47 protein-coding genes, 1 other RNA gene and 1 pseudogene are annotated in these 57,671 nt (G+C 38.4%); 23 read left to right on the top strand and 26 right to left on the bottom strand.

The genetic code is table 11. The features are described from left to right. Positions 1–38: 38 nt before the first annotated feature. From ACM03V_RS28025 to ACM03V_RS28005, 5 genes are all read right to left on the bottom strand, one after another. Positions 39–935: a peptidoglycan-binding protein gene (locus ACM03V_RS28025; protein ID WP_414624086.1), complete on the bottom strand. Its 897-nt coding sequence runs from the start codon at positions 933–935 to the stop codon at positions 39–41. A gap of 231 nt (positions 936–1,166) precedes the next feature. After that, positions 1,167–2,438 carry a M16 family metallopeptidase gene (locus ACM03V_RS28020; RefSeq protein WP_414624085.1) on the bottom strand — a complete coding sequence of 424 codons (1,272 nt, stop codon included), beginning with the start codon at positions 2,436–2,438 and terminating at the stop codon, positions 1,167–1,169. Positions 2,439–2,523: 85 nt separating this feature from the next. Then, positions 2,524–3,768, bottom strand: a complete 1,245-nt coding sequence (locus ACM03V_RS28015) for a M16 family metallopeptidase (protein WP_414624084.1) — start codon at positions 3,766–3,768, stop codon at positions 2,524–2,526. Between the two features lie 375 nt (positions 3,769–4,143). After that, positions 4,144–4,325: non-coding RNA, 6S RNA (gene ssrS / locus ACM03V_RS28010), on the bottom strand. Between the two features lie 85 nt (positions 4,326–4,410). Further along, positions 4,411–5,580, bottom strand: coding sequence for a 5-(carboxyamino)imidazole ribonucleotide synthase (locus ACM03V_RS28005; protein ID WP_414624083.1), 1,170 nt, complete (start codon positions 5,578–5,580; stop codon positions 4,411–4,413). A 608-nt stretch (positions 5,581–6,188) separates the two neighbouring features. Between ACM03V_RS28005 and ACM03V_RS28000 the strand changes: the two genes are divergently transcribed. Beyond that, entirely contained in the window at positions 6,189–6,512 is a 324-nt protein-coding gene (locus tag ACM03V_RS28000; protein WP_414624092.1) for a hypothetical protein, read from the top strand. Between the two features lie 472 nt (positions 6,513–6,984). Here ACM03V_RS28000 and radC read toward each other — a convergent pair whose 3' ends face one another. The 11 genes from radC to ACM03V_RS27945 all read right to left on the bottom strand — a co-directional run bounded on the left by radC (position 6,985) and on the right by ACM03V_RS27945 (position 18,918). After that, positions 6,985–7,716: a RadC family protein gene (gene radC / locus ACM03V_RS27995; RefSeq protein WP_414624082.1), complete on the bottom strand. Its 732-nt coding sequence runs from the start codon at positions 7,714–7,716 to the stop codon at positions 6,985–6,987. A gap of 201 nt (positions 7,717–7,917) precedes the next feature. Continuing rightward, positions 7,918–8,493 carry a fasciclin domain-containing protein gene (locus ACM03V_RS27990; RefSeq protein WP_414624081.1) on the bottom strand — a complete coding sequence of 192 codons (576 nt, stop codon included), beginning with the start codon at positions 8,491–8,493 and terminating at the stop codon, positions 7,918–7,920. A gap of 252 nt (positions 8,494–8,745) precedes the next feature. Continuing rightward, the gene (locus tag ACM03V_RS27985; protein WP_414624080.1) at positions 8,746–9,426 is read right to left on the bottom strand and encodes an anti-sigma factor; all 681 of its coding nucleotides are present in this window, start codon (positions 9,424–9,426) and stop codon (positions 8,746–8,748) included. A 196-nt stretch (positions 9,427–9,622) separates the two neighbouring features. Continuing rightward, a complete protein-coding gene (locus ACM03V_RS27980; RefSeq protein WP_414624091.1) occupies positions 9,623–10,201 on the bottom strand; it encodes a sigma-70 family RNA polymerase sigma factor in 579 nt (192 codons plus the stop codon). A 630-nt stretch (positions 10,202–10,831) separates the two neighbouring features. Beyond that, positions 10,832–11,791, bottom strand: a complete 960-nt coding sequence (locus tag ACM03V_RS27975; protein WP_414624079.1) for a phosphoribulokinase — start codon at positions 11,789–11,791, stop codon at positions 10,832–10,834. Between the two features lie 251 nt (positions 11,792–12,042). Next, positions 12,043–13,884: a precorrin-3B C(17)-methyltransferase gene (gene cobJ, locus ACM03V_RS27970; RefSeq protein WP_414624078.1), complete on the bottom strand. Its 1,842-nt coding sequence runs from the start codon at positions 13,882–13,884 to the stop codon at positions 12,043–12,045. Positions 13,885–13,920: 36 nt separating this feature from the next. Next, the gene (locus ACM03V_RS27965) at positions 13,921–14,487 is read right to left on the bottom strand and encodes a PIN domain-containing protein (protein ID WP_414624077.1); all 567 of its coding nucleotides are present in this window, start codon (positions 14,485–14,487) and stop codon (positions 13,921–13,923) included. Between the two features lie 7 nt (positions 14,488–14,494). Then, positions 14,495–14,965 carry a helix-turn-helix domain-containing protein gene (locus ACM03V_RS27960; RefSeq protein ID WP_414624076.1) on the bottom strand — a complete coding sequence of 157 codons (471 nt, stop codon included), beginning with the start codon at positions 14,963–14,965 and terminating at the stop codon, positions 14,495–14,497. 79 nt (positions 14,966–15,044) lie between these two features. Beyond that, a complete protein-coding gene (locus ACM03V_RS27955) occupies positions 15,045–15,611 on the bottom strand; it encodes an SMI1/KNR4 family protein (RefSeq protein ID WP_414624075.1) in 567 nt (188 codons plus the stop codon). A gap of 143 nt (positions 15,612–15,754) precedes the next feature. Then, positions 15,755–17,398 carry a hypothetical protein gene (locus ACM03V_RS27950; RefSeq protein WP_414624074.1) on the bottom strand — a complete coding sequence of 548 codons (1,644 nt, stop codon included), beginning with the start codon at positions 17,396–17,398 and terminating at the stop codon, positions 15,755–15,757. A 239-nt stretch (positions 17,399–17,637) separates the two neighbouring features. Next, positions 17,638–18,918: an ankyrin repeat domain-containing protein gene (locus ACM03V_RS27945; RefSeq protein WP_414624073.1), complete on the bottom strand. Its 1,281-nt coding sequence runs from the start codon at positions 18,916–18,918 to the stop codon at positions 17,638–17,640. 214 nt (positions 18,919–19,132) lie between these two features. Between ACM03V_RS27945 and ACM03V_RS27940 the strand changes: the two genes are divergently transcribed. Further along, positions 19,133–19,597, top strand: coding sequence for a DUF4079 domain-containing protein (locus ACM03V_RS27940; RefSeq protein WP_414624072.1), 465 nt, complete (start codon positions 19,133–19,135; stop codon positions 19,595–19,597). Between the two features lie 59 nt (positions 19,598–19,656). On the opposite strand, the gene ACM03V_RS27935 is transcribed toward ACM03V_RS27940, so the two are convergent. Beyond that, positions 19,657–20,337, bottom strand: a complete 681-nt coding sequence (locus ACM03V_RS27935; RefSeq protein WP_414624071.1) for a DUF1997 domain-containing protein — start codon at positions 20,335–20,337, stop codon at positions 19,657–19,659. Between the two features lie 178 nt (positions 20,338–20,515). On the opposite strand from ACM03V_RS27935, the gene ACM03V_RS27930 reads away from it, so the two are divergent. Continuing rightward, complete coding sequence (locus ACM03V_RS27930) at positions 20,516–21,175, top strand: NAD(P)H-binding protein (protein ID WP_414624070.1); 660 nt, start codon at positions 20,516–20,518, stop codon at positions 21,173–21,175. Between the two features lie 318 nt (positions 21,176–21,493). Then, positions 21,494–22,183, top strand: a complete 690-nt coding sequence (locus ACM03V_RS27925) for a glycoside hydrolase (RefSeq protein ID WP_414624069.1) — start codon at positions 21,494–21,496, stop codon at positions 22,181–22,183. A 247-nt stretch (positions 22,184–22,430) separates the two neighbouring features. Here ACM03V_RS27925 and menH read toward each other — a convergent pair whose 3' ends face one another. Next, the gene (menH, locus tag ACM03V_RS27920; protein WP_414624068.1) at positions 22,431–23,237 is read right to left on the bottom strand and encodes a 2-succinyl-6-hydroxy-2,4-cyclohexadiene-1-carboxylate synthase; all 807 of its coding nucleotides are present in this window, start codon (positions 23,235–23,237) and stop codon (positions 22,431–22,433) included. Positions 23,238–23,309: 72 nt separating this feature from the next. After that, the gene (locus tag ACM03V_RS27915; RefSeq protein ID WP_414624067.1) at positions 23,310–23,675 is read right to left on the bottom strand and encodes a metal-sensitive transcriptional regulator; all 366 of its coding nucleotides are present in this window, start codon (positions 23,673–23,675) and stop codon (positions 23,310–23,312) included. Between the two features lie 321 nt (positions 23,676–23,996). On the opposite strand from ACM03V_RS27915, the gene ACM03V_RS27910 reads away from it, so the two are divergent. Beyond that, positions 23,997–25,202 (top strand): HhoA/HhoB/HtrA family serine endopeptidase, encoded by a 1,206-nt coding sequence (locus ACM03V_RS27910; RefSeq protein ID WP_414624066.1) that lies wholly within the window; start codon positions 23,997–23,999, stop codon positions 25,200–25,202. Positions 25,203–25,298: 96 nt separating this feature from the next. Here the strand turns inward: ACM03V_RS27910 and ACM03V_RS27905 are convergent, their stop codons facing one another. Then, the gene (locus ACM03V_RS27905; RefSeq protein ID WP_414624065.1) at positions 25,299–26,141 is read right to left on the bottom strand and encodes an alpha/beta fold hydrolase; all 843 of its coding nucleotides are present in this window, start codon (positions 26,139–26,141) and stop codon (positions 25,299–25,301) included. Between the two features lie 202 nt (positions 26,142–26,343). Further along, positions 26,344–27,117: a hypothetical protein gene (locus ACM03V_RS27900; protein ID WP_414624064.1), complete on the bottom strand. Its 774-nt coding sequence runs from the start codon at positions 27,115–27,117 to the stop codon at positions 26,344–26,346. A 429-nt stretch (positions 27,118–27,546) separates the two neighbouring features. Between ACM03V_RS27900 and ACM03V_RS27895 the strand changes: the two genes are divergently transcribed. Beyond that, positions 27,547–27,840, top strand: coding sequence for a KGK domain-containing protein (locus tag ACM03V_RS27895; protein ID WP_414624063.1), 294 nt, complete (start codon positions 27,547–27,549; stop codon positions 27,838–27,840). 234 nt (positions 27,841–28,074) lie between these two features. Here the strand turns inward: ACM03V_RS27895 and ACM03V_RS27890 are convergent. Together ACM03V_RS27890 and dapB are read right to left on the bottom strand one after the other, a co-directional pair. Continuing rightward, positions 28,075–28,773: pseudogene (locus ACM03V_RS27890) on the bottom strand (phosphate ABC transporter permease); the annotation flags it as partial. A 211-nt stretch (positions 28,774–28,984) separates the two neighbouring features. After that, positions 28,985–29,815, bottom strand: a complete 831-nt coding sequence (dapB, locus tag ACM03V_RS27885) for a 4-hydroxy-tetrahydrodipicolinate reductase (RefSeq protein WP_414624090.1) — start codon at positions 29,813–29,815, stop codon at positions 28,985–28,987. A 234-nt stretch (positions 29,816–30,049) separates the two neighbouring features. On the opposite strand from dapB, the gene ACM03V_RS27880 reads away from it, so the two are divergent. The 3 genes from ACM03V_RS27880 to ACM03V_RS27870 all read left to right on the top strand — a co-directional run bounded on the left by ACM03V_RS27880 (position 30,050) and on the right by ACM03V_RS27870 (position 33,491). Further along, the gene (locus ACM03V_RS27880; protein WP_414624089.1) at positions 30,050–30,760 is read left to right on the top strand and encodes a response regulator; all 711 of its coding nucleotides are present in this window, start codon (positions 30,050–30,052) and stop codon (positions 30,758–30,760) included. Between the two features lie 2 nt (positions 30,761–30,762). After that, complete coding sequence (locus ACM03V_RS27875) at positions 30,763–32,643, top strand: CHASE2 domain-containing protein (protein WP_414624062.1); 1,881 nt, start codon at positions 30,763–30,765, stop codon at positions 32,641–32,643. 116 nt (positions 32,644–32,759) lie between these two features. Then, the gene (locus ACM03V_RS27870) at positions 32,760–33,491 is read left to right on the top strand and encodes a DUF928 domain-containing protein (protein WP_414624061.1); all 732 of its coding nucleotides are present in this window, start codon (positions 32,760–32,762) and stop codon (positions 33,489–33,491) included. A 242-nt stretch (positions 33,492–33,733) separates the two neighbouring features. On the opposite strand, the gene ACM03V_RS27865 is transcribed toward ACM03V_RS27870, so the two are convergent. Continuing rightward, positions 33,734–36,481, bottom strand: a complete 2,748-nt coding sequence (locus ACM03V_RS27865) for a CHAT domain-containing protein (RefSeq protein ID WP_414624060.1) — start codon at positions 36,479–36,481, stop codon at positions 33,734–33,736. Between the two features lie 618 nt (positions 36,482–37,099). Between ACM03V_RS27865 and ACM03V_RS27860 the strand changes: the two genes are divergently transcribed. After that, positions 37,100–38,737: a M10 family metallopeptidase C-terminal domain-containing protein gene (locus tag ACM03V_RS27860; protein WP_414624059.1), complete on the top strand. Its 1,638-nt coding sequence runs from the start codon at positions 37,100–37,102 to the stop codon at positions 38,735–38,737. Positions 38,738–38,850: 113 nt separating this feature from the next. Continuing rightward, positions 38,851–40,572 carry a ShlB/FhaC/HecB family hemolysin secretion/activation protein gene (locus ACM03V_RS27855; RefSeq protein WP_414624058.1) on the top strand — a complete coding sequence of 574 codons (1,722 nt, stop codon included), beginning with the start codon at positions 38,851–38,853 and terminating at the stop codon, positions 40,570–40,572. 224 nt (positions 40,573–40,796) lie between these two features. On the opposite strand, the gene ACM03V_RS27850 is transcribed toward ACM03V_RS27855, so the two are convergent. Beyond that, positions 40,797–44,531, bottom strand: a complete 3,735-nt coding sequence (locus ACM03V_RS27850; protein WP_414624057.1) for a filamentous hemagglutinin N-terminal domain-containing protein — start codon at positions 44,529–44,531, stop codon at positions 40,797–40,799. 299 nt (positions 44,532–44,830) lie between these two features. Between ACM03V_RS27850 and ACM03V_RS27845 the strand changes: the two genes are divergently transcribed. The 11 genes from ACM03V_RS27845 to def all read left to right on the top strand — a co-directional run bounded on the left by ACM03V_RS27845 (position 44,831) and on the right by def (position 55,091). Then, entirely contained in the window at positions 44,831–45,646 is an 816-nt protein-coding gene (locus ACM03V_RS27845) for a hypothetical protein (RefSeq protein ID WP_414624056.1), read from the top strand. Positions 45,647–46,530: 884 nt separating this feature from the next. Then, on the top strand, positions 46,531–46,893 hold the full coding sequence (locus ACM03V_RS27840; RefSeq protein WP_414624055.1) for a hypothetical protein: 363 nt from the start codon (positions 46,531–46,533) through the stop codon (positions 46,891–46,893). Between the two features lie 180 nt (positions 46,894–47,073). Continuing rightward, positions 47,074–47,505, top strand: a complete 432-nt coding sequence (locus tag ACM03V_RS27835) for a SufE family protein (protein ID WP_414624054.1) — start codon at positions 47,074–47,076, stop codon at positions 47,503–47,505. 127 nt (positions 47,506–47,632) lie between these two features. Continuing rightward, positions 47,633–48,550, top strand: coding sequence for an alpha/beta fold hydrolase (locus ACM03V_RS27830; RefSeq protein ID WP_414624053.1), 918 nt, complete (start codon positions 47,633–47,635; stop codon positions 48,548–48,550). Positions 48,551–49,049: 499 nt separating this feature from the next. Further along, positions 49,050–50,018: a CobW family GTP-binding protein gene (locus ACM03V_RS27825; protein ID WP_414624052.1), complete on the top strand. Its 969-nt coding sequence runs from the start codon at positions 49,050–49,052 to the stop codon at positions 50,016–50,018. Positions 50,019–50,146: 128 nt separating this feature from the next. After that, complete coding sequence (locus ACM03V_RS27820; protein WP_414624051.1) at positions 50,147–51,208, top strand: WD40 repeat domain-containing protein; 1,062 nt, start codon at positions 50,147–50,149, stop codon at positions 51,206–51,208. Positions 51,209–51,351: 143 nt separating this feature from the next. Further along, positions 51,352–52,212 (top strand): formate/nitrite transporter family protein, encoded by an 861-nt coding sequence (locus ACM03V_RS27815; protein WP_414624050.1) that lies wholly within the window; start codon positions 51,352–51,354, stop codon positions 52,210–52,212. A gap of 153 nt (positions 52,213–52,365) precedes the next feature. Continuing rightward, positions 52,366–52,632 (top strand): hypothetical protein, encoded by a 267-nt coding sequence (locus ACM03V_RS27810; RefSeq protein WP_414624049.1) that lies wholly within the window; start codon positions 52,366–52,368, stop codon positions 52,630–52,632. 424 nt (positions 52,633–53,056) lie between these two features. After that, positions 53,057–53,881 carry a hypothetical protein gene (locus ACM03V_RS27805; protein ID WP_414624048.1) on the top strand — a complete coding sequence of 275 codons (825 nt, stop codon included), beginning with the start codon at positions 53,057–53,059 and terminating at the stop codon, positions 53,879–53,881. 456 nt (positions 53,882–54,337) lie between these two features. Beyond that, positions 54,338–54,598 carry a DUF6171 family protein gene (locus ACM03V_RS27800; RefSeq protein WP_414624047.1) on the top strand — a complete coding sequence of 87 codons (261 nt, stop codon included), beginning with the start codon at positions 54,338–54,340 and terminating at the stop codon, positions 54,596–54,598. Positions 54,599–54,623: 25 nt separating this feature from the next. Beyond that, positions 54,624–55,091: a peptide deformylase gene (gene def, locus ACM03V_RS27795; protein WP_414624046.1), complete on the top strand. Its 468-nt coding sequence runs from the start codon at positions 54,624–54,626 to the stop codon at positions 55,089–55,091. 28 nt (positions 55,092–55,119) lie between these two features. Here def and ACM03V_RS27790 read toward each other — a convergent pair whose 3' ends face one another. Further along, positions 55,120–55,920: an ABC transporter permease gene (locus tag ACM03V_RS27790; protein WP_414624045.1), complete on the bottom strand. Its 801-nt coding sequence runs from the start codon at positions 55,918–55,920 to the stop codon at positions 55,120–55,122. 251 nt (positions 55,921–56,171) lie between these two features. Between ACM03V_RS27790 and ACM03V_RS27785 the strand changes: the two genes are divergently transcribed. Then, on the top strand, positions 56,172–57,299 hold the full coding sequence (locus ACM03V_RS27785) for a DegT/DnrJ/EryC1/StrS family aminotransferase (protein WP_414624044.1): 1,128 nt from the start codon (positions 56,172–56,174) through the stop codon (positions 57,297–57,299). Positions 57,300–57,671: the final 372 nt, after the last annotated feature.

Here is a 57,671-nt window from a genome sequence, read left to right as displayed (position 1 = left end):
ACAAAAAAATCGGATATTAAATCAAAGTTTACCTTTCTCTATTTATCTAAAAGTTGCCAAGTAGCACCTCCGACAACACCATCGGCTTCTAAACCGTTGCGCTTCTGAAATGCTTTTACTGCTTCTGCTGTTACGGGACCAAAATCTCCATCAACGCTTTTGAGAAATCCTAAATTAGACAATTTTTCCTGTAATTTAACAACTTGAGTACCTCGCATTCCCGGACGCAAAATTGGTAATCCTTGGGCTGTATATTGGATTTCAGGAGCTTTTTTCTGGGTGGTTGTGCTGCTTTGACGAGTACGTGTGGTTTGGCGAGTACGTGTGGTTGCAGCTTGTCTTTGTGCAGGTGCGGGTTTCCGCTTCTGAACGGTATTACGAGGTTTTGGTTTTGCTGGTGTTGGTTCGGTATTCCTAGCCGATGGAGTTGCAGGCTTCGGTTCTGGATTAGGCTTAACAACTCTTATCGGACTGTTTACAGCAGGCGTTATTCGTCTTTGTTGCTGTGTCGAATTATTTACCACCGTAACGCTACCGAATGATTCTGTAGGCGTGGGAAAGGTATCAGAAGGTGGTGGTGTAGGAGCGCTAGTAACGGGTGTATTAGCTACTTCTGTTGATGCAGTTATGTTGGGAAAAAGGGCTTGCCAAGTATTAGTATCTACAACCCCATCTGATTTTAAACCTGCTGCTTGTTGGAAACCGGAAACTGCTTTTTGAGTTGCTTGGGCGAAATTGCCATCAACTTCACCTCTATAAAAACCTAAAAGTTTTAAAGCACCTTGTAATTCACTTACTGGTACTCCTTTACTACCCATTTTAAGGGTAGGACGATTCATACTTGCTCCTACAACTACTTGAGCCAGCCTTTGTTGCGGTGCAGCAATTGATACTCCAGCGCTCGTTCCAAATAGTAGAGGAGTAGAGGAAATCAAAAGTAACCAGTAAAACCTACTTATCGGAAGGAAACGAAACGATATAAGAGAGCGTAAGTACTCAATTATACTTAGTTTTCTTCTACCTATCATGGTTTGTGCCCCCGGCAAATCTCTTACAATTATACTATCTATTAACCAGTATAAAATTAAATCGTAACAGCAGTGTAAATGCTTAAAAAAGCTCCAAATAGTAAGCAATTTATGCTAAGTAAATGACTAAGACTGCCGCTACGCAATTACACGGTTAATCGCTTCTTCTTGACCGATTACAGACACAAATGGTTCCTTTAAATATTGGCAGGCTGTATGAATGGCATCTGCACTGGTTAAAGCTGCGATATCTTTTTGAAATTTTTGATCGAAGGCTATTCCCAAACCTAAAATTTCATACCACCCATATATTTGGGCAAGTTGTCCGTTGGTTTGTTTGCCTAAAGCGTATTGTCCTAAAATCTTATTTTTCGCAGCTTGTAAAGCATCTTCTTCTAGCTTACTATCGGAAAGTAAATCAACTTCTCTTCGTAATCCTTTTAAAGCCGTAATCGTATTTTCCGGTGCCGTACCCATATAAACCACAAAGGAACTAGAGAACTGCCTTGTAGGGTAAAATGCCGATACATCGTAAGCTAACCCCAGCTTTTCTCGTAGCTCAATAAATAAGCGACTGGAAAGCCCATTTCCTAAATAAGTAGAAAGCAATTTTAAAGCAGCGTAATCAGCCGAATGCACTGAAGCACCCAAATAACCCAACATAATTACTGATTGCTGTGTTGGTTGAGGGGTAATTACTTGTTGGGGTTTGGTTTCAGGAAATGACACGTTCATAACTGGTAGCTGTGTATCTACCGGATGCCAATCACCAAACAGTTTTTCAATTTGTTGCTCTGCATCCTCTATAGAAATACGACCTGCAATGCTAATAACTATATTATCTGGGCGAAAATAGGTTTGATAAAAGTTAACTAAATCGAACCGAGTTAAATTGCTAATAGTAGTTTGATCGCCACTACCCGACGATGCGTAAGGATGATTTTCGTACATAACTTTTCGTAATTGCTCAAATGCAACGCTAAAAGGCTGTTCTTTTTGCAAGCGTACATCTTGGAGAGCAATTCGCTTTTCCAACTCCACCTCAGCTTCAGGAAAAGTTGGCGATCGCAATAATCGTGTTGCTAATTCTAATATCTGGGTAAAATCAGCCGTAACGGTTTTCAAAGATAAAACAAAGTAATCTGTTGCAGTATCAGCACTCAAACTGGCTCCAACAGACTCCACACGCTCGGCAATTTCAAAGCTTGAAAGTCCGTCGCATCCTTTAGTTAATAAAGCACCGAGCAAATTTGCCAACCCTGCTTTCTCCGGCTTTTCATAACAACTTCCAGCACGAATAAATATTCGAGTTGCAATCACATCAGCCGCAGAATTTTCAGTTACCAGCAATACTATTCCATTCTTTAATTCAGTACGATGAACATTCGATGATTTTGGCAAAGTTGTCATTTATTAGTTGTTAGTGGTTAGTTGTTAGTGGTTAGGAGTGAGGGATAGTTTCTTCCCGCCCTCTCTCAGCTTATTTCCTCATCCCCTACTCGCTAGCTTTGACTACCGTTACAGCATAATTATCGAGTGAAAGATATTCATATGCTATGTTTTGCAGTTCTTTTACGTCAAAGGATTTAATTTGTTGGGGATAAGTTACTGAAAGTTCTGCTGTTGCAATAGTGTTGTAGTATCCGTAAAGTCCAGCTAATTGCAATGGTGTTTCTGTTGAAAAAGCATAGTCGTTACATAGCAGACGTTTAGCACGGGTAAGTTCTTGCTCTGTAATTTCTTTAATTAAGTTTTGTAAATGAAGCCGAATTAATTCTTCTACCTGTTCTAATTGTTCCGATTCTAACCAAGCATTGATAGTAAATAAACTTGATTGTTGTTGCAAAGAAAAACTACTGCAAATACCGTTTACGACTTGCATTTCTTCTCGTAAATCGCGTACTAATCGTGAAGTTCTTCCTCCTGCTAAAATTATCGAAAGTAAATCTAAACCATAACAGATGCGAATTTGTTCCACTCCTGGTGCTATCCATCCCATCAGTAAACGAGCTTGTTCGAGCCTGGGTAATTGGATGTCTTGACGGTGAATTCCAGTAATGTTGGGTTTTGTAGCTGTTTTTGTGGGAGGGCAGTCTAACATCGGTGGAGCAAATTTATCGAAACAACTATTGACTAATTCTAAAGCCTTCGATGCACCGATACCTCCGGCGATCGCTACTGTCATATTTTCTGGTTGATAGTGAGTTCGATGAAAGCAACGCAATTCCTCTGCTCTGTATTGTGCAACGTTTTGCTCGCTTCCTAAAACCGAACGTCCATAAGGATGCTGCTGATAAATGCTTTTATAAAGGGCTTGAAAACCGATCCAGTCGGGATTATCGGATGCTTGGCGAATTTCTTCTAAAACTACATTGCGCTCGCAGTTTAATTCAACTTCGGGTATAGCTGCATTTAACAACAATTCACCCATCAAAGGCAAAGTTTCTTCGAGATAAGTAGAAGCAGTAGTCAACGAATAATGAGCGTAATCATAACTGGTAGCAGCATTACTTACCCCACCCAAAAATTCAATTTTTTGATCGAATTCCCCGGCTTTTAAGGTTTCGGTACCTTTAAAAATCATATGTTCCAAAAAGTGAGCCATTCCACACCAAGATTCTGGTTCTAAGTTGGCTCCCGCTTTAACCCAAACATCTGCCACAACTACGGGAGTTGTGGATATTTCTTGGTGGATCAATGTTAACCCGTTGCCTATTTTAAAGACTGAGGCTGGAAACACAGTACTATTTATTGCTATAAGAATATTAAATGATTTTATCAGCTTTCATTTACATTAAATAAATCATTCTTTCGTGCATAGTATGCCGATTAAATATTTGGAAAACAGGGAACAGGGAAAAGTGCGGTGAAGGGAGAAACTTTAAGAGCAACTTTGAATAGAGAAAACAAAGGGAAAAATAGAAAAAATAAAAAAGCCCTAATCAATTACTGTAGAAATTATATATAGTCCGCTTTATAGATTTTTTTACATAAATCAGCATATCAATTACGGCTATAGCGAATAGCGAATAAACTAGACATAATTCCCTATTCCCTATAAATACAAAAACAAAGCTCCTCAAATCGAAAAGTGATTTGAGGAACTTTGAAAGTTTATTTCACCGCAACGCCGTTTTACCTAAGTTTATGACCTGGTTAAACCAGGGGGGAGCCTAATGCCTCGTTTAAAGTTTCCGGGTACGTGCCCGGTATACTGCCACGAAACTATTCGATTCCCATATCATAAAAATCATAGATCACAAAACTGTATGGCAGTCACCAACGTTGCAGTGCAACAAACCCATTATAGCTTTCAAAAATGATGTTGTGTAGTAAATTTCAAAAATTATAAAAAATTAAATTCACTTGCTACATCAATTTATTAAGAATACCATATAGACTCTATATTGTTGGCAATTGTCATCGCCTCATCACGATTTAATTTATCAAATAAAACCGTAATGTGTCCCAGCTTGCGTCCGGGACGAGATTCTGATTTACCATACCAATGGACGTGCGCTCCTGGAATTTTTGCTAATTCAGAGCGCTTATCACTATAGTTGCTTTTTAAGGTTTCATAACCTAATAAATTTACCATAATAGCACAAGGTATTTTCATTGCTACGTTACCCAAAGGCAGATCGGATACAACTCGTAAATGCTGCTCAAATTGCGAAGTAAAACAGGCATCAATAGAAAAATGCCCGGAGTTATGGGTTCGAGGTGCTATTTCATTTACTAATACTTCACCGCTATTTGTCAAAAATAATTCTATAGCAAAAACTCCAACTACTTGTAAATTGTCAAGCACCTTACAAGCAATATCTTTGATAGTTTTTTCTATCTGGAGACTGATGTCAGCAGGAGCAATAACTCGCCGACAAACTTGTTGTTCTTGTTGGGTTTCTACTACTACAAAAGTAGAAATTTCGCCACTTGTCGATCGCGCTGCAACTACAGCTAATTCTTTTTGAAAAGGAATAAATTCTTCTAATAAAAAATGAGATTCAATTAAATTATTCTTGTGATTTTTTCCCGGATCTTGATATAGCTTTTTTTCTAAACTAGTTAAATCATTAATGATAAAAGTTCCTTGACCATCATAACCATGACGACGAGCTTTTAAAACAGCAGGGAAAGTAATTTTTGTATATTGTATTGTTTGAGATGATACAGCGAATAATGATTCTGGTAATGTAAATTTAGGAACTGGTATACCTAAATCTTGCAGAAAACAGCGTTGATGATACTTATCTAAAAGAGGAGACAGTGCCTCTATCCGAGGACGAAAACAAACTTTATCTGTAGCTAATTTGGATAAAGCTTGTATATCAATGAATTCATTCTCGAAAGTTATAACATCACATTGTTTTGCTAACTCAGCCGTAGCAGTAGCATCATCAACTGCGGCAAAAATAGTATTGCTGGCAATACTAACAGCCGGATCGTTAGGATTAGGAGTTTGTACAATTAATTCTACACTCAGCTTTTGTGCAGCACTACCCATCATTAATGCTAATTGTCCGCCACCAATTACACCAATACGCTTCATTTGCATCCCAGAGAATAACGAGTTTATACACCAGTTTTAAAATTAGTACCGCTAACTTTTTCGCAAAGTTGTTTAACCATCAGTAAAATTAACACCTTCAAACATATTTACACCTTCAATTCAGCTTATATCATTTGTCGTTACACAACTTAAGTTCCACAGTTTTTTATCGGATGATACACCTTGACAAGTAACCGAATTTATCTGTCGCTTATTGATAATGACGCATTCCCGTTCAAATATTAAATCTTTTTTAATTATTTTTTTTTAAGCTTCAATTGATTTACATCTTCAACAACTTTACATTTCTTCAATAAAATCTGGTTTTAGATATCAAAATTGTTGAGAAAAGTTTACTTTGAAGCGAATAGATAAAGTTTATTATCATTTGATCGAGGAATTAGGGAAGTGCTGTTAATCTTGTAATTAGTGAAAGCTTTGTTTTTCTTTGTTGCAAGTAATCATATTGTCTTTACAAAGCTTCATATTTTATAGTTACAACTTTTCGAGTAGAGAATTGTTAACTGTAAGTATTAATCTCGAAAATTCTATTTATTATTATCTAAAAAATTATGCTGAAGAACTTTAATCGACTTGTTAGCAATCCGATGAGACATTACAACGATGAATGGATCAACCAGTGGTGTCAAGATAATGGTTGGACGGATTTATATATAGAGCGCTGTAATAACTTCTGGGCTTTTCCTCCTGGTGCGGTAATGCCGGAGCCAATTCCAGCAAAAGTACTCAGAGCAATAAAAGCGGAAAGAGGATTGACTTGTGAAGAGCGTATTTGGTCAATTGCAGCAGTAGTTGCCACAATGCTAGCCGCTGGTGTTACTTACTGGTTGAGATGTCCGATACCAATGGTTGCAGCGTTTGCTTTTAATGCTGTAACTGTTGCTCAATTGGAAGTTGAAGATGCGTATTAAAGACTGTGAATTCAAAGTATTCATGGGGAAACTTTCCCCTGTGAATATTATAGATAGCAGTTTTTTAAATCTATTTTTTTATTTTTTAAAGCATTAATTTAACTCATTCAGATAATCTTTTATTTAGGCAGTACCAGTTGTGTCACCTTAATGTCACATCATCAAAATTAAATTTATATACAAGATTGAAAAAAGATTAAGCAAAACGGCTGATTGAAAGTTCAATTAAGTAATTTACGCGGTTATATTTCCCAAGCCCCCTTTCAAAGAGGGGGTTTTCTCAATTATGGGAAATAGTAAAGAAGTAAGTAGATAGAAATATTTACAGTTAATCCTTCTCAACGATCGCGATTAGAAGACTTGTAGTAGCGCATTGTACTTGCCTCATATTCCAGTATTTGGAGGCGGAGACGGCGCTACTACGAACTTATGAATTATTTATTTCCAATTTGCTGAAATTTTTGCCTTACAACTAATCTCCCTGGGGATATTCATCCCACAAGCTTGTAATTTCGCGTAAACTTTGGAAATCGCCGTCACCGAGTATTAAGTGGTCTATTAAAGGAATTTGCAAAAATTGCGCTCCTCCTAAAAGTTGACGGGTTAATTCGATATCTTCTGGGCTGGGTTCAAGGTTTGCTGAAGGGTGGTTGTGTGCCACGATTAAACGGGTTGCACCTTGACGTATCACTTCCCGAAATATCTCGCGAGGGGGTGCTAAAGTTTCTGTTGCGGTTCCAATCGTAATTACTTGGGTTCCCAGTAAACGATTTTTGACATCTAATAGCACCACTGCAAACCGTTCTTGCTGCTGCCACATCAAATCTTGGCTTAACGCTGCTGCTGCTGCATCTGGACTATCAATTAATGTACCTTCTCCGGGACGTGCTTGAAAAGTACGCTTGCCCAATTCTATCGCTGCTAATATCGCTGTTGCCTTAGCCGGGCCAATTCCAGGAATTTTTATCAGTTCGGCAGCGCTAATATCTCGTAAAACTACCAAAGGCTCGCGCTGATGTTTGCCTAATTCCTGCAAGATATATTGTCCTAAACCTACAGCAGACAATTTACCAGCACCTTGCCCCGTACCGAGTAGAATTGCAATTAACTCAGCAGTAGCTAGAATCTTTGCTCCGTGAGCTAACAAACGTTCTCGCGGACGCTCGTTTTCTGCCATATCGGCAATTCTGAGGCAGTAGGTCATAGATCAAACTAGGGAATAACTAATGATAGGTTTACCTACTTTTAGTTATCCCAGTTTGAGCCGAAAAATTTACCAATATGTCAGTAAATGTTAAAAAAAAATTTTAGATCGCGGAGACATGATCTTCGCATTGGGATCGGGTATCGATAGAGATATCTGTCATACCGATTCGCTCAGTCATCGGACTTCTCGAAGCAAGGACTATAAACCAGGTGGTAGAAGCACACTATCGATGACATGAATCACGCCATTCGTCGCATCAATATCGGCTTTTGCGACATTGGCATTGTTGACTTTGACACCATTGCTACTCACCTGGACTTCGACGGGGCTACCTTCCACGGTTGCCACTTGCCCAGAGTTCAAATCCTTCGCCATCAGATCGCCTGAAACGACGTGGTAAGTCAAGACTTTACGGAGCGAATCGCGATTTTCTGGCTTTAGGAGATTATCCAGTGTTCCTTCTGGCAAGGCTGCGAAAGCTTCGTCGGTTGGCGCAAAGACCGTGAACGGACCCTCGCCAGAGAGCGTTTCGGCGAGTCCCGCCGCTTTCACTGCTGTCACCAGCGTTGAGAAAGAAGAATCGCCTGCCGCAATCTCAACGATTGTACCCGGAGTAGGTTGCGCTGCTGTTTGAGCAGGTGGCGTTGCTGTTTGAGTGGGCGCTACTGTGTTGTCAGCCTCGTTAGAGCAAGCTGTCGCCATGCTGACCATAACAGAGAGAATCATTATCAGTCCGATCGAGTGAGCTTTTTTAGATGAGAGCATTCGTTTCATAGCAGTGAAAATCTCCGAAAGTGGGTTAAATGAGAGAGAACGTTAGTTTGCTTCTTGATAAGTATACGAAGCGAGATTGAAATCGGATGAATCTTTTTTTCGAGCGTGGTAAATGTAGCGATAGGACTTAAATTCTATGAGATAACTCCACGAAGAAAAATGCTTTTCGGTTATTCTGAACGCGGTGTAAACGTAAACGGAGTTTTCCCGAAGAGTTGAACAACTCTAAATATTTTTGTATCGTTACTTAGCTTAACTGAGGCTTCGCATTACTAATGGACCTGCTGAGGTAATTGGATCGGTAGGGGCATCCAGCGTGATGAGCAACTGCAAAGGGTTCTTGGTACAGGCTACATTTGGAGCGACCCACTGCGCTGTACCACTGTCATCTTGGCGAAACTGTCCGCAGTACATTGGATCTGCTGAGGAATTGGCAACTGACCAAAGCCTATATATCTGATTGTTTGGGAGCTTGGGTAAGTCTTGGGCTACGAGCGTAACGGTCACATCGCCCGGTTTAGCCAACAGTCGCGCCGTTGCAAGGCGGCTGTTTTTCGGGTTTGGCGTTGCACCTACCAAAGAATACACCTGAATATCAGGTTGGCTCAGACGTGCGATTGTAGTTTGATTGGCTTTAAGCTCGCCACGAAGACGCTTTAGCTCAATGTTTGTGGCTTCGAGTTGTTTTTGAAGGTCTACCGTCTGTTGGGACTGGCGACTTAGCTGAACTTGGTTTAAACCGAAAGCCGTTACCGCTACAGCTGCGATGCTCGTACTAATCGCTGGTATCCACCGTTTCCAACTGCGGTGACGAGGTGAAGGTAATGCAAAGGCGTTGGAACGGGAAGATTCTGGGCTGGTGCCTGCGATTGACTGACTCGCGGCGCTGATAATTTTTTCCTTAAGTTGCTCCGAAGGTTCCAAAATCGGCATATCATAAGGAAGCAAAGAAAACGCCTCTTTGAATGATTCGATTTCTTCATACAGTGTTGGCGTTTCGGCTAACGCCTGATTTAGGCGAGCAGCTTCCTCATCACTCAAATTATCAAGAATATAGCCTGCCACTAAATCGGTTTGGTTGGGGTCGTCGGTAGGGCGAGTCATGTTGATTGGTGTGAGATATGAACGATTAAACCAGGTGGTTGAGTGCAGTGCGAAGCTTTTTGAGTGCTTGACGAACGCGGGATTTGACCGTGCCGAGCGGAATGCCGTCTCGTTTAGCAATCTTCGACTGGCTCAACCCTTCATAATAAGCGGTTTCTAAAAGCTGTCTATCGTCGGGTGAAAGCTGCTTGAGTGCTTTATGTACCAGGTTAATACGCTCTTGCACTGTAACAAATTCTAGCGGGGGATTATGGTGTGGTAGTACGTAATCCGAGAACGTTTGAAATCGCTGAAGCTTTTCTTGGCTGGATTTGCGCGATCGCAATCGGTCGATAGACCGCGATCGGGTCATGGTGATTAGAAAGCCGCTGAGGGAGCCTCTCTTAGGCTGATAAATTTCGCTGCGCTGCCAAAGGCTAAGGAACGTTTCTTGAGTCACCTCTTCGGCTTCTTCGACGTTGTTGAGTATCTGAACTGCCGTGCTATAAACAAGCTTGCCGTAGCGGTCGTAAAGTACGTCTAAGGCTTTGAGATGTTGTGACTGAATCGCTAAAAAAATCTCTAGGTCTGTTGATTGTTCATTAACAGCAGAAAGCGAAGGCATCGATTCCATAGATATGAATCAACTACTTAAACGGCAAAAACGAAGAAGCAACACCATACTCTAGCAGGTAGGAGCGTGAAACCGACGCTTCGGGTTTGGGCTACGCTTCATCAATATTGATTGATTGCAGGGTTGCTCAACTGTATCCGAGTATTATACAGATTTTTTCCGTATAAACACCCGACCCCATTCCCTCCAACAAAAACCCGTAAGGGCAGGTTACCCAGCCAAACAAATTCAAATCTAAAAATCCACATAAACCCGCCCCATTCCCCGTTATTTACTAAAAATAAAGTCTTTAAAAATAATTATAAATTTTAAAAGAATCCGCCAATTGTTAATAGTACCTAGTGGGATTAATCGGTTAATAAATATACTTTAATATTTGATTTAATTTTTCTATGAAATTTAAGTAGTCAAATTTTATCCCTTAAAAAAGAAACTAAATTTTATTTATTGCCCTGGGGGAGATGGGGAAGAGTGGGGAGATCGCACAGCCACTGCGTTGCGCGGGAACAAGCGCGTTGTAGCAAGTGGCGCAACCCGTTCACCCGCAGGGGTGCGGCTCAGGGGGAGATGGGGAGATAAATGAATTACCAATACAAATAAAACTCCTTCCCCATTTGTAGTTTAAATTTTGGCTGGCAAACCTTCTTGAGACATTTGTGTTGCTTTGAGCATATGGTAAGTAATAAGTAATTGGGTCAAAGCTAATGGGTAACTTTGGATACTTTCGCCAGTAGTTCCGGCAACTTTACCTAACTCTGGATTACTTTCGCGATCGCAAACGTTTTTTAAGTTAGGCATATCGGCACAAATTACCTGCTCTAATCTATTTACCTGTTCTAATGTCGCGTGTCCATCCACTTCTAAAACGTCAACAGGTTTGCTCATGTCTCGATCTAAATCCAAGCGAATTGCTGACATGGAATTGCCATTACCAGAGCTAACAATTTGCGTAAAATCCGGATGGGGTATTGTTGGACGTAATACTAAGCGTACATTCAAATGACCGTTACTTTCTTCCGAATCATCCTTGGGAGGGTAAAAGCTGACGACAATATCAGACCACTGACGTTGGGGACGGATAAACTTTTCTGAATCTGGCTCGCGCCCTTCAAGTGCCTTTAAAACTTGTTCTTCCGTGTAACCCCGCTTTTGAGTATCCCGTTTAACTTTCCAACTTGCACGTAAAGATTCTGGGGGAGCTAAATAAACTTTGACATCGTAGCATTGTCTTGCTTTAAGAGTCGAATAACCCAGCAATCCTTCTACGATCACAAATTTGTTGGGCTTTATATATTCAGGTGCATCTAAACTACCAGTTGTATGATTGTAAATTGGCTTGAGAATTGGTAGTCCATTCCGCAACTGTGAAAGGTGTTGCTGCATAATATCTAAATAGTTGCAGTCAGGATCTAAGGCAGTAATGCCAATTTCCGCACGCTGCTTGCGGTCGTAACGATGATAATCGTCCGTACAAATAACGGTAACATTTTCCGGACCTAATACTTGTGCGATACCTTTAGTTAAAGTTGTTTTACCCGCAGCACTGTCACCTACAATACCCAATATAATCGGACGAGTCATTCTACCCCCTTCCCTTAGCAGAGAACGTAATTTAAAATTGTGTACTAATTTACTAATTGTAGGGATTAATGAGAAACAACTCAATAAGTATTAAGAGATGCTTCGGTAGATAGAAGCACTAAGGTGACAATTAGATCAATTAACATCAAGCTTATTTATGGTATGCAAAGATTTTTATCTAATTGTGTAAATTGATTAATGCAGAAAAAATTAGGTGGGATAATCACGCAATTCACCTTCAACTTTTAACCTCATTTCCTATATCCCCTTGGCGTGATCATCCAATCACCATAACTGCGAGTACTTTGATTGCCAATCAAAACGGTAGTTAACATATCCACTGGCACATCTAATAATTTCTCTAAGGTAGTTATAGTAATTTGTTCGTCTTCGCGGTAAACCGATCGCACTACTGCTACTGGGGTATCGGGATTGCGGTGCTTAAGAAAGATTTCTCTAGCTTCAGCTAACTGCTGAGTACGGGTTTTAGATTTAGGATTATATAAAGCTGTAACGAAATCTGCTGCTGCTGCTGCTTCCAAACGCTTAACAATTACCTCCCAAGGGGTAAGTAAATCGCTTAAACTCACGGCACAAAAATCGTGCATTAGCGGCGTACCGACTCTTGCAGCAGCCGATTGAAAAGCGCTAACTCCTGGAAATACTTCAACGCTGGGACTTTTACCATCCCAACCGCTAGCTTGTAAATCTTCCATTACCAAGCCAGCCATTCCGTAAATACCACTATCCCCTGACGATATAACGGCTACACTCAATCCCCATGATGCTAACTCAATTGCACGAGTCGCGCGATCGCGTTCTTTGGTAATCGGTAAAGCTTCTACGATTTGGTGTTTTTGGAGAATGGGAGCAATCAGATCGATATATAAACCGTAACCAATCACCGCATCGGCGCTAGCTACCGCCGTTTGTGCCGCCGGGGTCATTTGTTCGAGATTTCCTGGCCCGGTTCCAACTAGCAGTAATTTACCGATTTTACCGATGTATTCTTTTTCCGAAGCAGCAATTGCAACTGTTACCGCACCCTTTAAATTTTGGTTTGAAGCACGATAAATTTGTTTGGGTACTTTTAGAGACGTTTGTTTAGCAGCAACAATTGCAGCAGCTTCAGCAACGCTGGGTGTTCCGACTTCTTTTTCCACAACTTGGGAAGGATTCGGTACCATTACCATGCGGAGAATTTCGGATGGGAAGGTTTTGAAAGGCAAATTCCTTTCACAACAAAGTTCTAATAAGCCAACTTCATCAGCTTTTATATCAATTGTGGCGATACCTGCTATGGCAGCAAGTGCGAATTGATTTTCTTGAAATACTTGTGCGATCGCATCTGCAATTACCTGTTTTGAAGTACCCCTTTCACAACCAATTCCTACCCATAAGACTCGCGGATGCCAGATGATGGAAGGGAGGGGGGGATGGGGGGAGGGCGAGAGGGGGGGAGAAGATTTATGGGTAATGTGAATAGTGGCTTTTGTGGTTGGCGATTCGTGGAATTTGAACGGATGCGATTTAGGTAGATAATTTTGCCATAAAGTTGAACCAACTTCTTGAATAACTTCTACGTCTTCACCTTTAGCTACTGTTGCACTAACCGCATTCCAATCACCATTCCCGCGACACCATCCGAAAGGGACACCTAACATATCTACTGCTGGTAATTCCAAACTGTTAGAAGCACCTGTTAAAACGGGTGTTGCACCTAATTGTAGAGCAATTAAATTTGCTAATTTATCGGCACCACCCTGATGTCCACCACATAAACTAATTACAAATTTCCCAGTTTCATCTACTACCACTACTGCTGGATCTGTTGACTTGCTTTTGAGTAATCCTGAAATGAGTCGAACTACTGCACCTGTAGCCAAACAGAAAACAAAAGCTTGGTGCTTATCCCATAAACTAGCTACGTGGTTTTTCAGGGAATCTTTGTATATTTGTGCGTTATTTATTTCTGATAGTGATTCTGGAACCCACAATGTAGCAGCGTTGTTTTGGCAAAGTGGTTGAAGTTTCTTTGCACCAGTGGGTGTAGTGGCGATAAAGGCTATGGGAGAGAATTCGGTGGGGAGCAATTTAGGTTTCCTGTTAGCTGGGATTTGATATTACATTTAAATTTCATCACATAATTGACGTATAGCAGTTACTGATTTTGTGATTCCTTGTTGGTTTAACGTGTCGAGGTACTCTTCAACTGTTTTCTGTGGTTTATTCAAAGACTGACGGTGTTTTTGGACGGCTTGACAAACTTGTCTTGAATCAAGCTGAAGCAAATTTAAGATAAAATCATCGGGATGAATTGCTTCAACTTCGTAAGAGGCAAGTACTTTCTTTGGGAAATCCTTGAGATTGAAAGTAATAATAAAATTCGCTTGACAATGAATCGCAGCAGCTAAAACATGAATATCATCTGGATCTGGCAATTCTAATTCTATATTTTGCGATTCATAACCTGTTACCAAACAATCTCTGACATTAGCATTCATTAAATTTCTAGTTCTGTGAAGTTGCTCAAGAGTTAAATCGGGACGTTTTTTGAGAACACTTCTTATCCACTCGTCATGAATTTGATTTGTCCAACGTGCCTTAAATAAATCCGTAAGTGCAAGCCACATTAGAAAATCTCGCAGTGGCGCTGGATATAAAACTGAAGCGTCGTAAATAGCAGTAATAGACACAACCCAATTAATATCCCATATCAAGTTCTTGAGCTTGGGCTGCTAATTCATCTAAAGTTTGCATTCGTTTTGCATCAATTCGCTTTTTATAGTCAAGCACATCTTTAGTAAGCACTCGACGACGGGTTCCTACTTTACGGTAAGGAATTTCACCAGATTCAAGCAGCGTAATTAAATAAGGACGAGAAACATTTAAAATATCCGCAGCTTCTTGGGTGGTAAGTTCTGGTTTAACAGGAATTAATCTAAAAGTATTTCCCTGTGCCATTTGCTTTAATATCTCAATTAGCAAATTATAAGCAGATGTAGGTAAAGCTATTTCATCTTCATCACCAGGTAGCAGGATTTTTACAGCCTCATTATCTTGTTGTTTATGTAAATATGATGCCAAAATCTTACTGCTATTAATAGCTAAAGCTACATCTTCTGGTTTCGGTACAATAGCTTCTCCGGATGGTTCTGATTTAGAAAGACTCATGTTTAGCCTTATGCCTTGTTTCACATAGATTTTACAAAAATATCGAAATGAACGCAACAAACGCAATGAAAGAAATTATTCACTGTTCACCATCCCGCAAACGAATAAAGTCTTCTAACTCCAGTTTCATTAACTCAGCAAAACTTGTTGCTGTCCACTTCATTGCAGGATTCCACGAAGCCCAACGTCCCCCAGCCCATTCACCTTGAGCATTTTGTTCTGCTGGATCTAAAAGCCAAATGGCTGCATCTTCCCAAGAACTAATGGCTAGGCTTCTTTTAACTTGCGTTCCCTGTTGATAACGGTGTTCGTTGGAAGTAGCTTGGATTTCTTCTAACTCACAAGCAATACCGTATAAATCTGAATCTCGTATTCGCAGCCAATCAATCTCTTCTACTGGAAGAATATCATAAATAAAACAACCAGTTTCTCGCCAGCCATTAGTTACGAGATAAAAGTTACGCAAGGAATTTGGAAGACTTATACCAAGACGTTTTTCGGCTTCAACTATCTGTGTTTCGGTTGCGGCTTCATAGCCCATCCATTGATTTTGATAAACTTCTTCATCAACTTCGATGTTTGAGTATTCGTCTAAAAGTTCGATGCTGTAGTGTTTTAAGAATTGCTGCCATTGCTCTATATTCATATTTACAGTAGCTAATATTTTCTGAGCATTTCAACATCCATAAAATTTTAACTTTCTCAAGTTTAGTTATGCAAAAAAATTAATGGTGCGTTGCGCGGAGCGACAACACACCCTACAACTACGTTAATACTGCTAACTGAAAATTACCTCATCTCCGATTTCCGACGCGGAGGATTATTGTCGGGGGGAGTTTCTGGGGTTTCGGGTGTTTCTGGAATCTCTGGAGGTGTTTCTGGAGGATTTACGGCGATATCTCGAATTGCACCCCGATAAATTAATGCCCCTAAAGTATTTAACTTAAATCCCCAACCTTGAGGCAAGTTACCATCATCGTCATTTTGTCCCAAGTCTACATAAATACGCGGTGGAACAAAATATTTCGTATCATTGGCACCTACTAATTCATCAGCTTGTTGCATAATTTTATCGACAACAGCATCAAGTCCGGCGTAATTATTATAATTTTGTTGCAGTTGCGATTTTATAAAAGTGATAAATTCTTGCACTCCTTTAATTTTCTCTTGTCTTTCTACGGTTGCTGCTTCCGAAACTCCGCCATTAGAAGGTTTATCAAGTCCTAATTGTTTCAAAATTAAAGGTTCTAAATATCCAAAAAGCTTTACTTGTGCTTCTATAATTTTGGGGTTATTAACGTCTTTGTGACGAGGTAACAAGGTGCGGAAAGCGCGACGCAATACTTGAGACAGTGTAAAAGGTGGAAAAGGAATGCTGTTGGAATCTATATTGATGCCGTTATTTGCCATGAGTACGTTCAAAGATGGTAAATCCTGCGGTACAACTGGCATTTGGATATTAAAAGCTTGAAATTCTGGATTTGTGCTGCGATCGCTAAGGATATTTTTTTGTCTGCGATTTTGTTTTTCTTGAATTGCGAGGATTTCTTTGGCTTTACCTTCATCATTCAACAATAACGTTAAACCTTTGATATTAAAGGGATAAACAGGAGTATTTAGACTAATATAAACAAATTCAGCACAATAAGCTTTATTTTTTGCATCGTTGAGAAAGGCGATCGCGCTCTCATTACCAAGGCTAGCTAAAGCACAATTTTTGAGAAATTCCGTCAGACTAGCTCGATCAATAACGCCAGTCGGATCTCCCCCATTAAAATCGTTTTGGGAAAATTTTACAAACGGATTCATCAAAGCCATCCAACAGATAATGCTGTCGCTGTAACCTTTTTGCTGCTGCTGTGTGACAAATTCGGGAAAAACTAAATTTTGGGCTACTGCAATAAATCCGCTTTTACCGTATAAACCATTATGATAGCTATCCGGTTCGTTAAAAGACGCAAAAGCTTGTTTTTCACCTTTCCTAATTGCTGGTACAATTATCCCAGAATGATGCCCTTCATTTTTGATGAAAATTTCCATCAAATCATTGATTTCAGAGTAACTTTGCGGACTTCGACGTAAATCGATTTCTTTTCCATAACGGTCTTTATTATATTGAAAAGTGCAAACAAGCAAACCGTATTTTTCAAGAAACTGGACAATATCTTTATGTCCCGAAACGGTTTCTCCTTGAGAGTTTGTAACTATCTCCTCATCTGCAATACCAATAAAACCGGGTACTTTGATTGTTTCGATATCTAACAAAGTTTCATCATCAACGATTACTTGTTTGTTAAATAATCGTTTCATATCTTCTACAGGTTTGCCTTGCTTGTAATCGGGACCTTGGATAGAGTTAAAAACATCTAAATTTACATCTTTAGCAGGATGCAAAGGTAAACCCGAATTTACTGGTAGATGATTAGCGTTCATTTGTGATTTGAATATATAACAATAATTTGTACTATGTTATACCTCAAACTAAATAAATATAATTTCGTAAGAATTCTATATTTAAAATAATTTTGATTCCGGTTTGTAGTAAGGACTTTAGTCCTCATATACTTAGATTGAGAGCTAGAGCTACTTACTACTTTAGCGGAGCGTGTCCGTTAGCGTTCACCGAAGGTGCGGTTCAGCGTGTCCGCGCTTGACATTAGGACATACCTTTATTACTCCTGCGCTGCGGCAGCTTTCAACATTTTGACGATACTTGGATAATGATTAAATTCTGCAAGCATTAAGGCAGTATAACCACCTCGATTTTTTAAAGTGATATCCGCACCAGCTTTTAATAAAACTTCTACTACTTTTAGATAACCCAGCGATGTTGCCCACATCAATGCTGTAGCGCTGTTTCCATCTTTAAAATTAATGTCGGCACCGTGGGCTAATAATTCTTGAGTTATTGTTTTAAAATTACGTTTTGTAGCTTCGGTTAATAGGGTTTTGCCATCTTTCAATTGAATATTAGCATCAGCACCATATTCTAATAATATTTTTACCGTTTCCGTGTTTCCTTGTATTGTTGCTAAGGTTAACGGTGTTTCAGCCAAATTAGTTGTTTCTACATCCGCACCTTGTTTTAAAAGTGCTTTGACAATGGTGCTGTATCCCTGCAAACTTGCAACAAGTAAAGGTGTATCGCCTATATTATTTCTTTGATTAACATCCGCACCATTATTAAGAAGTACTTCAACAATTTCTGTGAAACCTTCGACAACTGCAATATGTAAAGGTGTTTCTCCATCTTTATCTTGGGAATTTACATCAGCACCTTTATTTACCAAACTCGCCACTACAGGAGTATGTCCCCCCGCAACGGCAACAGATAAAGCCGTTTCTCCATCAGTATTTTTTTCATTTACATCAATATTCGCAGTTAATAGCGCTTCAACTACTCCCAAATCTCCTTTTTCTGCGGCTAGTATTAATAACGTTTCGTCTTCTTCATCGAGAAGATTTACCTGAGCACCTGCTTTGATTAAAATTTCTACTATATTGGAATGTCCATGTTTTATAGCTAATTGTAAAGCTGTATCATTATCTTTATCTTGAAGATTTACATTAGCCCCAGCATCTATTAAAGCTTGGACTATAAGACTATAACCTTTGAGAGCAGCTATCATCAAAGCCGTGCTGCCGTCTTCATTAACGGCATTTATATCGGCACCTTTTGAAATTAATATATGTACAATGTCAAGCTGTTTTGCGGAGCAAGCTAACATTAAAGCCGTTAAACCATAACGTTTTCTTTTGCAATCAATATCTGCACCCGAATCGAGTAGTACTTTGACAATTTCCGTATAGCCAGAATTCGCTGCAAACATCAACGCTGTAGTGCCATCCTTATCGTTAACACTCGCGGAAGCACCCGTACTTAAAAAATTTTGCACCCTTTTTATATCGCCACTTCTAGCCGCCTCAAGTAGCGAAGCATTATTTTGACTCATTGTTTAGTTAGTTGTTAGTCGTTAGTCGTTAGTCGTTAGTTGTTAGTTGTTGGGATTGGGAAGAGAGGGGGGAGAAATTCCTAACTCCTAACTCCTAACTATTTATCCAATGCCCTATCCCCAATGCCCAATTCTATTTTCCCATCCCCTACTCCCTATTCCCGCGACGCGCTATGCTAATTTTTATGAAGATTTAAGTATTGGGGAGAACACGATGGAGCTTTCACCGGAAGTTAAATACTGGATGCAATTTTTTCATCCCGTGCTAATGTGGGCGTTACTATTATGCACGCTTTATGCGGCTTATTTAGGTTTAAAGGTACAGCGTACTAGAAGTGCTACGGGTGAAGAGAAGAAAGAACTTATTAAAGGTAAGTACAATATCAAACACTTTCAAATAGGCTCTTTATTGTTAGCACTAATGGTATCGGGTTCCATTGGTGGGATGGCTGTTACCTATATTAATAATGGTAAATTATTTGTTGGTCCCCATTTATTAGCTGGGCTTGGTATGACAGCTTTGATTGGTTTTTCCGCTTCTCTATCTCCGTTTATGCAAAAAGGAGCTAATTGGGCACGGATGACTCATATTCTTTTGAATTTTACTATTTTGGGGTTGTTTACCTGGCAGGCTATCAGTGGCGTGCAAATTGTGCAGAAAATTCTGAGTAAAGCTTAGATAAGGTATGAAGTATGAAGGAAGATTTATTTCATCCTTCATACTTCATCCTTCGTCTCTCATGCTTTTTTAGATTTATGTGAAAAAGGTATGCCTAAAGATTGATGAAATTCTTCTTGAACTTTGCGTGTTAAACGGCGAGACACCTGACGAACAATTTGATTGAGCAGGCGATCGCCAGTGTTTTGAATTAAAGATTGAGGTAAGCGTTTAATAAAGTTAGGAAATTCAACGTAAACGTTTAGATGTAATTCCCATTCAACATTTGTTGTTGGGGTTGGTTGAACGGTATCATCTTCGTTTTCGTTTTCAACTAGCTGTAGTGATGCGCGATAGTCTACATCGTAACCAGCAGGCTGATAGTCGGGAATAGGTATGGTGCGAATACAGTAAACAGCTTCTTGGGCAGGTAAAAGTTCTAAACCGATTTTTGGCTCTACCTCGTAACCAAAAGAGCCAAAACGACCGATTGTTAATTCATAGCCATTTTCTCCTAAAGGTTGCACTTTCATCGGCTGAGCGCAACGAACAAACCATTCGGAGTGATTACTCAGATATTCTGCAACAATTGGAGCTGATGCAGATAATGCCATGCAGTCGCGAAACGTGCAAGAAAATTTAGTTTCCTCCTGTAAATCTACCTTTAAGGGCAAATGTTGGGTATCAGATATAGTTGATGCCACAGATATAATTGTTTCCCTTGTTTCATCAGGTTTATACTTTCGATTAATTGAAACCATAAGTGCATTCCTGTATACTTTTAACTTTAGATAAAATAATAATTCCCATCCTAGATGAAATGTTTCGCATCAATAAGGTAAATTCATCAAAAGATTAACAATGTGCAATAAAGTTCACCTAATCTCTACAATAGAGAACGAAAGATAGTGATATAAGTTTCCCAATCTGGGGGTAGACATGAAAGCTTTTGTAGCAGGGGCAACAGGTGAAACGGGAAAGCGCATCGTGCAAGAGTTGGTAGCGCGTAATATTCCGGTTCGTGCATTAGTAAGAGATTTAGAAAAAGCTAGAAGTATTTTGCCTGATGTAGTGGACTTAGTGCAAGGTGATGTCTTGAAAGCACAAGATTTGTCTGCTGCTTTAGGAGATAGCACCGTGTTGTTATGTGCGACTGGTGCAGCACCAAGTTTCGATCCCACCGGGCCTTATAAAGTAGATTACGAAGGTACAAAAAATTTGGTGGATGCTGCCAAAGCTAAAGGGATAGAGCATTTTACGTTTGTTTCTTCCTTATGCACTTCCAAGCTGTTCCATCCGCTAAATTTATTCTGGTTAATTTTGGTTTGGAAGAAACAAGCAGAAGAATACATTCAAAAAAGTGGTTTAACTTATACAATAGTGCGTCCCGGTGGCTTGAAAAACGAAGACAACAGCAATCCTATCGTCATGCAGAGTGCGGATACAATGTTTGACGGTAATATTCCCCGCCAAAAAGTAGCCCAAGTTTGTGTAGAATCACTCTTTGAACCAGCTTCCCACAATAAAATTGTAGAAATTGTTTCTAAAGAAGACGCTGCTGCTAAAAGTTTTACAGAATTATTTGCAGCAGTTGCCTAATTCTATTTTGGATTTTGGATTTTAGATTTTAACAACGGATGCGTGTCTTTTGGATTTTGGATTAAAAGAGTTGGGAGTTGGGAGTTAGGAGTTAGGAGTTAGGAGTTAGGAGTTAAGAGTTTTTTCTACCCCCTCTTCCCCCTCTTCCCCATCTACCCCCCTCTTCCCCTGTCAAAATAATCTCGCAGTCACGCAAAAATAATCGTTGCTAGAATTAAACTTGTTCTTGTTCGATAATCCGGTTTGATTAAAACTTTGCCGGAATCGTCGGATTTATTGTTGTTGTTATTCGTTATGTGGCTATTTTAATTAATATCGATGAGTCAAACTCTTAAAGGTTTTCACTTCAAAGGCATTGAAAAAATTATCGGACCTGTAGCTGCTCTTTTGGCTTTTGTCTGTATGTTTCAATGGTACATTCACGGTAGTTTGGAACCGAATAGCGACCCGGTATTTCAGAAGAGACAGCCGCCTTTAATGATGGAAGGGGGGGACCCATATATCCGCGCTTTGATGCGGACTATCTCGGCAAGTGAAGCTAGCAGCAAGCGTCCTTACTCGATTTTGTATGGTGGGGAACACGTTAGCAATTTAAGTCGCCATCCGGAAAAATGCGTCAGAATTCCCATCGGGCCAAATACCGGAAATTGTTCTACTGCTGCTGGTAGATATCAAGTTATTAATACCACTTGGTTTAAAATTGCTCAGCGCTATCATCCAGAACAACCTATGCCAATGATGTTTTGGGCTAGCTATAGTTTTGAACCAGAATATCAAGATAGAGTGGTTCACAGTTGGTTGAATGATTCTAAAGAATGGGGAGTTAGTATTCCTCAATTATTGCGACAAGGGAAAGTAAACAAAGTTTTAAAAATACTTTCTCCTACCTGGACAAGTTTGGGATACGGCATAGAAACTAATTCGGTAAGTAGTAGTTTACCAAGAATTTATCAGAAAGTTTTGAAAGAAGAATTAAGCGCGGTGAATATAAATAAAGTTCAGCAATGATTAAAATAATTCAAAATATGCCTTGTAGGGTGTGTTATGGTGCGATGATTATAGAACTTACGCAACAATAACGAAAAATATAGTGTTCCAGACATTTAAGATCCCCCCAACCCCCCGCTAATTTGGGGGGGCTTTGCGTAAGTCATGGATTAATTTGAGTTTTTACAAATATGTTTGTTTCGCGCCTAACGCACTGTTTTAATCGTGATTTGTGTACATAATTCTCAGGTGATACAAATATGTACCTTTAATTAAAAAAATATCGAATATTTTCTACAAAAATAGGTGTATTCTCTAAATGTATATTATGAGATGCATTCTTAATAACCTTCAATTCACATAACCGATTAAGCTCAGCCATTTTTGTATTTATATCAACAAATTTTTGATCGTTTTCTCCTACTAGCAAAAGCAAAGGAACTTTATTTTTTTGTAAACTATCCCATAAAGATGGTTGAACTCCCGTACCCATTAACCGCAGCGATTTAGCTAATTTTACGGGATTATTTTGTAAACGATTTTCTATCATCCGATCAAATTGTGGATGATTTTTTATATTGCCAAAAATCGGTTGACTGTACCAATTATCTAAAAATTTTCTGAAATCATCTTTTTCAATGCTTCTCACCAACTTTCTAGCTATTTGTTGGTCTCGCTTTACTCTTTCTAATTTTTCTAGCTCTACTAATAAACCAGGAGAAGCAGATTCTAAAATAACTTTATCAAAATATTGGCAAAAATGAAGTGTTAAATATAAAGCTAATCTTCCACCCATTGAATATCCAACTAAGAAACATTGCTTAACTTTTAATTCATCTAATAAATTAATTAATCCCTCGGCAGTTTTTGCCATTGTATAGCAATCATCATCTAAAACTTGAGTTTTTCCATGTCCGGGAAGATCGATTTTTAAACAATGAAAGTCATCAACTAATAAAGATATGACTTGGTTAAATTCATCGGTATTACCCATAAAGCCGTGCAAAAAAAGAATCAGCGATCGATCTGAATTACCACTGAAATAATAATGAAATCTATATTTTTCTAAACTCATTGAGATTTTTTTGAGCTATTTAAAAATATACACCCTATGAATAGCTTCCTGAATTAACTGGAAAATTACTGTTTAAGGTAAAAACCTATCCAAAGCCGCTTTTAATTCTTCCATCTCAGCATCAATATTGCCGTCTTTTGCCGCTCTAGCAACGCATTCCGTTAGATGCTCGTCTAAAACAATCCTTGCTACCTTATCAATTGCACCTCTAACAGCTGCAATTTGCAACAATACATCAGGACAAGGACTGTTTTGCTGCACCATAGATTTAATTCCTCTAACGTGCCCCTCTATACGCGATAGCCGATTAACTATTTTTCGCAAAGACTCTTCGCTATGAACGTGATTGTGAATTGAGTGCTTATGATTATGCTCTGGGATTTCAGTGTTGTTAATGTCACTCAGTATTGGTTCGTTTTGTTTTGAAGTTCCATTCATGGGCTATTTTCGGGGTTGAGGCAGTACTTACAATCCTAGCGCAAAGGGCAAACAGTCACGATAGTCTTTTGCAATCCCAAAATTAACTGATGATTGCAAGCTTCGACACTTTCTAGGAAGAGAAAACGCAAACCCAATTTTTGCTAATATCATTAGTAGATTGAAGCGTAGGTAAGCTTCGTTTAATGCTCTATAGCTAAGTATTAGGGCTTAAAATAACGAAACTCAAATTTGAGGCGATCAAAACTTGAAAATGTATCGCTTACTTTAAAGATAATTCTCAAGAATAACTAACAATCAGGCTGAAGAACGGTCTTGGTGATGAAAATTACACATTTTTCTAAGTCTATAAGACAACTAAGTACGCATTTATTAGCAATAATTATTGGGGTTTTGCTAAGTGTTAATACTCTCTTGGTATTACCTTCGCAAGCAGAATCTGCACCAATATCAGTTGATTCGCAATCGATCGCCCAAAAGCCCTCAAGTGCTGCTGCAATTGGAAGCAGTAGCTTTGTAACGGCGGCAGTTAATAAAGTTGGCAAGGCAGTAGTTCGTATTGATACCGAACGGCAGGTAAGTCGTCGTATTCCTGAAGCTTTTACGGAAGACCCATTTTTTAGGAGATTTTTCGGCGATTCTTTACCTAGAAACTTGCCTCCGGAAGAATTACGCGGTTTAGGTTCTGGTTTTATTATTGACAAAAGCGGGTTAGTTTTAACCAACGCTCACGTAGTTGATAAAGCCGACAAAGTAACGGTAAGTCTCAAAGATGGACGCAAATTTGAAGGTAAAGTCCAAGGTGCCGATGAAGTCACCGATTTAGCCGTTGTGAAGATTAACGCCCCCAACGATTTACCAGTTGCCACCTTGGGTTCATCCAGTAACGTTCAAGTTGGAGATTGGGCGATCGCCGTAGGAAATCCTTTGGGTTTCGACAATACGGTAACTTTGGGAATTGTCAGTACTTTGAAACGCCCCAGCGCTCAAGTTGGTATTTCGTCGAAGCGTTTGGAGTTTATTCAAACCGATGCGGCAATTAATCCCGGAAACTCCGGCGGTCCTTTATTAAACGATAGAGGCGAAGTTATCGGTATAAATACGGCTATTCGTGCCGATGCAATGGGCATTGGTTTTGCCATTCCTATTGACAAAGCCAAGCAAATTACCAGCGAATTAGAGCGCAACGGCAGAGTTGCTCATCCGTTTATAGGCATAGGAATGGATGATTTAACCCCCGATAAAGCCCGACAAATCAATGCTAATCCAAATTCTCCGATTCAAGTACCGGAAGTAACAGGTATTTTAATAGGAAGAGTTATACCGGACTCTCCAGCAGCAACAGCAGGTATCCGTATAGGAGACGTAATTGTTGCTATTGATGGAAAACCCATTAGTAAAGGCGAAGAATTGCTCAATATAGTTGAAAATAGCGGTGTAGGTCAAAATTTACAATTAAAAGTCCGAAGAGGTAATCGCACTCAACAAATATCATTGCGTACTGCTGATATGAAAGATTTTTCGTAATCTAGGGAATGGGGCATTGGGCATCGGGCATGGGGGATTGGTAATTGGTAATTGGTAATTGTTTTGTCCCCCCATCTCCCCATCCCCTTTTCCCCCTCAACTCCTACGCACAAAGGGTTTCATGTCTTGCAAAATTACTTCATGATGATGCTCTTGGGCATAATGTGCTACGTCGTTGATTGTGACTATTTGAGCATCGGATACCGAATCAGCAAATTTTTCTGCCATTTCTACGTTTAACCAGGGATCGGTTTTTCCCCACTGAATTAAAATCGGTTTTTCCCATTCTTTAAATCCAGATTCTATTTCTTCCATTGCCGTATTTAGCTGCAAATTCCGAATTGTTGCTAATAAACTTCTTCCTGTAGCGGAAGCTTTTAAAAATGGTTTGCGATAAATATCTAAATCTTTATCTTTATAGACGTAACGGCTACCACCTTCTAAAGTTCTGTCAACCAATAGTGGATCTTGTGTCATCATTTCACCGGCTAAAGGTAAACCCATTTGTTTGATTTTCCAAGGTAATTTAGCTGTCGATGAAATTGGCGTGTTGAGTATAATTATGCTGGCGATTTTTTCGGGGTTACGTAGAGCATATTGTAAGCCAACTGAACCTAAAAAACCTTGAACTACCAAAGAAAAACGTTCGAGTTCTAATGTTTCAATAAAACCATCTAAAGCTGTAATATATGCTTCTGGAGTGTAACCAAAATCTCTTTTTTCTGGCTTGGCTGAAAAACCTGAACCAATCCAATCTGGGGCAATGACTTTGTTACCTTGCTGTGCCAATCCCGGCATGATGTTGCGCCAGCTATAACTTTGGGATACTAAACCGTGCAGCAATAAAACTGGGAATAAATCGCTTCTACCTACTGGTTCTACTTGTCGATAAAACCATTCTAGTGAATCTACTGTTATTTTGTGTTCTGTTATAGACATTATAAAAAAGCCTTACGCAAAGAATTTTGTGTTAATTCCTAATGTGAATTAGAAACTGTCATCGGTAGAAGTTGTAAAAAATCAACTCCTCCCATAACTAGCATAGGCTTTTAGATGCTTTTAACAAAATTAGATGAGAGCGAAAAATGTAGACACGCGCTACATAGCTTCTCTACAAGCTGCATTTCCTTGACTTGCAAAACTAAGCCGCTTTAAAAAATCGAATGATTTCGCGCACGTGTTCTAGAAATTGCCCGTCGGTGGAAAGTTGTGCGATCGCCTGTTTTGATTCTTGGGATAAACGTTGGTGTTCCCCAAGGTTTGTTGCTCTTAATTCTTCTATTGTTGCTGCAATAGTTGCCAATTCTCTACGAGTCTCTTGTGAATAAGCTTTTTGTTTCGCTGCTAAAGAGTCGGGGTTTTCTGGGTTAAGCTGTTGTTCCATGCGTCGAACACTTTCTTCAACACTGGTAAAACGATGACGCAATTCTATAATATCTTCGCGAGGATATTTTAATTCTCTACCAATGTTTGTTAATCGTGCGTATAAATATTCGTAAGCGCTAATAGCTGGACGCAAACCCGTCAATAATAATGCTGCACCGGAACTAATATAGCCAACAGCACTGATACCAGTAGCAGCTAATGTATAAAGACCGATTGTAGATAATATATGTAAAAAAACCGCAATTATTAACGAACGTTTTACTAAAACTTTGACGTATTTTAATTGTTTTTCATCTACTGGAATTTGTTTTTCAATAGATTGTTCTGCATTGTATAAGGTTTCTTTGGCTTTGAAATGAACGTTCCAAGGTACGGTAACAATTACCAAAAGCCACCAAAAACTTGCACCTCCAATTACCCAATCAAGAAAATTACCAGCAGGTACATGAAACCATTGCAGTACGCCGAATGCTAAAAGCGTTACAGTCACTATACCGATAGTGCTACTAAGAAATAAATTTAAATACATCTAAATACCAACTATTAAGTGTAAAAGTTATTATTTAGATAGTGATTTAGGATTAAAAAATAAGCTTAAATGCTTGTGATAGTTTGTATATTTACACAACAAAATTTGTATAATTTATTCTCAAAATAGTAATTTAAGATAGTTTACTTCCCAACGTCATGTGATAGTTGTTTAACTTGCACGTAAGCGTGGTAAATTTGCAAAATACTTATAAAAAATTTTAGCTTCATACTTTATTCAAACTATTGCAAAGTATTGATAAAGGTAAATGTAATAACATCTGAAAATTAGACAATTTGGTATGACTAAATAATTGCTTAGGATATATAATGACCGTCTACCGACTTCTACTTTTATGTTTCATCAATTATAAGAACAGGCAAAATCCCAATTTTGGTAAAGCGAATTATTTAAGTATAAAAAATTAGCATGGAAAAACAGTTTGAGCGATTGGAACGTAACGAAGTTATATCTGTTAGCGCGGAAAATTCTGGAAATCTGGAAATTTCTTCCACTTTTAAAGTTTTAGAATTGCTAGAAGTTATACAGAAATATATTAGTTTTCAGATGCCAGAAGCATCTTTATTTGATGAAGGTATTGATTGTGAAATTTTAAAGTTAGGTGCTAGAGGTTGGAAAAAGGGAAAGGTGAGAATCTGTGTTGAATTCTCTCCCGAAGAACCCGAATATCCTTTGGAAGACCTTGCGGAATTGTTGGAATGAATTTAAGGTCAAAAGTTAAAGGTCAAAAGTTAAAGGTTGAATAAAAAACTCCTAACTCCTAATTCCTAACTCCTATTACCAGTCATCTTCCGAGTCATAAATAGGTTTTCTATCAACTCTGCTTCTTCTGGGTGGACGTTGCCGCTCGTCATCATCGTAATATTTCTCAATCTCGCTGCTTCCTTCTTGGGGGGGAGATTCCGGTTCATCGTAATCATCGGAGTATCTATCAACTTCTCTGCTTCTTTCTCTGGGTGGACGACGGCGACGGTTGCTCCTTCTTTCTTCTCTATCATCGTAAATGCGGCGACTTACTTCTTTGAAATAATCTTGCCGTAAAAAAGGATAGTCGCTCACCCATAAGTTGCGGTTGGGAATATATATGTCGGTTATTTCTTCGATTCTGCTCAAATCGGGACTGCTCGACATTACCAACATTTCTGCTATCTGACCCCGATTTATGTTCTTGTGGGAAACTTGTAATGGTGCTTTGAGTAAAGCGGTAAATCCGGTTTCGTCTCCGACTTCCAAATTAATCCGTTTTTCTCGGTTTTCTACAATTACTAAATCGCCTTTATTATTTACGGTTTCTTGTGTACCAATTAATTCTTCTGTAATCCACCAGTCCAAGACTCTACCGCGAAAAAAACCAGCGTATTTGGAACGACGGAATTTAACATTTCGCAAACTGGCCCATAATACAGGCCCCCATAACCAGTAAAGTGCCCCCACAAGTCCCAAGCAAAATATAACTGGGCCTAAAGGAAGCCGTAAAATTACCTCTATAAGTAAAATTACAGTAGCAATAGCTACAGATATTAATAACCGTCGCAAAAAATCGGAAAATTTCCCCCAATAGTATTTGTACTGCGAACCAGTTGCAATTAGGGGAATCAATTGTTCAAACTTCGCGCGTGTCAATGGGACAAGCATTTTAGATTTTAGATTTTGGATTTTGGATTTTAACAACGGATGCGTTTCTTTTGGATTTTAGAGGATGCTATGTAAGTCAACAATCATACTTGAAACCTCTCTCTGAGTATTTAAGAGGTTTTGAAACCCCATTCCCTTATAAGGAAGAAGGTAGGGGGTTAGGTTTCCAATATTTCGAGTTAAACACAATACTTTTAAACATCCTCTTAGATTAAAGAATCTTCTCTAATCCATATACTAACGACTTTAGCTGAAGAACTTTGCGAATTGCTAATAAAACTCCCGGCATATAGCAAGTTCTATCGCTGGTATCGTGTCGTAAAGTATAAATTTGACCGGATGCGCCAAAAATAACTTCCTGATGGGCAATTAACCCCGGTAAGCGAACGCTATGAATTCTTATTCCTTCATCGGCTTGGCTTCCCCGCGCTCCTGCTATATGTTCGGTTTCATTTACTATAGCTTGGTTGTAAGTTTTACCCAATTCTCCCAACATTTGAGCAGTTTTAATCGCGGTACCGCTGGGTGCATCTGCTTTTTGGTTGTGATGCAGTTCGATAATTTCAACGTGGTCAAAATATTGTGATGCTGTAACTGCGGCTTGTTGAAGCAATACCATCCCAATCGAGAAATTAGGAATGATTAAGCAACCAGTAGAAGCTTTATCGGCAAAATCTGCCAAATCTTTGAGTTTTTCCGGACTTAACCCAGTAGTTCCCACAACGGGACGTACCCCATAGGCGATCGCACTGCGAATGTTATCGTATACGCAATCTGGATGTGTAAAATCAACCACAACTCCAGGCTGTCTCCCTTGAGAAGCAAACGCCAGCATTCCTTCCATTTGGTCGGTAATCGGAACTTCCAAAGGTTCGCTTAAACCAGCCAACTCTCCCGCATCTTTGTCCTGATGTTCGGGGCTTGTGTCAATAGCACCCACCAAATCCATATCTGGTGCTTCCGACACAGCTTTTATCACCTCCCTACCCATTTTTCCCGCAGCACCATTAACAACAACTGGTATAAGTCCTTGATTAGTCATGTTTCCACATTGAAATCCACAAAGAAATTCTGACATTCCGTATGTCTAAAAACAAGGGCTTTGCGTAAGTCCTATTTTTATTTGCACTTTTGTGCATGGGTTAAAGATGCATCTCCAATTAAAATTAGGGGAATTCAGTAAGTAGCTTGACGTTGAAAATTGTAACTATGACAAGGGAATGCTTTTCGGTAAAGTTTAAGGAAAGTTTCAATTTGAATGAATACAACTAAAAAGATGGTATTAATTAAACTCCAAGAACAACAAGTTTACGAGGATTTATCAGTGAATACAGAACTGAACATTCTTGTTGTAGATGACCATCAGTTAATTTTAACTGGTACTCTTGATGTGTTACGTCGCGAATATCCTCAAGCCGATATTATTAAAGCTCAAACGGTAAAAGAGACATTATCTATAATTCAATCTCGTCAGTTAGATTTGGTTGTGATGGATTTGTCGATTCCTAATACCCTGGGAGAAAGAGCAGAAATTGATTCGGGAATTCAACTTTTGCAAACTTTACTCAAAGAATATCCCGATCAAAATTTTCTAGTTCAAACCAGTTACGTGAAAGCGTTAATCCGCATTAAGCACGAGATTGATAATCATCAAGGTGGATTTGCGATCGCTGATAAAGGATTACCCGAAGATGAAATGTTGATGCGGGCTAATTTAACACTTAGCGGCGCAACTCATACAAAAGATATTAAAACCGGAATCGAATTAAAGCCGGAATGGGTGGATGTTTTACGATTTGCTTTTGAAGAAGGTTTGACAGATAAAGAAATTGCCAAAAGAATGTATAAATCAGAACGAGCGGTACGGACTTACTGGACAAAGATTCAGGACGTTGTGGAAGTATATCCTGAAGACTGCAAGCAAAGTGGTAAGAATCTGCGAATCCAAACCGAAATTCGTGCCCGAGATGAAGGGTTAATTGATTGATAATGAAAAGGGGAATTTGGAGTCGCATTTACGAAGAGTTCGAGTTGTGGTTGCGGGCTGCTCCTCCAGGAATAATGGTGGCGGTTGTGGTGATCTTAATCCGCATGACTGGAGGATTGCAGCCTTTGGAAGGGATGCTGCTCGATACGATGTTGCGTTTGCGTCCGCAAGAAAAGCACGACGAACGTGTAATAATTGTGGGAATAGACGAACGGGATATTCAATCGATTGGTAAATATCCGGTTCCCGATGGCAAAATTGCAGAGTTACTCAATAAGCTGGAAACTTATAAACCCAGAGCTATTGGCTTGGATTTGTTCAAAAATGTTCCCGTTGAACCCGGTAGCGAACAACTGAAGCGGGTATTCCAGAAAAATAAGAACATTATTGGAATTGAAAAAATTTTACCACCTGGGGAAATTCCTCCACATCAAAGTTTACTACCCGAACAAGTTGGATTTGCCGATTTACGTATTGATAAGGATAGTAAAAATCGCCGCTATTTATTGTATACACCGAATCCAAAAAATATAGACGAAGATAAATATTCTTTAGGGTTGCAATTAGTTACTCAATACTTTATTGCAGAAGGAACTGAATTGCAAACGGGGATAAACGATCCGAATACAATTATGATTCGCGGCAAAGAATTACCGCAAATTAGTCAAAATTTTGGCGGATATATCGATCTTAAAGATGGTGGATTATCAATTTTGATGAACTTCCGCAACAGCCGCAACCCTTTTGCTGTTGTGTCGATGCGGGATATTCTCAACGATAAAGTTGATGCTAAATTATTGCGCGATCGCATTATCTTAATAGGCAACCGTAATATGAGCGCTGGGGATATATTTTACACTTCTGCTTTGCCGAGTTTGAAGTTAAGCGGTCAAATTTACGGGGTTGATTATCATGCTCATGTTGTCAGTCAAATTCTTAGTTATATAATAGATAGTCGTCCGATGTTAAGCAGTTGGGGAGATATAAGTGAGTATATATGGATAGCTCTTTGGGGTTTTATGCCGATTGCTCTGGGAAGAATGACCCAATCTGTATGGATAAATTTACTGAGTGTTGGTGTAGCTGGGATTTGCTTGTTTACTTACGGTTTGATAATGCTGTGGTTGTGGGGTATATGGATTCCTATCGCACCCAATTTGCTGATACTAAACGGGGTTGGTTTGAGTGCTTTTGCATTTTTTCAGCACGATAAATTTTTGCGATCGCAAATTAACGAACGTCTCAGCACGATTAAATACACTTTTGCTGTAATTCATAATGGTCCTTTGCAAACCCTTGCTTATGGATTAAAGCATATACGCGCTCAAGATATACCATCCGAAAAACTAGTTGAGCAATTTGAAAAACTGGATAAAGAAATTCGAGCCATCGGCGATTTTCTTCAGTTAGAAGCATTAGCAAAAGAAGAAGTTTTACGTTTAGGTAGTGGACTAATTTTGGATTTAAATCGACCGCTTCACGATTTATTATATGAAGTTTATTCAAGTACCTTAGAGCGTAACGATTTTGAATATTTTCAAACATTAAAAGTTAAAATTCGTAATTTCGATCCGATTGACGATAAATATTTAAGCAGAGAAAAAAAACGCAGTATCTGTTTGTTTTTGGAAGAGGCTTTGTGTAACGTTGGCAAACACGCTCAAGGAGTAAAGCGAGTTCAAGCATCCGGTGAATATTCTCCAAAAAAATATAAATTGTGGGTGAAAGATAACGGTGTTGGAATTAAATCGCAACTGGAAAATAAAGGTACAAAAAATTGTAAATTACTTGCCAAACAGTTAAAAGGAGAATTTAAACGGGAATCACTTTCTCCAAAGGGAACAATCTGCGAACTTAGCTGGACACCGATTAAAGAATTTTAAGTATATTTTCTTATTTGAAAGATTAAATTTATTCTTTAAGAATTGTATATTTACGTAACCTGTACTATATTTTTGTTGTCTTTTTCTAGAAAACTATATGGTAAGTCGTAATTATCATGAATCATCAAAAATCAACCTTTTGGCGAAATCGTCCTATTACAAGCTTAGTTATTGGAATGCTTTTCCTAATTACCGCAGTCCCAGCCTATGCTAAATATAAGCCTAAAAATCGCAAACCTGCGAGTGGATATTCTGGTGCTGGTGGCTCCCGTAGTCCGGATAATGGTAGCATACCTTTGACGCTGCTAGCACCCAAAACATTTATCGGTAAAACCGCTTCATTACGTCCGATGTTGGCTTGGTATACACCAAATTCTCAAAACGTGGAATTCCGACTGTTTGAATTTGAATCAGCCACACGAGTTAAACAAATTGGTGAATTTAAAGAAATACCAACAGTAGTAGGAATCAACAAATTAAAACTTCCTAGCGATTATCCCGAGCTTACAGTAGGTAAAACGTATTTATGGCAAATTTCATCAGACTCTGCCGGTGGACAAATTATTAACCGTGCAGAATTTACAGTTATTAATCCTACTCAATCGCTAACAAAGAAGAAATTTACTACAATTCCCGAAAGCGTTAATTATTATGCTGAAAATGAACTGTGGTATGAAGCATTGGAAGAAGCATTGAAAGTAAAAAGTAATGGTAAATTAAGTCAAAGTGGTTCAACCTTAGTGCAAGAATTGGCAGAATCAGAAATGCTTACGGGAAGTGAAGCCGAAATCAACATTATTAAAAGACGAATTGATAATCTTGAGAAGATTTCGCTGAGTAGTCAATAAAAATACTAAAAACCTCTCTCCAAACCTCTCTCCTGCCTTTGAGAGAGGCTTTTAAACCCCCATTCCCTCGTAGGGAAGGGGGGTTAGGTTTCCGAGATGTTGTAGGTAAAACATCCTCTAAAGTTTCTAAATAAAGATGTTGGGTTACGGGGCAAAGTTTAATTATTAGTTAAAACCTATTTTTTTTCGTGCCCCTAACCCAACCTACAAGCTACAAACTGCTACTGTTAACTGTTAACTGTTTAAAGCCAATTACCAATAATAATCATTGGTGCCCAATAAGCGGGATTATCATACTTGATATCAATACCTTCAGATGCAGGTAATTTTTTGGCGTTAATCATTTTAATTTGGGCTTTTTGTAATGCTGCCGCAATACTCATTCCCCCTTCGCGGTAGTTTTTGTAAAATTCTTCTACTAGTTTGGATGTCGATATATCTTGGATATTCCATAAAGAGGCGATGGCACTTTTAACTCCTACTTGTAATGCAACTCCAGCTAATCCTAATGTTGCACGCTCGTCACCAAGTGCGGTTTGACAGGCTGTAAGTGCGAGCAATTCGACGCTATCGGATTGATTCAGATTTTGCAGTGAGTTTTCTAATTGACTGATGGTGAGTTTTTTGTTTTTACCCGTGACTATAAAGGTGTCTTCGGGAATAATGCCGAATTGAGCGTGACTGGCGATATGTACGATGGGATATGTAGTCTGTGCGATTTTTTGCTGAAAATTTTCGGGGATAAAATTCTCGTCGATTAAGTCGGTATGATTGGGGAATTGTTTTCTAACTGCGTCGATTTCATTTTCAATTGAATCAAGCGCGGGAAAAATCTTTCCGTCGATTGTGGATTTTTCTGTTAAACCTAATATTAATGCTTTCTGCTTGCTGCGGTTTGGTTTGGTAACTGTTAATCGTAAGCTAGGAGTTGTAGCAATTGCGTAGGTTTCAACTAAATATTTTTGTTGTTGGCTGTCATAAAGTGCTGCCATTGGCACGCTACGTAAAAATCCATCCTGGATAAACACCAGAGTTTTAACTTTTTCGGCGTTGATATCTTCAGCAAAGGGACGAATTATCCAATCATACAGTTGTGCTGCTGTTATTGTATCGTAATTAATTGCTGCTCTTCCTTTAACTAACCCCTCGCGAAATTCGGCAATTTTTTTCTCTAACTTATCGCTGCTAACTATTTTATCTGTACCTTGTTGCTGGGAATCTTCAATCCATTTAAATTTAGTTGCGCTATCGGCTGACTGTAATAATATTCCGGTTTTACCATCTAAAATAATTGAACTCAAAAATACGGTGTTTTCAAAAGCCCTACTATTTTGTTTATCTTGCAAAAGTTCATCCACCTGTTTGGGATTCAACCCACTTAAAACGCAATCATTCCCAAAATAATTCTGTAATTCTGCCAGTTTCAACGCATCGATAGTTTTCACCACTTTTGATAATTCTTTATTCCGCTGTTTGTCTGGAATTGCCCCAGCTTGCAACAGTTCCAGCCGCGATTTTGCTAAGGTGCGGTACAATGGTCGCACAACATCGCGAAAGTCAAACTGTACATCGCGTTTCGCTGTCAAAATATCCAGACGAATATTTTCCAAAGTTTCAAATGCTCTTTGATAGGATTCGATAGCTGATTTGTTTCGCTGCTGTTTATCTAAAATCCTTCCAGCTTGCCACTCCCACAAATACAAACTATCTTTTGCATTTAAGTTGCTGTCTGCTGCAACAATGGCATTTTGAGTATAAGTTAACGCTTTTTGATTATCTTGACGGCATTCCCAGAAATGTCCCAAAGCACCGTTAGCATAGGATTGCAAGCGATTGTCTTTTAAATTATTACTAGTTAATACAGACTTTTGCAGCAAACTTAATGTTTGTTGCCGTAAAACTAACTGAGTTGGACAATCGGTAAACGGTGAATTACCTTGAGAATAGCGTTGTAAGTATGCTAAATCGATAGCTCCATAGACTTTTGTATCTGAATCTGGTAAATTTTCCAGCAGCTTTAAAGCATTTTCAACAGCATTCTTAAAAGTTGTATCATCAATTTTCGTTTTATCCGTATGGGAAGCCAGCTTAATTAAATTTAATAAGCCCCGCATTTCAGCTAAACTTTGCTTTCCTTCGCGGGCAAGTTTTATACTATTTTTGAAATATTCAGTAGCTCGATTGAAATCTGCTGCTGACTTTCGATTAAATTCAATTCCCTTATCATCAAGACCAATTTTAGCAGCCGAAGTTGCTTGTAATTCGAGTAATTGAGCGCGATTAGTGTAAGCATTGCCCAAACTATTTAAAACTAAAAAATCATTTGGAACTACTTTTTCTGCTGCTTGTAAATACGCAATTGCTCGGTCATAATTTCCTATTAATCGATATACCTCACCGAGAACCCCAAATGCTGCAACAATACCCGGTTTGTCATTATATTTACTGGCAATTTGTACCGCACTTTCCGGAATGCATTCCAACTCAATCCCTGCCGCTTTGCCACATAAAAGGGCGATCGCCTTTTTCGGCTGTCCCAAATTACTGTACACTTGAGCTAATTCCGTCCGCATTCGTCCCACTTGCGGGATATTTTTCACCGCTTCATAATCGCGAATTGCTGCCGACAACGATGTAATAGCCGCTTGATTTTCTCCTAATTTCTGATAAGCACGTCCTAAATTTTCATTCACAACAGCCGTCGCATCAGGATTATTTTGACTTTGGTTTTGGTATTTAGTTAGTGCCGATTGCCAGTGTTTTACCGCATCGCGATAATTACCTGTATTGTATTCTTTAACTCCTCGCTCAACTAGTGAATTTGCATTTTGTGCCGATACAACTTGTCCGAAAGATAAACAAATTAACAGAGTCGCCAGGAATAATACTTTGATAAATCGATCTTTTCTAGGAAAACAATTAATTATATTTATGTATAGTCGCCGAGGCAACGAAAATAAAAGTTTGCTATATTGATTTTTGGTATTCATAATTTAAATAGTGAAAGGCAGAGTAAAAGTAATTTAAGATACAATTATCTGTCATTTTATAGCTACTTACTTAGGCATTATTTTTAAACTTACCAGAAATATACATGAATAGCTCAGCCTTGGTGAAAATATGCAGTTTTATGCAACATTTACAGGAATACGATCAAGAAAACTCACGGTTTTTATATGCCCTTCGGGCACGCTTGGTTAACGTGGGATGAATTTAAGTTTTACTCAGCAGAGAATGTAGTTAGCCGAAATTGACTTAAAGAAATCAATATTTAATCTCAGGAAACAATCTCTACAAATTCAGATTAGTATTTAATCCTATTTTTTATTCCCTACGTCCTCTTGAACCAAAGTAATTAATACTAGGTTATGTAATTTTGTGCAAAATCGAATGCACAAAACTGCAATCATCTTTGCACAATTGGTGAATGAATTACCTAGCCGTTTGCCCTAATCTAAGCATTGTAAGGATTTAAATCGACTAAGTTGTATGTGAGAATGTGCGAGCAAAAGAAATCAATTTTGAATTAATATTGCTTACCTTTTAACACAACTTGGGATGAACAGACATATTTCTAAATCTTGATTTTGCAATAGTGGTAAACAATCATGAAAAACTTTTCACAAATCATCACCCAAGTTAATTCCGATCTCCTCAAGGATAAATCTAATCGGCTTTTTGAAAGTTTAACTAACAAGGATTATTTCAGCTATATAGGAATTACAACTATATTGTTTAACCAAGAAGCTCCAGTAAAAGCTCAATCATCAATATCATCGATAGAATCTTTATTATCCTCAACCACTGCAAACGATTTCACAGTGTTTCCAGATACTAACTCTTCACTGAATTCTGGTTCACTCAGCCACCAAACTGTTGATACACACAATTTAAGTACCGCTGACTTAGATTGCCACAGCCATCATAGTCTGTCTAACAATGACTTAACACCAGAGTTGAACTCTCAAGCTGCTTCATCCTATACCACTGAAATCGATGCATTACTAGGAACGAGCTTAAGTTGGATCGATAACACCATAAGCTATAGCTTTATGACTACAGTCCCAGATTACTACGATCTGAATGCTGAGGAGCAATATCAATTCATTGCTTTTAATCAAACTCAACAAGTAGCAGCGAAACGAGCATTGCAACTTTACAGCGAAGTGTCGGGACTAAACTTTGTTGAAGTATCAGACGCTGGTGCAGGGGGAACTATTCGGTTTGGTACGGCAAATATGGAACATGGAAGCGCTCATGCTTACCTTCCAAGCAAACATGCAATAGGAGGTGATATCTGGCTAAATAATAGTTATAGTCCAAATCTGACTCAGAGCAATGGCTCCGATGGATTTGATACTCTGATCCATGAAATCGGGCACGCATTAGGGTTGAAACATCCAGGTAATTATAATGCAGGTGGAGGTGGTGCTGAGGGACCTTATTTATATCCTGAATTGGATAGCAACCAATACACCGTAATGTCATACAACGAACATTCAGGTAGTTTAGCTAACCCTGAAACACCGATGCTCTACGACATTGCTGCAATCCAGTATCTTTATGGTGCTAACTATGATACCCGTGCAGAAAATACTACTTATGCTTGGGATACCAATCAAGCCTTTATGCAGACAATCTGGGATGGTGGCGGTGTCGATACCATTGATGCAAGTAACCAAGCACTTTCAGCTATAATTGACCTCAATCCTGGAAATTTCAGTTCTATTGGCTCTTACGATGGAAGTTTTTCTAATAGAGCCAGCAATAATTTAGCCATCGCCTATGAAGTCACCATCGAAAATGCGATCGGGAGTGCAGCAGATGATATTCTAATTGGAAACAGTATTGACAATTATCTATCTGGCGGTTTGGGGAATGACTATCTTGTAGGTGGTGCGGGTAGTGACATTTTGATTGGTGGAAGTGGTAATGACACCCTTGTTGGTTATTCTGGTGGTACGGAATATGACTTGTTAACAGGAGAATTTGGAAATGATACTTTTGTTCTGGGCGAATCTTCAGGTGTCTTCTACCAAGGAGATGAATACGCCATAATTACTGATTTCAATTGGGAGTATGATTACATTCAAGTTAATGGTACCACTAGTCAATATTCGCTAGGAACTGGAAACTGGGTTGGTAGCTCCGCCCAAGATACTGCAATTTTCTATGGAAACGACGCAATTGCTGTGGTGCAAGACTCTACTAGCGTAAATTTTGAACGCGATTTTCTCTTTGTATAAATTTGAATTTAATTATTGCAGAAAAATGTAATTACGAATCAAAAAAATTATGGTATTTTGATTTACGATATCATAATTTTTTACAAATTTTTCTTAAGTAGAATAAACAAACAATGGATTCTTACCTGCAGTTTCAAAAGTTTTTTTTGATCTGTTTTTGCTATATCGGCATCACTCCACTAGCTGTATCTGCCCAATCGACACCCCCACCCGGAGTCACAATTCCTCCCAATGCATCAGAGAAAATAGAAGAAACTCTTCCCCAACCATCACCAACCTTACCTGCGAAACCACCCACAGAAACTAACCCCATACTTCCATCACTACCCCAAGAAAATTTACCCGACACAATCTTTCCTAGCGGTATAGCTTTCTTTGTCAAGGAAATTCAAATAAAAGGAAACTCTGTTTTACAAGATCAAATTAACCAGTTAAAACAGCCTTTAGAAAACAAAAAAATCGCATTTGAACAGCTATTACAATTACGCTCTCAAATTACCCAACTCTACGCTGACAACGGCTACATTTCCAGTGGTGCATTTATTCCCAACAATCAAAATGTTGCTAACGGTATTGTACAAATCCAAATAGTCGAAGGCGAACTCGAAGATATTACGATTACTGGATTAAAAAGATTACAACAAGCGTATGTACGTTCCCGGATTCAACGTTTTGCTCGGAAGCCTTTAAATCAAAAACGCCTCGAACAAGCATTACAATTATTACAAATCGATCCAGTTATCGAAAGAGTCAACGCCGAATTAACCGCAGGAAGCATTCCCGGCAACAATATTTTACAGCTACAAATTACCGAAGCTCCTCCATTCCACGCCGGAGTTACTTTTGCTAACAATCAATCACCCAGCGTCGGTTCCCAACAAGCGAGCGTTTTTGTTGCTCACGACAACGTATTAGGATTTGCCGATCAATTCAGCGCTGAATATGGCATCACCGACGGCTTAGACGTTTACAATCTCAATTATTCTATTCCCTTTAATGCCCTCGACGGAACAGTTGGTGTTCGCTTCAGTAACAGCGATAGCAAGATTATTGAAGACGAATTTGATGACTTAGATATCCGCAGCGAAACCGAAACCCTTTCCTTTAACCTGCGTCAACCGTTAATTAATACCCCAGACAACGAATTAGCTTTGGGTTTAGCCTTGGATTTACGACGCACTCAAACATTTATATTAGATGATATCCCCTTTTCCTTCACAGAAGGGCCAGAAGAAGGAGAATCAAAACTCAGCGTAATTCGCTTTTCTCAAGATTGGTTGAAACGTAACACCAACAGTGTTTTAGCAGCGCGATCGCAATTTAGTGTAGGGATTGATGCCTTTGATGCTACCGTTAACGATTCCGGTACAGATGGGCGTTTTGTCGCTTGGGTAGGGCAATTTCAATGGGTACAAAGATTATCTCCCCGCATTTTAATGCTTGCCAAAATTAACACTCAACTTACAGGTGATTCCTTATTATCAGCAGAAAAAATCAGCATCGGGGGAGTAGATACAGTACGCGGATATCGTCAAAATCAAGTCGTCACCGACAGCGGTATAGTAGGAGGAATAGAAGCTAGAATTCCCCTGTTATCAGAAGTAGAAACTTTACAGCTAATACCATTTTTTGATATTGGTACGGGTTGGAACAATCGCGGAGATAACCCAGATCCACAAACCCTTGCTAGTTTGGGATTAGGTGTACAATGGCAACCTTTGAGAGGATTTGGATTGAGATTAGATTACGGTATTCCGTTGATTGGAAGAGGAGATAGTGGTAATTCTTTGCAAGAAAATGGGTTTAACTTTTCGGTAAGATATCAGCCGTTTTGAACAGTTAACAGTGAGCAGTGAGCAGTCAACAGTTTGTAGGGTTTAGATAATAGTTCGTAGGTTGGGTTAGACACCAAAATCATCTTGATTATTACAAGCATCTTTACTTATGGTGTCGTAACCCAACACCACCGTTATGGATATACGATGCATATGTTGGGTTACGACGCTATATAGATTCGGGAATTAAACCTCAAATGATAAGCGTTTAACCCAACCTACACTTACTGTTCACTGTTTTCAGTACATTCTCGACTTAACAATAACTCCCCGTTTTTTAACCGATATAAACCTTGGGGTTCGACAATGCGATCGCCTTTTTTCCAAACTTGATTTTTACTATCAATATTTCTAACTTCACCAGTCACATATTCAGAAACCAAAACATTACCGGGACGATTTGACGGTAAAGCACCAGAACCTGTAATTTTAAAAGAGTTTTCTTGTCGTTTGCTACCTCTTGCAATGCAGCTATTAGCAATTATTGCGTCGGTATCTATATTTGGAGAAAGTTCAGTAAAGCTATTTTGAATTGAACTGGTATCGTCTGTATTGATATTTGTTTCACCAGAAATACCAAGTTGAGAACTTGCTGTAATATCGCTTTTCCCTGTTAAGTTGTCCTGTCTTTCAATACCGAAAATACCGCTACTAATAATATTGACTTTACCACCATTGCCACTAAAAGCATTCGCGGTGATATCGCTGTCTTCGTTTTGTGGTGCGACGATAAATTTAGAATTGAGATTGATATTACCACCATCTCCCCCAGCTAGTGCTGTTCCTGCGGTGGTAGTGATTTGGCTTTGGTTGCGGAGTAATAATAATTCACTTATTTGTAAATTGATATCACCACCTTGAGTACTAGCAGTTTGAGCAGCGATAAAACCATTATTTAATTGAAGAGTACCTGCTTGTAATGTGATATCTCCTGCATCTCCCGTACCGCTGCTACCAACCGATACCCCTGCACCATTTTCTATTATTACTAAACGCGGATCGATATTTATGGAACCGCCTTTTCCGGTTGAGTCGGGAGAAGTACTAGCGGATATACCCGTAAACAAACTTTGTTCGCTTCCACCAGTAAAGGTAATTCTATCTTTTACAAATAAGTTGATAGTACCAGCATCACCACTACCTACAGTAGAAGTAATAACTCGTCCGCCATTTTTTGCTTCAAAAGTGTTAGCGTTAAAGGTAATATTTCCAGCATTACCATCATTGAAGGTTGTTGCGTTTACAATTGCATTATCTGTAATCTTAAAGTTATCTGTGGTTATGGTTATATTACCAGCATCACCGGAAGCACCTGCTGTTGTTAAAGTAAATATTCCACTAAAGAAACCCGCAGAATCAATACCTGAAAGGTTAACGGATTCGGAAGCATTTACGTTAATTTCTCCTCCTCTTCCTTTACCTTTTAAACCAGAAGTAATTCGAGAACCGTCACTTAATCTTAAATCTTGAGTATTAATATTAATAGAACCACCCTTTCCTTCTGCTTCTACACCAACATCGCTAGAAATAAGGCTGGAGTTAGATAATAAGATTGAGTCAGTAATATTCAATTCAATTTTACCTGCATCTCCCTTACTCAAAGTCCCAGTAAAAATAAATCCACTGTTATCTAGAGATAGAGTACCAGCAGTTAATTTGATATTACCTGCATTTCCTTTTCCCGCTGATATGGTAGATAACAAAGCGTTATTAGTTATAGAAAATGACTTCGTTTCAATTTCTATATTTCCACTTTCACCCGTACCGTTCAATAAGCTAGTAGTTAATGCGCTACTTTGACCATCTATGTTAACTGTATCGCGAGCATTAATTTTGATATTACCAGCGCTTTGTATTTCATCAGCGTTTTCTTCTCCAGATAATACAGTACTCATATAGCCACCATTCATTAAAAACAGCGAGCCAGTTTTCACCTCAATATTTCCTGCATTACCATTACTGGTAGATGTATTGGCACTGCTCTCTAAACCGTTACTAGCTATACCATCAAAAGTAATTGTATCCCGAACATCTAAAAAGATATTACCTGCATTTTGTCCTCCATAATTACTGGCTGAAATGAAACCACCATTTTTTAATAGCAATTCACCTGTCTTGATGCGGATATCGCCACCATTCCCTACTTCAATAGGATTCGGCAACAATTGAGACAAATTTGTAGCTGTGCTGTTGATAGCTCCTAAATCGCTAAAAGTAACTTTATCGCGAGCATTTATTGTAATATTACCTGCATTTCCCTGTCCGCTTGTACTGGAAGATATTTCTGCGAGATTGCTTACAAAAAGATTGTTAGTAGTTATTTGAATATCTCCTCCTTTACCTACACCTAAACTTAATAAGTTGCTTTTAATACCACTTACGACAACAATTCCATTTAATAAGTTATCAATTGAAGAAACAGCATTAGGATTTCCGACAAAGCCATCTAATTTCACACTTTCGCTGGCTTCAATAAAGATATTACCTGCATTTCCTTCTCCCAAAATCATAGTAGATATCCGACTTCCGTTAGTTAAGCTAAGGTTTCCGGTTTTCACCCGGATATCTCCTCCTTTACCCACTCCACCAATATATACGCTGCTAGTAGCACTACTCTCATTATCAAAACTAACAGTATCGCGAGCGTTGATAGTGATATTACCAGCATTACCTTTGCCGAATGTATCGCTATAAATAGCAGCCCCATCTGTAACAGAAAGAGTTCGGGTAGTTAATTGAATATTGCCCGCATTACCTATAGCTTCCGGTAATACCAGACTAGAGATAGCAGTTAATGGAATATTATTAACATCGTTACTATTATCAATCCAAGGTCGATTATCCGTACCCTGTAAGGAAATATTTTGGCGAGCATTAATATTTATATTCCCAGCATTACCGATTCCAAAGGAGTCAGAACTTATTGCAGAACCTTCACCTATAAAAACTGAATTAGCATTAATATTTATATTCCCAGCATTACCTTGACTGTAAACGCTATTATTAATAGCACTATTACCTTTAAGTTCAATTGAACCCGTAGCATTGAGATTAACATCTCCTGCTTGTACATTAGGATTATCTGAGTTTTCAGCAATTCCAGCAAATATAATTGAATCGGAAATTTCTAAATTACGAGCATTAACTACAAAATTTCCACCACCAGCACCAAAAACACTAATTACAGCTTGATTTGCTATAGAAATATCTCCCCTTTCTACATCTTCGGGAATATTCAAACTAAAATTATCAGCTGAGATATTTAATCCAACAGTTCCCGGTGCAGTAAAAGAAGCTAATTCAATATTTCCTTCATAAGCTCTTAATCGACCTCCATCTAAATTAATATCTCCTCCTACAAGCAATAAACTTTTACCATCAGCAACTCTTAATCCTGTAGTAAAATTTCCATCGGGGTTAATTCCTGCGAATGCTTGAGATTGATTAATAATTCCCCCACTCGCTTCTACTTGATTGAAAAACAAAGCCGAAGGATTAACAGTTAATGAACCAGGTATTTGTGGATTAGTAGCGCTAAAACTACCTTGATTTCCAAATTGCAATCCTGAAGCAGTTGTTCCCACAAAGGAACCCTGTAAATCTAAACTCGCATTTTCCTCAAATACAATTCCGTTGGGGTTAATCAAAAATAGATTCGCTGCACCATCAACCCCCAAAGTACCGAAAATATTCGATGCATTCCCACCAGTTACCCTGGTTAAAATATTCTCTACACCATCGGGATTGACAAAATACACCGCTCGCCCATTGTTAATATTAAACTCGCTGAAGCTGTGAAAAAGATTAACATCCCGTCTAGCTCCACCATCAATTGTGTCTGCGTTAATCCCATTTATAAAAACATTGGGATTTAAACGAGAAGATTCCGTACCTAAAGTGTTGTCAGGAGTGATATTACTTTGCTGTGCCAAGGTTTTAGACGCGAGGAGACTTGCCACAGAGCAGCTGAAAAATCCTACTAATGCCAATCGTACACAGTTTTTTATCATCATGAGATACGCACTTATCTAGGTTACACAGTATCTAATAATACTAATACTTTATTTAGTAAATGCATCTAATCTTAGCTAGCAAAAAATTGCAATACAGTTTTCTGCACTCCAATAAGCATAAAACTCTGATGCCTAAAATATAAAACCCATTTAATGTATAAATTGTGAGCGACAAAATTACCGAGCATTAATTAACTGCTTGGTTTTAGTTAATCTTTAAAACTTCAAAATATAGGAGCAGAATTATGGCTAACAATGCTTACACTATTGGTGAAAATCTTTCGGAATTTAAAGAAGAAATACAAGTAAATTTGAATCAAGGATATGACTTAACTAGTACTGCATATGGTGGTGATGGTAGCTGGGTTGGATTGTATCAAGACACGCCTAATAATACTGGTTTTGTCAGCGTAAGCAATGCTGATGAACTCTTACAAATAGTTCAACAAGGATGGGAACAAGGGTATAGCTTAGTTGATGTTGAATATGGTGATGGTATCTTATTTGGGACTTTTGAACAAGATTATGGAACTAATGCTCTTACAACTGCAACCAGTTTTACTGAACTTAAGCAAGATATTTCAGAAAGATGGGATAAAGGATATGAATTAGTTGATGTTGAATATGGTGATGGTATTTGGTTTGGAACTTATCAAGATGTTCCTGGTAATAGTGCTTGGAATCACTCAAACAGTGCTGATGAATTCATACAAGCAGTTGAACAAAGATGGGAGCAGGGATATGACTTAGTAGATGTTGAATACGGTGATGGTATTTGGTTTGGGACTTTTCAAGAAGATTCTAGTATTACAAGTGGTTATGTCGGTGGAAGCACTTTTGATGAACTTCTAGGGAATTTTCAACAATTCGGAAATCAAGGATGGGAATTAGTTGATGTTGAATACGGTGATGGTGGTTGGCTTGGAGTTGTTGAACAAAAGACTCCACAAAATGCATTCGAGAATCCCACGTTATATCCCCTCGCTACTGAACTTGGAATACAACAAAATGTACTTCTTCAAGATACACTGAATTTTTACAACTCCGCTACCTATTGGTAATAAAAAAAATAGTTTGCTGTTCATAGGTTGGGTTAGACACCAAAATCAATCTTAATTATTACGAATATCTTTACCTATGGTGTCGTAACCCAACACCGTTGTGGATATACGATGCAGATGTTGGGTTACGACGCTATATCAATTCGCTAATTAAACCCCAAATTATAAAAGCGTCTAACCCAACCTACAATTACTTACCTTTCATAGATTATGTGGCAGGTTTTTTGTTGCAGTAATTCACAATTTCCTTACATAAAGTTCAATGCTCTTACTGATGTAGTTCGTAGGTTGGGTTAGACACCAAAATCATCTTGATAATAACGACCATCTTTACTTATGGTGTCGTAACCCAATATCGTTGTGGATATACATAGAGAGATGTTGGGTTACAACGCTATGTAGATTCGGTAATTAAACCCCTTCTGCGTAAAAGCGTCTAACCCAACCTACAATAATTAGTTCGTATTTCTACCCCCTCTTATTAAATTGGGTAATCATAAAGTGGGGGTGAGTAACTGCTAAGTGGCAACTGTAGGGAACTTGGCTAATCTTTTGACAGTCGATTTTTTAAACTTGCGATAAAATTAATTCTTGTCTTGATTGGTTGTGGATTTATCGTTAAACTGTTTCAACTTCCAATTTGGCTGCTGACGGGTTAAAAACTATTCGGGGTGAAGTATTTACGAAGATGGGATTATGACTACTTTTAATTTGTCTTCCTTCTTCCCCTTGCCTACCTTATGTTTCGTTATCCATAAACGGCTTTTTTACGTCATATGGTAGGTACGGTCAATATTGTATAAAATTTACTGAGCAACTACCAGTTAACGTGAAAAAATAAAAGCCGTAAAGCTTCGTTAGTTATAACGCTTCTTAGATTAATAATGAACAAAAAATTCTTTCTCACATTACTTTCTAGCCCTGTATTGTTTTCGTCTATGGTGTCAATGGCGGTTTTTACTCAACCAGCCAGCGCCAACGAAACAGTTAAGCCTACTCCCAGCCAATTTTCCTGTGGTAGGAAAGCTACCGTAGCTGTGGCAACTCCTAGTGTCGGTTGTACTCGTTTACGGAGAAATACTGCTGTACCGGATGCAAACGGAAATAAAGGTTTACGCCCTGACGAATTACCTGAATTGCAATTCACCGATGAAGAAAGTGACGCTTCTGTTGCTTTGTTTGGTTGCGATTGCCCAGCTTGCTTAAATGCTTTGCGTCAAATACGCGGTTTGCCTCCGATGACTTAATTCATAGTTTTCAGTAAGAAAATAAATTTAAAGGCAGAAGTAATTTCATCGGTTGCTTCTGCTTTTTTTGTTTTAATAGGGAACAGGGAATAGGGAGGTAATTGGTAATTGGTAATTGATGACTACCCTAATCGCTTCAAGATATTCTAAACTCAAAATAATAGGCTTTTATAATTCTGTATGAACGATTCTTTACCACCAGCTCTTGCTAAAATTGTCAAACGCTTTCAACGTGCTTCTGAACCTAAGCGACGCTACGAACAGCTAATTTGGTATGCACAAAAGCTTCCTGAATTTCCAGCAGAAGACAAAATAACTGAAAATAAGGTTCCTGGTTGCGTTTCTCAAGTTTTTGTTACTGCTTCTTTAGATGACGAGAAAATTACTTTTCAAGGTGATTCGGATTCACAATTAACTAAAGGCTTATTAGCGCTTTTAATTGAAGGTTTGAACGGTTCGACACCTGCCGAGATTGTTCAACTCACCCCAGATTTTATCCAAGAAACAGGTTTGAATGTCAGTTTAACTCCTTCTCGCGCTAATGGTTTCTATAATATTTTTAAAACTATGCAAAAAAAGGCACTAGAATCTCAACAATCTGTGTCGAATTAAACCTCTAACAGATGTATAAAAAATGATACATTAATGCTGAAGGCTACAGCATGAATTAAGCATTTACAAACTTTGACCTTTAACTTTTAATCTTTAACCTTTAAATTTATCGGGGAATAATCGCAGAATGACAACAGTCTCATCTATCTCTACTTCTGCTCGCATTGGCGGAGTGGTAGAACAATTTGTATGGAATAGGGAAGACCAAGATTTTCGCATAGTTTATGAATCTTTGGGTCAAGGTTCCCCGGTATTACTTTTTCCTGCATTTAGCACTGTTTCCATGCGTTCGGAAATGAGCGGAATTGCTAAGCGGCTTTCTTCTGAATATAAAGTAGTAGCGGTTGATTTTCCGGGTTTTGGAGATTCTGGTCGTCCTAAAGCCGATTACAGTCCCGCTTTATACAAAGATTTTATAGAAGATTTTGTATTAACTACTTTTGAAAAAAAGCCTGTTTCCGTAATAGCTGCCGGTCATAGTGCGCCCTACGTTTTATGGTTAGCTAGCAAGTACAATTCCGTATTTTATCGGATAGTGTTAGTAGCACCAACTTGGCGCGGTCCCTTAGCTGTGATGGGGGTTAATGGAATATTACGAAACTCAGTTAATCAGTTAGTAAGATTACCAATTATTGGTCAACTCCTTTATAAACTCAATACTTTACCATCGTTTTTAAAGTTCATGTATCGTCGTCACGTTTACGTCGATGCTGAAAAACTAACTCCTAATTTTATTCACGAAAAATGGGAAAGCACCCAGCAACCCGGAGGAAGGTTTGCTCCCGCAGCCTTTGTAACTGGTTGTCTCGATCTTGTAAAAAGAAGAAGCGATTTATTAGGATTAATCAGGCAAGTATCGGTACCAATTATGGTGGTGATTAGCAAATCTTGTCCTAAGTCGTCGCGGCAAGAAATGGAGGCGATCGCCAATTTACCCAGAGTTGAAAGCGTGTTACTTGAAGGCTCTTTGGGGATGCATGAGGAATACCCAGATGTCATAGCTGAAGAGATTTTGCCTTTTTTGGGAGCTACCGTGAGTCAATAGGTTAGATACTTGTTTTCTGTTGCAACAAATTTGTGATTCGGTTGTAAATCAAAGGTTGTAGCAAAAGTATAATCAAATTTAGATTTTGCACCCCGAAATCGTTAAACCCCAGCACCCGCCTTGTAAGCCGGAGGCTTTCTCGCAGAGAAATCAAAATCATCGGCTAATATACAAAGTACGTTGAAACGGACTAAAAGCCTTGCCTAGTCTGATTTATCAGACTTTGTTTTTAAGAGAGGGGAATTTATTCCAAGGTAGTGTTGAAACTGGTGCAAGATGTGAACTGAAATATATATTGAAATATTTTTGAAATTTGTACTGATGTCGGTTGTTGATAATTGACTATTTATTTATCAAACCAAAAAAATGAGGGCACTGCAAAATCAAAGTTTTGGTTATTTATTTAACAAATTTTATACATATTTGAAAGCAGCATTGATTTTTTTTGTATATTATTTGTGTCTGTAAAACATTCATTAAATAAGCATCTGAGAATAATATGGTTAATACAGCAACAAGCGTCATACCAGTAACAGTTTTGACTGGATACTTAGGAGCGGGAAAAACAACTTTGTTAAATCGGATTCTGACTTACGAACACGGTAAGAAGGTTGCGGTGATAGTTAATGAGTTTGGGGAAGTTGGTATTGATAATCAGTTGGTTATCGATACTGATGAAGAAATTTTTGAAATGAATAACGGCTGTATTTGCTGTACCGTGCGCGGCGATTTGATGCGGATTATCGGTAATTTAATGAAGCGTCGCGATAAATTTGACCATTTGGTTATTGAAACTACTGGTTTGGCAGATCCAGCGCCGGTGATTCAGACATTCTTCGTTGATGAAGATATGCGCGAACAATTGTTACTTGATGCTGTGGTAACTGTGGTTGATGCCAAGCATATTTGGCAACATTGGGATGCGGAAGAAGCGCAAGAACAAATTGCTTTTGCTGACGTAATTTTGATTAATAAAACAGATTTAGTATCTTCCGAGCAGTTGGAAGAATTAGAAAATCGGATTCGGGGAATGAACGCGATCGCAAAAATTCATCGTACCCAAGATGCAAAGTTGGAAATGGATGCATTGCTTGGCGTAAAAGCGTTTGACTTAAATCGAGCTTTGCAAATCGATCCAGAATTTTTGGGTGAAGACGCTCACCAACACGATGAAAGCGTTTATTCTGTTGCCTTAGTAGAAGAAAATGCCCTTGATGGTGATAAGTTGGATAAATGGTTGGGTAATTTATTGCAAACTCAAGGCCCTGATATTTTCCGCACTAAAGGAATTTTGAATATAGCAGGAGATGAAAACCGCTTTGTATTTCAAGGCGTGCATATGTTATTAGATGGTAGAGCAGATCGTCCTTGGAAAGAAGGGGAAACTCGTAAGAATGAGCTTGTGTTTATTGGACGTAATCTTGATGAAGCGAAGTTGAGGGAAGAATTTAAGGCTTGTGTTGCGTGAATTGGTAATAGGTAATTGGGAATTGGGAATTAGTAATTGGTATTATTCCTAACTACTAATTCCTAACTCTTTTAATCCAAAATCCAAAAGACACGCATCCGTTGTTAAAATCTAAAATCCAAAATCCTATGAAATCTACCGTCAACTCACAAGAATTTTCCCTAATATCATCGGAAACTCTCTCAGATTATGTTACCGCTGTCGCTTTCTCAACCCAAGGAGATATTTTAGCTGCGACTTCTGCTGCTGGGGAAGTTGTATTTTGGCAAAATGACGAATTAGAAACTTTGGAATCTGGTAACGGTGAGTCTGTTGATTGCGCTGCTTTTTCTTATGATGGTAAATTTTTTGCTGCTGCTGGACAAAATGGACAAGTCAAAATCTGGCAGGGAAATGAGTTAATCGCAACTTTGGAAAATGCTCCTGCTTGGGTTGATAAATTGGCTTGGAGTCCTAATTGCAATAATTTAGCTTTTAGTTTAGGTCCTAAAGTCCAAGTTTGGGATGCAGATACACGAAGTTTGGTTATCACTTTAGATTTTGATAATTCTTCCGCTTTGGGTATTGATTGGCGAAACGATGGTAAATATCTTGCTATCGGTGGACATCGTGGAGTTAAACTTTGGAATACTCAAAATTGGAATGATGAGCCACTAATTTTAGATATTCCTTCTACGAGTTTAGCAATGGCTTGGTCTGCGGATGGAAAGTACCTTACTTCCGGTAATATGGACAAAACTATTGCAGTTGTAGAAACTCAATTATTACTTTCGGGGGAAGATCCGCAACCGTGGATTATGCACGGTTTCCCTGGTAAAATTCGTGACGTTGCATGGTCGCAAATAAATTCCAGTACGGGAGCGCCTTTACTAGCCTGCTCTAGCGTTGATGGGATTGTGCTATGGGAAAAACAACCTGGTGAAGATTCGGATTGGGAAGGAGCAATTTTAACCAATCATGCAGGTATTATTCAGGCGATCGCCTTTGCTCCTAACAGCTTTTTACTTGCTTCTGCTGCTAGCGATGGTTGGTTGTGTCTGTGGCAAGATTCTCAAGTTTCCCAAATTATTACAGGTGTTTCGGATGGTTTTACCTGTATCGATTGGCATCCTCAAGGTAATCAAATCGCCGCAGGTGGTGAAAATGGCGAGTTGTTGATATTCAGTAATCAGTTAGCAGTTAGCAGTTAGCAATTATCAAGCTTTAAGAATTCAAAATCCAAAATTAAGACGTTCTATTATCTATCAACATACGTCTAATTTGGATTAAGAGAAATGAATAGAATAAGTAACAAAAGAAAGGTTAAAATAGCTTTTAAAAATTAGGGTGCAACATGAGTTCTAACAGCGAAGAGAAACCAGATGAACTCAGCGAATCTCGTGCGAAAGAATTAGAGTTGGATGAAAGCGAACAGCGAGAAGTTGATGAACTTGGACGCGCTAAGGCTATTGTTATTCATGAGGTAATTCGGTTAGAAGGCGAACATGAGTTGCAGCGTCCATCTTTAGCTTTAGCTTTTTCTGGGTTAGCTGCTGGATTGTCAATGGGGTTTTCGCTGGTTGCTGAAGGTTTGATTTACTCTGCATTACCGGATGAATCTTGGCGTATTTTAATAGCTAGCTTCGGTTATACAGTTGGTTTCTTGATTGTAATACTAGGTCGTCAGCAGTTATTTACTGAAAAGACTTTAACGCCGATTTTACCTTTATTTAATAAGTTTACTGCTAAGAAATTTGGGCGCGTAATGCGACTTTGGGCAATTGTTTTAGCAAGCAACTTGATTGGTGGGCTAATATTTGCTGCTATTATTGGTTACACCGAGATTTTTTCCGAGGATGTGCGTCAGGGATTCACCCAAATTGCACGGAAGGAATTGCAAGGTGGATTTGGGAATCTTGTATTACGAGGAATATTCGCAGGATGGCTGATTGCACTTTTAACATGGTTGCTCCCGGCTGTACCAAGTTCCCGATTAAGTATTATTATTATCATTACTTACTTAGTAAAGCTTGCTGGATTAGCTCATATTATTGCTGGCTCAATCGCTGTTTTTTACCTCATCGTTACTGGATCTATTACTTGGGGTGAATATGTCGGAGGATTTGCGATCGCCACTTTGTTGGGTAATATTATCGGTGGTGTTTCTTTTGTCGCAGCGCTCAATTACGGGCAAATTGCACCTCAGAATAGGTGAAACGGACATAACCGCTAGGAGTACTTGATTCCAATTCTTAACATTATCAATTTATAATCCAGAATCTAAAATTGCACTACCTGTCAAGTCAGCATTTATCAAGATATCATGGGTTTAAGTGACTCAATCTACACCATACAAACTATATAAATTATGATAATCGCGAAACTTGTTTTATTTGCATTACCCGTACTTGTTGCTTCCATGTTGTTTTTAACAAATCCCGCAGCAGCATCTTCTGTTGATTCTGCATCTACAACACATATTAATTCAACATCGGTACAAGCAGTTGATGAATTTGTAACGTTAAACCAGGTGGATAATTCTAATCCTATTATCGACCATCTTGGTTGCAATTGTGCTTATTGTGCTGGGGCTGAATCGCAATTACAAGGTAAATTACCTATTTCTAATCTTTGATAAATTAAATATACAATTTGAAATTGTTGAAAGCAAATATTTTTTTAAATAAATTGATGCTTTCGTACCAAAATTAGAAACCTGGTTTTTTTGAAACTGGGTTTTTTTATTCTTATAAATAATTAAAAGCTACTATATTCTATTTATTTATTCTAACTATGGAAAAAACCATGTTCTATACAGCTAACATTAATCTATAAATAGAAATCAATAAGACGCTTCGTCATACATTAAAAAAGATAATTAATACACTTTATGTGACTATTTACAATCAATTAAAATACATTTTATTAGCCTAAATAATTACAATTTTTGTTGCAATATTACTTTTAGTTAACGTAGCGATAAATACCTTGTAGATAATGATTATGATTGTTTGCGGCAATCATTTGTAAACGATTTGACTCAAGAGAGAAAAGCCTGCATGACACTACAAGCTACTGCAAATCCTCCACAGCAAGATTTTACTGCTAATTCTAAGAAATCATTATCTGTTGTAATTGAAGGGGAAAAAGCTACACCTGTTAATCAACTTCCTCAATCTTGGCAAGATATTTTTACAGGTAAATCGAATACTAAGCTCTCTAATGCTGAAGATTATGTGAAAATGGCGCAGCTATTTTTTCACAAAATGTCTCGCGGTGATGTCGATTTATTCAATGAATCTGAACATTTACAGCACTTAAAGCCTGCTTTTTGTGAAATTTTTGGTAGTTTAGCTTGGCAAGCTCTTGAGTTTTACGGTAAAGATTTTGATGTAGATAGATATCCTAATTTTGACTTAATTGAAAAAGAACTTTCTTCTGAAGACGAGGAATATAACGAGCGCAAACAAATTGTAGAAATAGGCAAAGCTTTGTTTGCAGAGTTCGGTTACGATTTACCAGCTTCTTTTTATCACGTACATTTAGCGCCTGTATATAGAGAAGAAGTTTCGGAAGTACGTCCGTTAAGATTTTCGGAGTCAGATAAAAATAATGCGCGTGCTTGGGATGCTTCTTTACACGGACAAAAAGTATTTCCGATTCAGTTGATGGTACAAAGTATTTCTTCTAAACACGGGTTTTTTCAAGAACATGGTTGTGGTTGCAATCATGCGATGACAAGAGTAGGCTCTACCGATACCTCTTTTGATTATCAAATCCGTCCGGAAATGCGTAATACCTGGATTCGCGATTTTATTTGGACTGTATGGTACGAGTACGCTTTCTTTAAATTTACGCCGGTAACTCGTTTTTTAGTTGATTAAAAAGATACTTCGGTATCAAATCAAAATTTATTGTAAGTCGGTTAAGAAATTTAGGTATTCTTAACCGACTTTTGTTTTCTTGTTCCCAGTCTCCGGCTGGGAATGCAGTTAGCGAGGCTCTGCCTCGCGTATTTATTGGAGGCAGAGCCTCAATCGATGGGTTCCCAGTCGGAGACTAGGAAAATATTTAAGAGAGTAGGGAGTAGAAGAAAAATTATTAGCACTTACGCAAAGCCCCCTTAAAAAAGGGGTTTGGGGGATCTTAACGTTGGGAAGCCTAATTTTTTCCAGTTCCATATTCCATATTCCCTATTCCCTATCTAAATAAATTCTATATATACAAATAATAATCTACTCTTATCTATTTATTTTCGGATTAACTGCTAATTCCATGCATGAATATTTTGAGATGTTATGATTTGTTGAGAAATATTCTTGCAATTTAGGAGTCTTAGTATGGGTAATTCGTCACCACCAAGTTATCCGAGTAAACCGAAAATGCTAGAAAGTCTGTTTTCGGAAGCATATAAAAGTGCGAAACAGGGATTATGCGGAGATAGAATTCTCGCTGAGAAAAGTAAGGTAGAAGAAAGATTAGAAATTTGTTCTGGTTGCGAAAAGTATAATGTTGAAGCTACACGCTGTACTGTATGCGGATGTTTTATGTTGGTAAAGGCAAATATCGAAACTTCCGAATGTCCGGATGGTAAGTGGTAGTTTCCTGTTATGAGCAATAATTTTCATGGTTGTTAAATCTTTCGTTGAGTATCCCAATCCTTTGTTAAGAGAAGTATCAACTAAAGTTGATGTTTTTGATTCAGATTTGCAAGCTTTGGTTAAAGATTTAATTGATACGATGCTTGCAGAAGATTCGATGGGATTAGCTGCACCTCAGATTGGAAAGTTAAAACGAGTATTTATTTTGAATAAGAAACGCATTGCAGGTGACAAAAGTAAAAATTATCAATCCGAAGATATGTTATGTATAGTTAATCCTGAAATAGAATTCCAAGAAAACCCAATTGATTCAAGTGAAGGATGTTTGAGCTTTCCAGGAAGACGAGAAACTGTAAAACGATTTAATAATATAAGATTAACCGCTTTTGATCGAGAAAATAAACCTTTTACTCTTACTGGTGAGGGGATGCTATCGATTCTTATTCAACATGAAATAGATCATTTGAATGGGATTCTTTTTATTGATAGGTAATTGGTAATTGGTAATTGATAATTGGTAATTACTTTATTAACTGCGCGTTTTTGTTGAAAAATTGCTGGGAAAGGGCAATAGTCAGAAATATCGTTGTTAGTAGGTTGCTGAGTGCCACCATAAACATAAGTAGAATTTGATAGGATGCTGCTTCGGATGCGGTTTGGAAGGGAATTTTATCGTAATCAACGCCGCTAATTATTATTCCACTCATAAATCCGGGTATTGTCACCATTCCAATTATCATCATTTGATTGATGGTAGGAATTAAACCAGCACGGATGGAATCTTTTTTATACTGCTTAATTGCTTGTTGCGGAGTTGCACCCAAACTGAGGTGAGTTTCTATTTCCGCATGGCTGGCATTGATTGTGCTGACAAAACGCTCCCCGGCGATCGCGGCTGCATTCATGGCATTACCTAATACAAAACCTGCTAGAGGAATCACGTATTGTGCCTGGAATAAGCGATCGGGTTGGATTATCAGAAAATTTACGTAAATTAAGGTGAATGCCGTACTCAACAACATTGAACCCCACACCAAAGGAAGAATTCCTGGCATTTTCTGAGTTATCCGATTTTTGGCGACAATCGCCGCAACAGTTAGCATTACTGCTAAAATCGCCAAAACTGCCCAAAAATTATCTAAGGCGAGAATAAAGTCTAAAATGTATCCCAACACTAGTAACTGTAGGATGGTTCTGACGGTAGCTAAGGCTAAATTTAATTCCAGTCCGATTCTCTGCCAAAAAGATAAACCGATGGCTATAACCATTAATCCGGAAGCAATACCCAAGTCGAAGAAATCTAGCTGTATCAGTTCTGACATCTGAATATTTTGTTATATTTCATTAAATCAAATTTTAAGCATTTCTTCTCTGATTAAACCAGCTAACCGACGTATCAATATACGAAGCCAAAAGCTTTAGACAGCAGCAGAACCTAGATGTTATATTGCCGATAATTAAGTGAAACCTTGTGAATTGCGTATTATGGGCGACAGTATTAACCAGCAAATACGATTAAAAATCTAACAAGTAATTCAGCACTATCATCTATATTCATATAACAAAAAAGCTCATGATACAAAGTGTAAGTTCTATTCCTGCTTTTGATAATAAACAGCAATATTCGACTATAGCCGCAGAAGTAAGTGAAGCTGTTTTGCAAGTTCTATCTTCGGGACGTTATATTGGTGGCCCTTTGGTGGAAGGATTGGAGCAACAGCTTGCTGCTTATACAAATGTCAGTGAATGCGTAGCTTGCAATTCAGGTACGGATGCTCTTTACTTGGCTTTAAGAGCCTACAATATTGGTGCGGGAGATGAGGTAATTACAACACCTTTTACTTTCGTAGCTACCTGTGAAACCATCAGCGCAGTAGGTGCAAAGCCGGTATTTGTAGATATCGATGCTTCTACTTATAATTTGGATTTGCAGCAAGTTGCAGCAGCTATAACACCTAATACTAAAGCGATTATTCCAGTTCATTTATTTGGACAACCTGTTGACATGACAGCGTTAATGGAATTAGCTTCAGCCAAGAATTTAATAGTAATAGAAGATTGCGCTCAGTCTACAGGAGCAATGTGGGATAACCAAAAAGTAGGAAGCATCGGACATATTGGTTGCTTCAGCTTTTACCCAACTAAGAATTTAGGTGGATGTGGCGATGGTGGTGCAATTACCATTAATGATGCAGAAATTGCTCAAAAAATCCGAATATTAAAAGATCACGGTCAAAAAACTAAATACCACTACGAAGAAATTGGTGTAAATAGCAGATTAGATTCGATTCAAGCCGCTATCTTGCTAATTAAATTACGTTATTTAGATACTTGGAATACTCTAAGACAGAAAATAGCCGCTCGTTATCACGAACTTCTCAGTCATGTTCCCGGTATTATCATTCCTCAAGAATTACCGGGAGGCACGGGAGTATGGAATCAATACACCATTAGCGTATTGGATGGCAAAAGAGATTTGTTGTGCGATCGCTTGAAAGATATGGGTATAAATACAGCAATTTACTATCCATATGCTTTACATTTACAGCCAGTTTATCAAAGCTTGGGTTATCATCCCGGACAACTACCAGTAGCAGAGCAAGCTTGCAACCAAGTCTTATCTTTACCCATGTTTCCAGAACTTTCTGAAGAACAGCAAGATCGGGTAGTTTATAGTATCAAAGAAGTTATGGGTTCATAAGATGACCGAAAATCATAGAGTGCAAGCCCCCAAATTTTATTTATGGGGTTAGATAGTAGGGGATTTTAATCCCCGTGCCTTCATAGTACCGCTACAATTCGGAACTTTTTTGTAGTAAAAGGCGTATTTTCAGGAGCAATAACTTACATAAATATTAGTAATTCAAAAATAATTATTATATTAGCTTCGCTCTACAAGTATTGAGAATTTAGCAATTGTAAATAAAGATTAAGATTTTTCTCTTAATGTAAATTGATTCACGTATCTGGGAATACTAAGCGTGCAAGCAATTAAGGTGATGGTGCTATGGTTCACGCTCAAGTCAGTATTCCCGGTTATCAAGTCAGCGAAAAACTTTATGATGGTTCCAGA

The organism is Calothrix sp. CCY 0018, from assembly GCF_963920925.1.
Taxonomy (GTDB): domain Bacteria; phylum Cyanobacteriota; class Cyanobacteriia; order Cyanobacteriales; family Nostocaceae; genus Rivularia.
Note: the sequence above shows the minus strand (reverse complement) of the source record. Positions and strands in the feature narration are given on the sequence as shown.

Coding starts and splice junctions, on each gene's coding strand:
- ACM03V_RS27980 (WP_414624091.1), bottom strand. CDS start 10,201: ATGCCTTCGCTTTCTGCTGTTAATGAACAATCAACAGACCTAGAGATT.
- ACM03V_RS27870 (WP_414624061.1), top strand. CDS start 32,760: ATGAATCATCAAAAATCAACCTTTTGGCGAAATCGTCCTATTACAAGC.
- ACM03V_RS27895 (WP_414624063.1), top strand. CDS start 27,547: ATGGAAAAACAGTTTGAGCGATTGGAACGTAACGAAGTTATATCTGTT.
- ACM03V_RS27990 (WP_414624081.1), bottom strand. CDS start 8,493: ATGAAACGAATGCTCTCATCTAAAAAAGCTCACTCGATCGGACTGATA.
- ACM03V_RS27805 (WP_414624048.1), top strand. CDS start 53,057: ATGACACTACAAGCTACTGCAAATCCTCCACAGCAAGATTTTACTGCT.
- ACM03V_RS27835 (WP_414624054.1), top strand. CDS start 47,074: ATGAACGATTCTTTACCACCAGCTCTTGCTAAAATTGTCAAACGCTTT.
- ACM03V_RS28005 (WP_414624083.1), bottom strand. CDS start 5,580: ATGAAGCGTATTGGTGTAATTGGTGGCGGACAATTAGCATTAATGATG.
- ACM03V_RS27880 (WP_414624089.1), top strand. CDS start 30,050: ATGGTATTAATTAAACTCCAAGAACAACAAGTTTACGAGGATTTATCA.
- ACM03V_RS27935 (WP_414624071.1), bottom strand. CDS start 20,337: ATGGTTTCAATTAATCGAAAGTATAAACCTGATGAAACAAGGGAAACA.
- ACM03V_RS28000 (WP_414624092.1), top strand. CDS start 6,189: ATGAGACATTACAACGATGAATGGATCAACCAGTGGTGTCAAGATAAT.
- ACM03V_RS27960 (WP_414624076.1), bottom strand. CDS start 14,965: ATGAGTCTTTCTAAATCAGAACCATCCGGAGAAGCTATTGTACCGAAA.
- ACM03V_RS27800 (WP_414624047.1), top strand. CDS start 54,338: ATGGGTAATTCGTCACCACCAAGTTATCCGAGTAAACCGAAAATGCTA.
- ACM03V_RS27955 (WP_414624075.1), bottom strand. CDS start 15,611: ATGAATATAGAGCAATGGCAGCAATTCTTAAAACACTACAGCATCGAA.
- ACM03V_RS27865 (WP_414624060.1), bottom strand. CDS start 36,481: ATGAATACCAAAAATCAATATAGCAAACTTTTATTTTCGTTGCCTCGG.
- ACM03V_RS27950 (WP_414624074.1), bottom strand. CDS start 17,398: ATGAACGCTAATCATCTACCAGTAAATTCGGGTTTACCTTTGCATCCT.
- ACM03V_RS27900 (WP_414624064.1), bottom strand. CDS start 27,117: ATGTATTTAAATTTATTTCTTAGTAGCACTATCGGTATAGTGACTGTA.
- ACM03V_RS27930 (WP_414624070.1), top strand. CDS start 20,516: ATGAAAGCTTTTGTAGCAGGGGCAACAGGTGAAACGGGAAAGCGCATC.
- ACM03V_RS27875 (WP_414624062.1), top strand. CDS start 30,763: ATGAAAAGGGGAATTTGGAGTCGCATTTACGAAGAGTTCGAGTTGTGG.
- ACM03V_RS27945 (WP_414624073.1), bottom strand. CDS start 18,918: ATGAGTCAAAATAATGCTTCGCTACTTGAGGCGGCTAGAAGTGGCGAT.
- ACM03V_RS27940 (WP_414624072.1), top strand. CDS start 19,133: ATGGAGCTTTCACCGGAAGTTAAATACTGGATGCAATTTTTTCATCCC.
- ACM03V_RS27810 (WP_414624049.1), top strand. CDS start 52,366: ATGATAATCGCGAAACTTGTTTTATTTGCATTACCCGTACTTGTTGCT.
- dapB (WP_414624090.1), bottom strand. CDS start 29,815: ATGACTAATCAAGGACTTATACCAGTTGTTGTTAATGGTGCTGCGGGA.
- ACM03V_RS27790 (WP_414624045.1), bottom strand. CDS start 55,920: ATGTCAGAACTGATACAGCTAGATTTCTTCGACTTGGGTATTGCTTCC.
- ACM03V_RS27860 (WP_414624059.1), top strand. CDS start 37,100: ATGAAAAACTTTTCACAAATCATCACCCAAGTTAATTCCGATCTCCTC.
- radC (WP_414624082.1), bottom strand. CDS start 7,716: ATGACCTACTGCCTCAGAATTGCCGATATGGCAGAAAACGAGCGTCCG.
- ACM03V_RS27785 (WP_414624044.1), top strand. CDS start 56,172: ATGATACAAAGTGTAAGTTCTATTCCTGCTTTTGATAATAAACAGCAA.
- ACM03V_RS27845 (WP_414624056.1), top strand. CDS start 44,831: ATGGCTAACAATGCTTACACTATTGGTGAAAATCTTTCGGAATTTAAA.
- ACM03V_RS27905 (WP_414624065.1), bottom strand. CDS start 26,141: ATGTCTATAACAGAACACAAAATAACAGTAGATTCACTAGAATGGTTT.
- menH (WP_414624068.1), bottom strand. CDS start 23,237: ATGAGTTTAGAAAAATATAGATTTCATTATTATTTCAGTGGTAATTCA.
- ACM03V_RS28020 (WP_414624085.1), bottom strand. CDS start 2,438: ATGACAACTTTGCCAAAATCATCGAATGTTCATCGTACTGAATTAAAG.
- ACM03V_RS27985 (WP_414624080.1), bottom strand. CDS start 9,426: ATGCCGATTTTGGAACCTTCGGAGCAACTTAAGGAAAAAATTATCAGC.
- ACM03V_RS27825 (WP_414624052.1), top strand. CDS start 49,050: ATGGTTAATACAGCAACAAGCGTCATACCAGTAACAGTTTTGACTGGA.
- ACM03V_RS27975 (WP_414624079.1), bottom strand. CDS start 11,791: ATGACTCGTCCGATTATATTGGGTATTGTAGGTGACAGTGCTGCGGGT.
- ACM03V_RS27910 (WP_414624066.1), top strand. CDS start 23,997: ATGAAAATTACACATTTTTCTAAGTCTATAAGACAACTAAGTACGCAT.
- ACM03V_RS27815 (WP_414624050.1), top strand. CDS start 51,352: ATGAGTTCTAACAGCGAAGAGAAACCAGATGAACTCAGCGAATCTCGT.
- ACM03V_RS27925 (WP_414624069.1), top strand. CDS start 21,494: ATGAGTCAAACTCTTAAAGGTTTTCACTTCAAAGGCATTGAAAAAATT.
- ACM03V_RS27840 (WP_414624055.1), top strand. CDS start 46,531: ATGAACAAAAAATTCTTTCTCACATTACTTTCTAGCCCTGTATTGTTT.
- ACM03V_RS27820 (WP_414624051.1), top strand. CDS start 50,147: ATGAAATCTACCGTCAACTCACAAGAATTTTCCCTAATATCATCGGAA.
- def (WP_414624046.1), top strand. CDS start 54,624: ATGGTTGTTAAATCTTTCGTTGAGTATCCCAATCCTTTGTTAAGAGAA.
- ACM03V_RS27830 (WP_414624053.1), top strand. CDS start 47,633: ATGACAACAGTCTCATCTATCTCTACTTCTGCTCGCATTGGCGGAGTG.
- ACM03V_RS27855 (WP_414624058.1), top strand. CDS start 38,851: ATGGATTCTTACCTGCAGTTTCAAAAGTTTTTTTTGATCTGTTTTTGC.
- ACM03V_RS27915 (WP_414624067.1), bottom strand. CDS start 23,675: ATGAATGGAACTTCAAAACAAAACGAACCAATACTGAGTGACATTAAC.